Raw genomic sequence first — 56,675 nt, 5'->3', positions numbered from 1 at the left:
GTGAGTTATTCAGGGTCGTGAGAAATTCATGCCGGGCACGGGTGTAATTCACTACAGGCGCGGCGGAACGTGCGGCAGAATCCCGGCTTCGAGCGAGAGGGCAGGATGGGAAGAGCCGCCGATGAACTCACTGTGGTCTTTGCGCGAAGACGTCCGGCTGTACGCATGTGAGGAGGGTGACCTGGACGTGGTCAGCAGCTCGGGCACGGTGCGCCTGAGGCGTCCGCCTCCGCTGGTGTTCCGGGCGCTGGACCGGATGACGCTGGGACCGTCGCTGCTGGAGAACGTCACCGACGACCTCAGCGGTCCCGAACACCCCTTGTTGCGGCCCGCGTTGGAGAAACTGAGCCATTTGGTGGTGCGTTCGCTCGGTGTGGAGGACCTGGGTGGACCGCTGCTGTCCGTGGTGCCGATCACCGTCGGCGCGCCGTTCCGGCCGCGTTCGACCGGGCCCGATCAACGGGTGCGGCTGGCGGACGGCGTGGCCTTCGGCATGGGGTCGAAGGGCTTGACGATGGTGGACGCGGGGGCGCGTTTCCGCGTCGAGGTGCACCGTTCCGAGGTCCGTGAAATCGTCCGGGTCATCGGACGCCGAGGACGGCTGGGCCGGGTGGTGCGGGCGCTGCCCGCTCCTGTTCCTGTCTCATGTCACATTCTCGGGTACTTTGCGGGAACGGGAATGGTCAAGATCTGCTGACCCCGTAGGATCCCTTTCACGTTCCAGGCGCTCGCGTCTGCTGAAGGGGGGAACGCAGATGACGGAACTCGACATGAATGATGACCGGGATGACTATGCCGATGCTTTCGCGGAATTGACCGCGTCGCGTCCCACGGGCGGCTCGGAAGTGGCCATGGCGGCCGGGATCCAGGCTCTCACCGGCGCGTCGGGCGTGCTGCATCTGACGGCCGTCGGCTCCTCGGTGCGGGTCGTCGGCGGTTTCGTCCTGGCGTTCCTGCTGGTCTCGTCCGTCCCGCTGGTGTACGGGCTGCTCCGTGACCGGCCCGTGCGGGCGCGGCGCGGTCTGCTGGTGTGGGCCGGCTGGACGGTGCTGTCGGTGGTGTCGGCGGCGGCGGTGACGCGGTCGGCGGGGCTGCCCGTGTGGGCGGACGCCCAGCTGGCGCTCTCGTGCGCGGTGGCCTGGCTGGTGTGCCGGGGGCTGCTGGGCGGGCGGCCGAACCGGGTCGAAGTCGCCCGGGAGCGGCAGGAGTTGCTACGCCTGGCCAGTGCCAGAGAGCGGCGGCGGTTCGGCCGGGACCTGCACGATCTGCTCGGTTACAGCCTGTCCGCGCTGACGCTGAAGGTGGAGGTGACGGACCGGCTGCTGGGCCGGGACGAGGAGCGGGCGCGGCGCGAGCTGCGCGAGGTGCTGGGCATGTCGCGGCAGGCGCTGGCGGAGACACGTGCACTTGCGGAGCGGTACCGCGATCTGTCGCTGCCGGAGGAACTCGCCTCCGTTCGCGACGTGTTGGCCTCAACGGGGATGCGCGTGACCGTGACCGGGGAGACCGGGCCGCTGGACCGGACCGCGGGCACGGTGCTGGCGACCGTGCTGCGGGAGGGCGTGGCCAATCTGCTGCGGCACAGCCGGGCGACCACGTGTCGTATACGGCTGTGTGAGCGTAAGGGCAGGGTGCGGCTGGCGCTGTCCAACGACGGTGCCGCGAACGCCTCCGCGCTGCCCCGTGAGAGGGGCAGCGGGCTCGACAGTCTGGCCCAGCGGCTGGCGGAGGCGGGCGGCGATCTCACGGCGTCGGTGGACGGTGCCGGCTGGTTCCATCTGGTTGCGGAGTGCCCCGTGCGCAACGCGGTCAGTGCAGCCAGCCGGCGTCCTGGGCGATCAGGATCGCGTCCAGTCGATTGCGCGCATTGAGTTTGATGACGGCGGAGGTCAGATAGTTGCGTATGGTGCCGACGGCCAGGTGCAGCCGTGCGGCGATCTCCGTGGATCCGGCCCCCTCGGCCGCCAGGCGCAGGGTGTCGATCTCCCGCTGGGTGAGCGGGTTCTCGGCGCTGGACCAGGCGGCCAGGGCCAGGGACGGGTCGATGGCCTGTTCTCCGTCGGCCACCTTCCTTATGGCGACGGCCAGTTGAGCCGGCGGGGCGTCCTTGAGCAGATAGCCGCCAACCTGGGCGTCGAGTGCCCGGCGCAGGGTTCCGGGCCGTCCCAGGCTGGTGAGGATGAGGCTGCGACAGTCGGGTACCTCCTCACGCAGCAGGGAGGCCGCGGTCAGCCCGTCGAGTCCGGGCAGATCGATGTCGATGACGGCGACATCGGGCCGGTGCCTGCGCGCCTCGGCGACGATGGCGTCGCCTCGTTCCAGCTCGGACACGACTTCCAGATCCGATTCGAGCTCGAGCAGGGCGACCAGCGCCCCGCGGACCATGTGCATGTCTTCGGCCAGTAGGAGCCGTATCATCGTCAGCACCCTTCGGGTTCACTGTGGGCTCAGCCTTGGTGCAGCAGTCCGGGTCGAAAGCTAGGCGGATCGGGTTTCGGAACCATTAACTGCCTGATTACGACGGGGAGTTGAGGCAACTCCGGAGGTTTTCCGGCCGGGCCTGCCGGGCCTCAGCAGGGCCACCAGCACCACCACGGAGAGCAGGGCCGCCACGAGGAAGCCGGTGGTGATCGAGGTCGCACCGATCACCGGCCCCAGCAGCAGCGGCGAGACGAATTGCCCGGCGAAGTTCGCTGTCCCGGACAACGAGGTGGCCTGCCCGCGCAGCTCGGCCGGGGCTGCCTCACCGACGAGTACCGTCAGTGCCGGGAAGGCGATGCCCTGGCCGAGGCCGAACAGCACAGGCGCGACCAGCAGCAGCCACGGCTGGTCCACCGTGCCGAGCAGGACGAAGGACAGGGCCCAGGTCAGCGCAGCCGTCCGCAGCAGGGCCGGATAGCCCGCGGCACGGCGCAGCTTCGCGTATCCGAGCCCCACCGCACTCATGGCCCCCATCATCACCACGGTGTAGAGGGAGACCAGGAAGGGCTCCTTGACACCGATCTGCGCGAGCCGCTGCGGCAGGAAGACCGCCACGCCGTACAGCAGGATCGCGGCCACGGCCTGCAGGAGGTAGTGGCCGAGCAGTGCGGGACTGTCGCGCAGCAGCGGCAGGACTCCTGCCCCACCGCCCTTGGGGCCCATGGATCCGGCGGGGAAAGTGATCAGAGCGGCCAGGCCGATGGGGATGGCGCCGAGGTAGACGGCGAACGGCGCGTGCCAGGACAGTCCGCCGAGGGCGCCGCCGACCAGCGGCCAGACGACGCCGCCCAGGCTGGTCGCGGTCGAGCGCCAGCCCATCACCCGGTCCCGTTCGGGCCCCTGGTAGAGCGCGAGCAGCGCCACCGTCGTACCGCTGAACACAGCGGCGGCGCCGACGCCGAACACGAACCGGCTGACGATGAGACCCGGATAGCCGTCGGTGAACATACCGGCCGCGCCGGCGAACCCGTACAGCAGAAGCCCGCCGGCGAGCGGCCCGCGCACGCCGTAGTGGTCGATCAGCCGGCCGACCACCGGGCTGGTGACCGCGATGGCCAGCCCGTGCGCGGTGATGATGAGGCCGGCGGCGGTGCCACTGACGTCCAGGTCGCCACGGATCACTTCGAGTACGGGGGTGATCATGGCCCCGGCCATCACGGCGAGGGTCGAGGCGAGCAGCAGCACGGGGAGCGCGGCGGCGGACGGCCTGACGGCCGGTTCTGCCTCATCGGATGAGGGCATGACAACCACTTCCTGGAGGCGGGGTCACGGACGTACCGGCCCGGCCTCCGGCGCGTGGGCGCGGATGCCGTCGGCGATCTCGTCCAGGTCGGCGGGGGTGAGCCGCACACGCGCGGCAGCCGACCAGCCGGCTGTCTGGCCGGGACGCCGGGCGCCGACGATCGCACCGGTGACCCCGGGCCAGGCGAGCGCCCAGGCGACGGCCACGGCCGATGTGGTCACCCCGTGGCGGCCGGCGACGTGGCCGAGGACCTCGGCCACCGCGAGGTTGCCGGCCAGGCCCGTGGTGAAGTCCGGGGCGCCGCGCCGCCAGTCGGTCCCGGGGAGAGCGGCGACCCGTTCGGCGGAGAAGGTGCCGGAGAGCAGCCCGGACTTGAGGGACTGGTAGACGATCGAGCCGACGCCGTTCGCCGCGCACCAGGCAAGGACGTCGGCCGCGCCGCGGTCCAGTGCGGAGAACGGCGGCTGGACGGCGTCCACCGGCGCGACGGCGGCGGCACGCTTCAGCTCGTCGACCCCGTGGTTGGACAGGCCGATGGCCCTGACCTTGCCCTCCCGCCTGAGGTCGGCCATGGTCTGCCAGTACTCCTCCAGCGGGGTGCTCACATCCGGCTCCGCCGGGTCGTCGGTGGCGGGACCCCAGGCCAGCAGCTTCCCGTCGCCGGGCCAGTGCACCTGGTACAGGTCGAGGTGGTCGACGCGCAGCCGGCGCAGCGAGTCCTCCAGCTCGCGCCTGACGCTGCCTGCGGTCATCACCTTGCGCAGACCGCGCGCGTCGGGGACGACGCCGCACTTGGTGAAGAGGTACGGGCGGTCCGCCGCGGGAAGACCGGACAGCGCCTCGCCGATGATCTCCTCCGAGTGGCCCTGCCCGTAGGCGGCCGCCGTGTCGATCCAGTTGACGCCGGAGGCGACCGCCTCGCGGACGGTGGCGATCGAGTCCGCGTCGTCCTGTGGGCCCCAGTCGGAGCCGCCCAGCGACCAGGCGCCGAGCCCGGTGCGGGAGATGTTCATGCCGGTGAGACCCAGCGGCCGCGCGGGCAGGGACGTGGTGGTCATGCAGCACCTCGGATCCGGTGAGTGGGTGAAGGCGCGCCGGCGGTCGGGCCGGCCACGAGCAGGCCGCGGTTGTCCAGCCGCAGCGCCCGCTGGTTGAGGACCATGAAGGGCTGGATGAGCCCGTCGACGAAGACCAGGAAGCAGATGGTGCCGATGCCGGCCGGTCCACCGAGGAGCAGGCCGACGAGGAGCAGAACGGCCTCGACGGAGGCCTTGGCGACCCAGAACGGCCAGCTCCAGCGCTGCGTCATGGTGATCACGACGAGGTCCATGGCGCGGATGCCGATGCCGCTCATGATGATGAGGGCGGAGCCGTAGGCGCAGAGCACCACGCCCATGGCGAGCGAGCCCGGCCGGGGCAGCGCGGAGGTGTCGGCGAGGCGCATCAGGTCGATCAGGCTTCCGCAGAGGAAGAAGGTGACGAAGGGGGAGATCACGGGGCGGCGCCGGTTCCACGCTGACCAGATGGCGATGCAGACGATCGCGACGAGGGCCTGGGCGATGCCGATGGTCAGCGGCAGGTGCTCCAGTAACCCCAGGGCGAAGGTGTCGAGGGGGTCGACGCCGTACTCGGAGTGGATGAAGAGCGTTGCGCCCGCGGCAAAGGCCACGCATCCGGCGAGGTAGACACTCAGGCGCTGAACCTGAGCACGCACGCGGGCATGGGCAGGGGGGACGGCCATGGAGTTCCTTCGGTCCGGTGGGGGGTGGGTCCGGCCGACCGCTGCCGGGACGGGGAGCAGACCCGGCAGCGGAGAGCGGGCGTCAGCCGTCGCTGAACGCGACGGTGTTGCCGTCGGGGTCCGTGAGGTAGAAGTGGTTTCCGCCGGGGTGGCCCTCGATCTCGGTCGGCTTCGCGTCGAGGAGAGCCTCACGCGCCGTTTCCAGGTCGGCCCCCGCGAATCCGGGGACGAAGGGTCCCGCCGCGTCGTCCCAGAGCACGAGTTCACCGCCGGCTCCGGTGTGGAAGGCGGAGAAGGTCTCGCCGGAGGCCTTCGGCTCCAGTCCGAGGACATCGCGGTAGAAGGCCGTCATGGCCGGCAGATCTCGCGTTCTGATGGCGAGAACGGCGAACTTTCCGAATGACGGGTTGATCATTGCGTCAGTGTCCTTTCGCCGGGGAAGCGGGGACGGGACCGGAGACCTTGCCGCTGGCGAACGCGTGGCTCAGTTCGATCAGCCCCCAGACGACGCCGAGTTCCTCGTCGTCGCGCGGGCCGTAGAGCATCACGGCGGTGGGGGGCAGAAAGCCGCGGTGGACCATCGGATGATGCTCGGCCCAGCCCTTTGCGATCGCCTCCGCGGCATCCGCCGGCGGCAGCATCACGTGCAGACTCCCGTCGTCCGCCGCATGCAGATGGGCGAACTCCGTACCCGAGAGATAGGCGGTGTCCGGCCCGGTGGCGCGCGCGGGATCGAGATGCAGCGCGCGGCTCTGCGGCAGCGACACATGACTCCGGCCGACCATGACGCCGTCCAGGGCCTGCATACGCCGCCACAGTTCCCGGTGGAATTCCACAGGGCCGTTCTGGTCGAGCTGACTGTGCACGACCCGGCCGGTCGACGGCCGTTCACCCGGCCGTTCGGGCAGTACCAATTGCGTGGCCACGGGGCGCTCCTTTCTGAGACCGCACCTGCGCGCCTCGGTCCTGTCCGGCCTTGTCGACCGGACAGGATCCGGCGGCTCGGAAAAGACGCTACTACCCCTGGTATAGTGATTACCTAATGGATAGTGACTGGCCCGGGAGGAATCTTGAGCGGAAATCGGCCACGCGCGACACGCACTCCCGAGGGCGGCCCGTGCCCGATCACCCCGGTCATCGACCTGGTCTTCGGCCGCTGGACGACACCCGTCCTGTGGGTGCTCAACCACCACGGAAAGCTGCGCTTCACCGAGCTCCAGAAACTGCTGCCCGACTGCACGCCCAAGGTGCTGACCCAGCGGCTGCGACAGCTGGAGGCGGACGGGCTGGTCACACGGACGTACTACGCCGAAATGCCGCCGCGCGTGGAGTACGAGTCGACGCCGCTCGCCCACACGCTCATTCCGGTCTTCAATGCCCTCGCGGAGTGGTCCGAGGAGCACCTGGACGAGGTGCTCGCCGCCCGACGGGCCTACCAGGAGTCCTGACACACGCGTGTGCCCGCCCCGCAGGTCACTCCTGCCGGGCGGGCACACGCACGCGGTGGTCACGGAACCGGGTGCCGGTCAGTCCTCCCCGGCCAGGCCCCTCTTGACCGCGGTGGCGATACGCACGACGCGCTCGGCCTGTATGCGGGCCGCACCGCGGGCGACGTCGTCGACCCCGATCTTCCCGTTGCCGTCCACGTGCGAGGTGCCGTACGGGTTCCCGTCCGCCCACTTGCCGTGGTCGACGAAGCCGGGGGCCACGACGATGCCGCCGAAGTGGTGGAACGAGTTGTACAGCGCGAGCAGTGTCGACTCCTGGCCGCCGTGGAGCGTGGCCGACGAGGTGAAGCCGCTGTAGACCTTGTCCGACAGCTTCCCCTCGGCCCACAGCGGTCCGAGCGTGTCGATGAACTGCTTGAGCTGCGACGAGACGTTCCCGAACCGGGTCGGGCTGCCGAATATCACGGCGTCGGCCCAGGCCACGTCTTCGCCCACCGCCTCCGGAATGTCCGCGGTGGCACGCTGGTTGGCGGCCCAGGCCGGGTTGGAGTCGATGACGGCCTGCGGGGCGAGCTCGGTGACCCGGCGCAGCCGCACCTCGGCGCCGGCCTTCTCCGCGGTGTCGCCGAGCTCCCTCGCGATGTCGGCACCGACGCCGGTCGACGAGTAGTAGATGACGGCCAGCTTGGTGGCATTGCTCAAGGTGATCTCTCCGATCGGTCGTGTCGCGCCCGACGCCTCCTCCTGACGTCCGGCAGCCGGCGGCCGGCAGGGCGAAGTTACTATGCAGGAGATAGCAATTACCTACAGGAAAGTGGCTTCCCGGTAGGACCCGGTACACCTCTTCGGCTCCCCGGCTCGACCCGTACTCGAGGACGGCCGGGCACGCTGACCGCCCCACCACGGACGGCCGAGAAGAGGAGCGTGCGGTGAGGACCGAAGAAGTCGAGGCCTGCGTCGTCGGCGGCGGACCGGGCGGCCTGATGGCCGGCCTGCTGCTGGCCAGGCAGGGCGTCCGCGTCACCGTGCTGGAGAAGCACCCCGACTTCCTGAGGGACTTCCGCGGGGACACCGTCCACCCGTCGACGCTGCGGGTCATCGCGGAACTCGGCCTGCTCGACGACTTCTTGAAGATTCCGCACGCCGAGGCGCCCGCCATGACCATGGAGACCGCGATGGGCCCGGCCGTCTTCGCCGACTTCCGCAGGCTCCCCGGCAGATTCCGGTTCATGGCCTTCATGCCCCAGTGGGACGTACTCGACTTTCTCGCCGGGGCCGCTCGCACGTACCCGGGCTTCCGGCTGGAGCAACAGGCCGAGGTCACCGAGGTGACCGAGGACGCCGGCGGCCGGGTAACCGGCGTCGTCGCGAAGACCCCGGACGGCCCGCTGGAGGTGCGGGCGAAACTGGTGATCGGTGCCGACGGGCGTCGCTCCGCAGTGCGCGCCTGTGCCGGGCTGCGCGTCAAAGGCGACACCGCCCCGATGGACGCGCTGTGGTTCCGGCTCAGCCGCACCGAGGGCGAGACCGTCCCCACCATCAAGGCCGGCGCCGGCTATCTGGTCGTATGCATCAACCGCGGCACGTACTGGCAGTCCGTCCAGATGATCCCCAAGGGCGGGTACGAGGCCGCCCGCGCGGCGGGGATCGACCGGTTCCGCGCCGAAGTCGCCCGCGCCCACCCTGTCTTCGCCGGCCGGCTCGCCGACGAGATCGGTGACTGGGACGACATCAAGCTGCTCGACGTGCGGGTCGACCGGCTCCGCCGCTGGTACCGGGCCGGGCTGCTCTGCATCGGCGACGCCGCCCACGCCATGTCCCCCGCGGGCGGCGTCGGCATCAACCTCGCCGTCCAGGACGCCGTCGCCGCGGCCCGGGTCCTGGGCCCGGTGCTGCGGTCCGGGCGCACGCCGACCGTCGCCGAACTGCGTTCCGTACAGCGGCGGCGGGAACTTCCCATGCGCGTCGTCCAGTTGATGCAGCTCCATCTGCTCGGCGACCTCTATCCGAGCGCCTCGCGAAGGGGCACGGACCGTCCGCTCGTGGTCCGGCTGTGCCGCCGGTTCCCGTTCGTGCCGCGTCTTCTCGCCCGGCTGATCGCTCTCGGCGTACGTCCCGAGCCCATCGGAGGAACCACGCATGTCCGACCCTGAACTCCTCGGCCGGTGGCGGCTCGTCTCGTACTACGACGAGGACGGGCACGGCGGCATCGGCGAAGGGCCTCTCGGGCCCGCCCCGTACGGGCTGCTGTACTACGCCGACGACTACGTGTCCGTGAACATGGGCCGTGCCACTCCTGAGCCCGGCGGCGTCAACTACCTCGGATACGCTGGCAGTTGGCGCCGCTCGGCGCCCGACACGGTCATCCATGCCATCGACGTGTGCTCCAACCCCGACTGGGCGGGCACCGAACAAACCCGGACCCTCGTCCTGGACGGCGATCTGCTCACCCTGCGCGGCTCCGCCGTCGTCGGCGGCCGCATCCGGCTGCGCGTACTGACCTGGAAGCGAGCATGACGACCACAACCGGCACCGGCACAGGCAGCGACCGCGGCACCCCGCGGCTCGAAGAAGTCGCCGAGCACGTCCATGCGTACATCCAGCCCGACGGCGGCTGGTGCCTGAACAACGCGGGTCTCATCGCCGCCGGCGGCGACAGCGCTCTGATCGACACCGCCGCCACCGAACGCCGTGCCCGCGCCCTGCGCGAGGCTGCGCTCACCGTCGGCCCCGCCCCGCGCGTCGTCGTCAACACCCACTCCCACGGCGATCACACCTTCGGCAACTTCGTCTTCCCCGAGGCGGTCGTCGTCGGCCATGCAGGCACCCGCGCCGAGATCGAGGAGGTGGGGCTGCACCTCACCGGGCTATGGCCCGAGGTGTGCTGGGGAAATATCTCCCTGGCCCCACCCACCCTTACGTATAGGGACCAGCTCACTCTTCATGTCGGCCCGGTCCGCGCAGAACTGATCAACATGGGCACTGCCCACACCATCAACGACACGGTGGTGTGGCTGCCCGAGGAGGGTGTGCTGTTCACCGGCGACCTCGTCATGTCCGGCGTCACGCCGTTCTTTCCCATGGGCTCACTGTCCGGCTCCCTCGCGGCGATCCGCGTGCTCAAGGCGCTCGACCCGGTGACCGTGATCACCGGCCACGGCCCGGTCGCCGGACCCGAGGTCCTGGACGAGGCCGAGCGCTACCTGCTGTGGATACGGGAGCTGGCGCTGCTCGGCGATGGTGCAGGCCTCACCCCGCTGGAGATCGCCGTGCAGACGGACCTCGCGCCCTGGCGGCACCTTCTGGATCCCGAGAGGCTGGTGCCCAATCTGCACCGCGCGTACGCGGAGCTGCGCGGCGCGGTGCCGGGGGCACCCCTCGACATGGGCGCGCTGTTCCAGGAGATGATCGAGTACCGGGGCAGCGCGCCCGTCTGCCGGGCATGACGGCTCACGCGTGGCCAGCTCACCGTGCTGCCGTTCGGCACTGCTGCCGGAACCGGGGTGCGGGGGTCGGCGCCGACCTGAGCACGCTGCAGTCGTTCCGCTGCTGATCGGCAGCATCGACCACGACAAGGAACTCATCGCGCAGGGCGCGGGCAACACCGTCTGCGGCCTGCTCGGGCCACTTTCGATGATGGCGGTCATCGTCCGGATTCCGGTCGCCGCGTTGCCGGTGGGTCAGCCAACTCCCTGCCACGTCGCGAGGCGGTGGTATGCGACGACCGAACCCGCTCCCGAGGGCTCCCCGAGGGCCACATGTCCGTGCCAGACTCTGCGGCGCTCGTTCGAGTCGATCAGTGTCCGAAAACGGAACAACACGAACCCTTTCGAAGGGACCGCCAGTGAAGAGACTCGCCGTGAGCATGGCCCTCGGGTCGGCGCTCACAGCCCTTTTGGCCGTCGGGCTGCAGCCCGCCGTGGCCGCGCCTGAGACCCAGGACGCGCCACGGGCCACGACGCCGCGAGCGGACAACCGCCCGGGGCCGTTGACGAAGCAGCGCACCGACATGCGCCGACAGGCGATCGACAAGGTCGCCAGGGGCAAAGCGAATGCCGACGCGCGGGGTGTCGTCGAGCTCGCGCCCGGAAAGTTCGTGGAGACGAAGACGGTCCGCCAGGACAAGATCTTCACCATCCTCTCGGAATTCGGCGACAAGAGCGCAGGCCGCTACGGCACGGTGCCCGGCCCGCTGCACAACCGGATACCCCAGCCGGACCGGACCGTGGACAACTCCAACGCGTGGGTGCTGGACTTCAGCAAGGCGTACTACGAGAACTTCTTCAACAACGCCGGCGAGTCGATGCGCACCTACTACGAGGGGCTCTCCAACGGCCGGTATTCGGTGACCAACACGGTCTCCGACTGGGTCAAGGTGCCCTACAACGCCTCTTGGTACGGTGACAACGCCCGCGAGGACACCGGCGGTTCGTGGGACTTCGTCCAGGACACCGGCGACGCGTGGTGGAACACCCAGATCGCGGCCGGAAAGACCCCCGCGGAGATCGACACCTATCTGGCCCAGTTCGACGTGTGGGACCGCAACGACTGGGACCACGACGGCGACTTCGACGAGCCGGACGGCTACATCGACCACTTCCAGGCGGTGCACGCCGGCATGGGTGAGGACGCCGGCGGCGGTGCGCAGGGCGAGGACGCCATCTGGTCGCACCGCTGGTACGTCAACGGTGACGACTTCGGGCTCACCGGCCCCGTCCTGGGCAGCGCCCAGAACAAGGCGGGCGGCGCCCGGATCGGCCAGTCGAAGTACTGGTTCGGCGACTACACGACCGAGGGCGAGAACGGCGGACTCGGCGTCTTCTGCCATGAGTTCGGCCATGACCTGGGTCTGCCGGACTACTACGACACCGCCGGCGGCGAGAATTCCACCGCGTTCTGGACCCTGATGAGCAGCGGTTCCTGGCTCGGGCACGGCGCCGCCGCGAACGAGGGCATCGGCACCAGGCCGGGTCTGATGGGCGCCGAGGAGAAGCTGTTCCTGGGCTGGCTGGACCACAGCACCGCCGCCACCGGCACTTCGGGGACCTACACCCTCAACCCCGCGCAGCTGCAGGTCGACGGCAAGGACCAGGCGGTCCGGATCAATCTGCCGGACAAGGCGTCCAGCACGGTGTACGCGACGCCCACGTCCGGGACGCACGCATGGTGGACCGGTTCGGCCGACGGGCTGAACGAGTCCGTCACCCGATCGCTCCCGGCGGCCTCGCGTATCACCGTGACGGCGAACGCCTGGTACGACATCGAGAAGAACTTCGACTACCTCTTCGCCGAGTACTCCCTCGACGGTGGTACGAGCTGGGTGCGCGCGGGCTCCGCCGTCGACGGCGACTCCGCCGGCAAGTGGACGACGCTGCGGTTCTCGTACGACGCCTCCGGCAAGCCGTCCCTCTTCCGCTTCCGCTACCAGACCGACGGCGGGGTTCACTTCGCCGGCGCCTTCCTGGACGACATCGCGTTCGTGGCCGGCGGAACGTCGCTGGTCGCCGACGACGTCGAGCAGGGGCTCAACGGGTGGACCGCGGACGGACGCTGGAAGATCTCGACGGGTACGGAGTCCGCCACCTACCCGCGCTACTACCTGGTGGAGAACCGCGAGTACGTCGGCAGCGACAAGCTCCTCGCCGAAGGGCCGTACCAGTTCAGCAAGGGCGTTACGGCACCGGACTGGGTGGAGTTCTTCCGCTTCCAGAACGGCATGCTGGTCTGGTACGTCGACCGGTCGTTCGACGACAACAACGTCAGCGCCCACCCCGGCGGCGGCCAGGCCATGGTGGTGGACGCCCGCCCGCATCCGTTCACCTACGACGACGGCACCTACCCGAGCAACCGGCGGCAGCCGTTCGACGCGACGTTCGGTCTGGAAGCCACCGACGCCACCTGCTTGCACAAGGAGGTGCTGTCCGGGAAGGGCGCCCAGCAGACGGTGGTGACGAAGGAGGCGTGCGCGCCTTCGAACCCCGGTATCGCGGTGTTCGACGACAGCAACCCCGACGCGTACTACAGCACCGCCGACCCCCAGGCCAGCGTCAAGGTCGCGGGGCACGGCGCGAAGGTGACCGTGACCGGCGACGCCGGCGACGACCTGACCATCAACGTGGTCAACCCGCCCGCGCACTGACGGCTCGGCACCACCCCAACGGCGGCCGGGACATCTCGCGTGTCCCGGCCGTCGTCGCGTCACGCGGGTGGGCCCACCCACAGCGCGGCCTCCGGCGCGCGGCAGGACGACAGGTCGCACCACCGGACTCCCGGAAACAACAGGTGGCAAGGTGGCGACACATCAGGTCGGCCCGCCGCTAGGGCTTTGTCGAGCCGGGCTGGGCCGTCGGGATCCGGTGGGTGAAGAACATCGCGAGAAGCGCGGTGAGCGCGAGGATCGCGAGTGCGGCCCGTAGGCCGTCGAGCCTCGCTGCGGCGTTCGCTTCGAGCGCGGCCTGCGTCACCTCGGTGCTCGTGCCCGCTTTGTCGAGCGCGGCCTTGAGCTGTGCGTCCGACAGGAAGGGAACACCGCTTTGGAGCTCGACGGTCGCCTGGCTCTTGACGGCGGCCGGGATCGCCGGATTCTGTTCGACGCTGGTCAGGAACGAAGACGTGAGCGCGGCGATCAGGATCGACCCGGCCAGTGCCGTACCGATCGAGGCGCCGAGGTTGGTGACGGCGTTCTGGACGCCGCCGACTTCTGCGCTCTGCTCTTCCGGTACTGCCGACACGGTGACCGACCCGAGCTGGGACGCCAGCGCGCCCATACCGAGCCCGATCAGCAGGAGGGGGACAGTGACGATCTCCGCGCCCGCACCTGCGTCGAGCGCGGCCATCAGGGCCACCGCGCCCGCGAGCAACGCGAGGACCCCCAGCCGCACCACGCGCCGCGGTGAGACGTCCCGGAAGAGACGCGGGATCAGGATCGCGGCCGCCAGCAGCGTCAGCGAAAGCGGCAGGAGGCGGGCACCGGTCGAGAGCGCCGACAGGCCGAGGGCAACCGACAGGTACAGCGGTACGACGAAGAACACGCCCATCTGTACGAGGTACTGGAAGAAGAACATCGTCAAGCCGCCGGTGAGCTGTTTGTTCTGCAGCATGGCCGGGTCCACGAGTGGTTCCCTGTGCTGCTCCACGAGGCGGTGCTCCCAGCGGAGGAAGAGCCAGATCAGGAGCAGTCCCGCCAGCATCAGCCAGACGACCAGGGAGATCCCGAGCCAGGAGGGTGCGTCGGGCTTCGGCTGGAACCAGCCCCACTCGTCCGAGCGCAGGACGCCGTAGACGAAGATCCCGAGTCCGAGGGCGGAGAGCACGGCGCCGAGGAGGTCGATGCGCGGGCGTTCGTGGCTCGGCGCCCCGGCGGCGTGCCGGGCGAGTACCAGGATGCCGAGCACGATCACGACCTCACCGGCGAACACCCAGCGCCAGGAGAAGTACGTTGTCGCGATGCCTCCGACGAGGGGTCCGACCGCGATCGCCACGGCCCCTGCGGCCGCGACGAGTCCGTAGGCGGCGGGACGGCGTTCCGTTGCGAAGTTGCCGGCGACGAGCGACACGATCGCGGGCAGGATGAGCGCCGCCCCGATGCCCTCGAGGAACGACCAGCCGAGCAGGAGCACAGGCAGGTTCGGGGCGAGCGCCGTCGTCAGGGACCCGCAGCCGTAGATGCCGCAGCCGATCATGAATGCGCGCTTGCGTCCGATCAGCGCGCCGATCTTGCCGCCAGGGATCATGAACATCGCCATCACGAGGGTGTATGCCGTGATCGCTCCCTGAATCCCCGTCACCGATGTGCCCACGTCGTCGGCCACCGTTGCGATCGAGACGTTCATGACAGAGCTGTCGAGCGCCATCAGGAACTGCCCGGCTGCGAGTGTCAGCAGGATGAGTCGGGCCGGTGCCGAACCCTCGGGAGAGCCTGACCTGGATGTCATGGATGCATCGTCCCAGCGACCTGGAGGGCTGCTCCTCGACCCGCTGCGAAGATCAGCCGGTTGGCGGGGGGCGACCGCGCCGACTTCACACGGTGGCGGGCCGGGAAACGTCATCGACTTGACCGGATGCGACCAAACGCCGGTACATCGAGCCGTGCGCAGGCATGAAAGAGGGGCGGCCGTAGCCGGCCGCCCCTCACTCAGCCCTGTGTGCCTTACGGCTTGGGCGTGGCGTGCGGGGTGCACGTCACATCGCGGCTGTCCAGGTTGCCGCTGAGCAGGTAGGAATCCACCCGCTCGTTGATGCACGGGTTGACCAGTCCGGTCACACCGTGCGAGCCGGCGTCCTTCTCGATGATCAGACGCGAGCCCTTGAGCCGCTGGTGCAGCTCGACGGCGCCCTCGAAGGGAGTGGCGGCGTCACGGGTGGACTGCACGATGAGCACAGGCGGCAGGCCCTTGCCGGTCCGCACCTCCACCGGGGTGTGCTGCTTCGAGGACCAGGTGGCACACGGCAGGTTCATCCAGGCGTTGGCCCAGGTCATGAACGGGTGGTCCGTGTGCAGCCGGGTGTTGTCCCGGTCCCACTTCTTCCAGCTGGTGGGCCACTTGGCATCTGCGCACTCGACGGCCGTGTAGACGGCGTTGCCGTTCTCCGCGGAGATGTTGCCCGCGGTGTCGGACAGGTCGGGCGCCGCGGCGTCGACGAGTGCCTGCGTGTCACCGGCGAGGTACTTGCTCCAGGTCCGGGCGACGGGCACCCAGGCGGAGTCGTAGTACGGGGCGCTCTGGAAGAAACCGATGAGCTCGGCCGGGCCGACGACCCCACCGAGCGGGTTCTTCTTCGCGGTGGCCCGCAGTTTGACCCACTGCTGCTCGACCTTCTCCGGGGTGTCGCCGATGTGGAAGGTGGCGTCGTTCTTGGCGACCCACGCCTTCCAGTCGTCCCAGCGCATCTGGAACGCGACGTCCTGGTCCAGGTTCGCCTCGTACCAGATCTTCTCGCGCGACGGGTTGACCACGCTGTCGACGATCATGCGCCGGACATGGCCGGGGAAGAGGGTCGCATAGACCGCACCGAGGTAGGTGCCGTAGGAGACGCCCAGGAAGTTGAGCTTCTTCTCACCGAGGGCGGCCCGGATGACGTCCAGATCACGCGCGCTGTTCGGCGTGGTCATGTGCGGCAGCAGCCAACCGCTGCGCTCGGCGCACCCGTCCGCGTACTCGGCGGCGAGCTTGCGCTGCGCGAGCTTGTCGGCCTCACTGTCGGGCACCGGGTCGAGCTTCGGCGCCTTGACGAACTCCTGAGGATCCACACAGGAGATGGGTGCCGAGTGGCCGACGCCGCGGGGGTCGAAGCCCACGAAGTCGTACGCCTTCGAGGTCTTGACCCACAGTGGGTTCTTGTTGGTGACCCGAACCGGGAAGCGCATCCCGGAAGCGCCGGGGCCGCCCGGGTTGTAGATCAGGGAGCCCTGACGCTCCTCCTTGGTCCCGGTGTTGCCGATACGGTCCACAGCGAGCTTGATCTGCTTGCCGTTCGGCCGCGCGTAGTCCACCGGAACGCTCACGAAACCGCACTGGATGGGCTTGGCGAACCCCCAGTCCTCCGGGCAGTCCGCCCAGTCGATGCCCTTCTTGGCCGCCCGCTCCGCCGCGACCTGGACGCCGCGTGCTTCGGACCATCCGTGGCTGCGGCTTTCGGCATTCGCCGTCGGAGCCGCTATCGCACCCGCTATAAGGGTGCCCGCGACCAGAGTGCCGGCCGAGCCGAGCACTGCTGTGCGTCTCACGTAGAACCTCCCCCTGATGTTGTGGAGTTGTACCGGGGGATCCTTTCGTGGGCAGGGCAGTGCGGAACAGGCCGTACTGGTGTTCTTTACCGAACCAATAACCGGTGCGGCAAGTACCGCTCAGCGGTGCAACTCGCCAGTGTCCGCATCGAGCTGATTGCCCCCCAGACAAGCGCGTGCGGGTATCGAGCAACTGCGCTTCGAGGACCACGTCCGCCACTGGACAGGTCTCACCGGCTCCACGATGGGCCACCGGCGCGGCGGAGGCCGGGTCGTCAGCTGATGTGTCGTGCGCAGAGCAGTTGGCGCGGATCGGAGCGGCGGTAAGGGGGTGTTGCCGCGTCCCTGGGCAGGGTGGGCGGGGGACGGCTCGGCCCGCCACTGCCCAACTGGGCGAGTGTCAGAGGAAGTCCGCACAGGACGACGCCCGCGGCCACCGCCGCGGGCGCATCGATCATCGGCTTGGGACGATCAGCTACACGTCAATTCGTTCGCTGCTTGTTGAAGTCACCTTTCGTGAACAGACCGAGGGTCACGCCCTGGCCGTCGTGGCATGGACGGACTTGTCCTCCATGGACAGCTCCATGGACAGCCCTGGATGGAAGCGCGGAGCAGCGGTTACCAGTAGTGCCGTCGTCCGCCGACCGCGTGCCCTATCGCTCCCAGAATCCACAGCAGAACGCCGATCACGACCAGGATGATCCCGATGGTCCAGAGAATACCGATGCCGGCCAAGAAGCCGATGATGAGCAGAATGACTCCGAGGATGATCATGACGTCCTCCGGTGACGGGGCGGCCCCCTCTTCTCGCGGCTCCCCGCGCTTTTGCGGGGCAAACCTTGTCCCGCCCTGAAGATGGGCGGATGACCGACCAGGCCGAGGGGTCGGCCGATTGCTTGGCCGTGATGCCGCCGACCAGCACCTCCGGTCGGCGGCATCACGGCTGCGAGTCAGCGCGCCAGGGACACTGACCAGTGGCCCGCCACGGATACGACGAGTGACGCCCGCCCGCGCGCCTACTTCTCCGCGTTCGTTCCCAGGGCGGTGCTGAGCACCGCGATGGCCTGGGCGACGGCCGCACGGGTGGCGTGTGTGTCGCTGAGCGGGTTGAGCATCATGAAGTCGTGCGTGATCCCGTCGTAGCGGACCGTGGTCACGTCGACGCCCGCGGCGCGGAGCTTGGCCGCGTACGCCTCGCCCTCGTCGCGCAGGACGTCGGCCTCGTCGACGATGACGAACGCCGGCGGCAGGCCGGAGAGCTGGTTGAGTTCGGCCTTCAGGGGAGAGGCGGTGATCTCGACGCGGCGCGAACGGTCCGGCAGGTAGGCGTCCCAGAACCACTCCATGGCCTTGGCGGTGAGGAAGTAGCCGGTCGCGAAGTCGGAATAGGACTTGGTGTCCATGCCGGCGTCGGTGACCGGGTAGTACATGGACTGCTGGACGAAGCGGACGTCGCCGCGCTCCTTGGCCATCAGGGCCAGAGCGGCCGCCATGTTCCCGCCGACCGAGTCGCCGGCCACCGCCATGCGGTCCGGGTCGAGGCCGTGAGCGGCCCCTTCGCGGACGATCCACCGGGCAGTGGCGTAGCCCTGCTCGATCGCCACCGGGTAGTGCGCCTCGGGCGAGCGGGCGTACTCGACGAAGACCACAGCGGCCCGCGCCCCGTCCGCCAGTTCACGCACCAGCCGGTCGTGGGTGTCGGCGTTGCCGAGAACCCAGCCCCCACCGTGCATGTAGAGCACGACCGGGAGGGGTGATGCTGCGCCCTCCGGCCGGACGATGCGGACACGGACGTCACCGACCTCTGCGGGAACCGTGATCCACTCCGTGTCGACCGACAGCTTCTCGATCGGGTCCGCCTGGATGTCGTCGAGCACCTTACGGGCCTTCTCCGGACCCAGTTCGTACAGGAAGGGCGGCTTCGAGGTGGCCTCGGCGAGCTGCTGGGAGGCGGGTTCCAGAACGAGACTGCCGGCGGACTGGACGGTCATGACGATCTCCTTGGGATTCCGGGATGGCTGCTGACCGAGAGCTGCGCAGGATGCGTGCCGGACTGTCCCGTAGCGCGCGACTCGTGCGCGCGGATCCGCATGGGCAGGGACGGGCAGCGGTACGCGCGATCTGACACCAGCGTCTCCCGCCCCAGTGGTGATCGCATCCGTCATGCCCTGGGACTTACGGATCTGCCGCGAGAGGCCTTGCCCAGGCCCTGCCCAGGCCCTGGGGACTCCCGCTGCACACCGCCGCGGGGAGGCCGAATCGGGCGGGATTCAGGACGATGGCGTGGTGAGTGAAGGCTCGACGCCCCAGTGCTTCGCCGACCGGACCACGAGCAGCAGCGACTCACGGTCACCGCTGCGGGACTTCCTGCGTACGGAGACCGCCGGCGCCGCTGTGCTCATCGCTGCGGCGCTCGCCGCACTCGCCTGGGCGAACCTGGCACCCGCGGCGTACGAAGCGCTGTGGCGGACGGAGCTGTCCGTGCGGGTCGGGCGGTACAGCGTCGGCCTCGGGCTGCGGGAGTGGGTCAACAGCGGCCTCATGGCGTTGTTCTTCTTCGTCGTCGGACTTGAGGCGCGCCGTGAGTTCGACATGGGTGAACTTCGTGAGCGCAAGCGTGTGGCCCTGCCACTGCTGGCGGGGTTCAGCGGCATGCTCGTACCCGTCGGCCTCTACCTCGCCGTCAACGCGGGAGAGCCGTCGGCGTACGGCTGGGGCGCCGCCATGTCCACGGACACCGCCTTCGCGCTCGGCATGCTCGCCCTGATCGGCAAGGGCATGCCCCCGGGCCTGCGTGTATTCATTCTGACCCTGTCCGTCGTCGACGACTTCGTGGCCCTGGCCGTCGTCGCCGTCGCGTACAGCAGTCGCCTCTCGGTGCCGGCCCTGCTCGGCGCGGGCGCGGTGTTCGTCGTGGTCCTGTCGGTACGCGCGGCCGGCGTACGGCGGGGGGCGGTGTACGCGGTGCTCGCGGCGGCGCTCTGGTTCGCGTTGCTGGAATCGGGAATCGACCCGGTGGTCACCGGGCTCGCGATGGGGCTGATCACCAGTGCGTATCCGGCGCCACGCAGAGAACTCGAGCGGGCGAGTGACCTGTTCCGGTCCTTCCGCGAGCAGCCCACCCCGGATCTCGAACGGTCCGTGCAGCGCGGACTGGCCTCGGCGATTTCCGCCAACGAACGTCTGCAGCGGCTGTTTCACCCCTGGACCAGTTTTGTCGTCGCGCCGCTGTTCGCCTTCGCCAACGCCGGCATCGAGTTCAGCGGTGATCAGCTCTCACGCGCGTTCACCTCTCCCATCACGCTGGGAGTCCTGCTCGGCTTCGTGCTCGGCAAGCCGATCGGCATCCTGGGCGCTTCGTCGCTGGCGACGCTGCTGACCGGAGGACGGCTGCGGCCCCCTGCGGGCTGGGGTGCCGTCGCGGTCGGAGGCACTCTCGGAGGTGCGGCCTTCACGGTGTCCCTGCTGATCGCGGCACTCGCCTTCGACGGTCCCCAGCTGGCCGAGGCGAAGATAGGGGTGCTCAGTGCGGTTCTCTGCTCGTTCGTCCTCAGCTGGCTGCTGACCCGGATCATTGCGCTCCTTCCGCCGCAGCTGCGTCTGAGAATGCTGCTCGGCCGTGCCGAGACCATCGTCGACCTTGCAGTGCCCGTCGATCCGGAGCGCGACCATGTGCGCGGACCCCGGGACGCCCCGGTCACCCTCGTCGAGTACGGCGACTTCGAGTGCCCGTATTGCGGGCAGGCCGAGCCGGTGGTCCGGGAGCTGCTCGCCGGCGACGGGGGCGTGCGCTACGTGTGGCGTCATCTGCCGCTTGCCGACGTCCATCTCCAGGCTCAGTTCGCGGCGGAGGCGGCTGAGGCGGCCGCCGAGCAGAACCGTTTCTGGGAGATGCACGACCTCCTGCTCGACCACCAGGGTGACCTGCGAACCTCCGACCTCCTCCGGTACGCGGCGGCCCTGGGGCTGGAAACCGAGCGGTTCCAGCGAGACTTGCGGGAGCACAGGGGCGCCGTGCGTGTCGCCGAGGACGTCGAGTCGGCCGACCTCAGCGGGGTGTCCGGCACGCCGACGTTCTTCGTCAACGGTCGCCGGCACCACGGCGCCTATGACATCGCCGGGCTCAAGACCGCCGTGCGGGGCGCTCGGGCACGGGCAGCCGTGATGGACCGATGAGTCCCCGCGCGCAGCCGGCCCCCAGGGCCTCACCGCCGGGCACGCGCTGCACCGTCAGCTCGGCACGCTCGCCGTCCGGAGCCGTCGCGAGTGCGTAGCTGCGATGTGCGCTGGGGCAGGACAGCCCTCAGGGTCCTGCCGGCTTGCCCTCGCCGTGGAGCCAGACGTCCCACAGCCGGGTGAGGTCCTTGCCCGACTTCTGCTCCACGTACGTGGTGAAGTCGCGCGTGGAGGCGTTGCCGTGACGGTGGGTCTGCGCCCAGCCCTGCAGGATCGAGAAGAACATGTCGTCGCCGACGGTCTCGCGGACCTTGTGCAGGACCATCGCGCCGCGCTCGTAGACCGGCTCGCCGAGGAGGTGCTCGGCGTCGGGCTGGTCGGCGGGCGGGAAGGCCCAGTTGTCCTCGGAGTCGAAGGCGTCCTCGAAGCTCTCCTGGGCGGGGGTGTCCTCGAACTCCTCGAGGTACAGCCACTCCGCGTAGGTCGCGAAGCCTTCGCTCAGCCACACGTCCCGCCAGGTCTTGGGCGTGACGGAGTTGCCGTACCACTGGTGGGCGAGCTCGTGGACGAGGGTTACGGGGTCGAAGGCGTCCTCCGTGAAGAAGGCCCGGCTCTGCGTCTCCAGCGCGTAGTCCGCATCGCCCTCGCGCTCGACGATCGCGCCGGTGGAGGAGAAGGGGTACGGACCGAATCTCTTCACGGCCCAGTCCGTGAGCTCGGGGACGCGGTCCAGCAGCTCTCCGTAGCGCGCGGCGACGGTCTTGTCCGCGGCGGTGTAGACGGGCACGCCCTTCGCCCCGGGGCGGGACCTCGTGACGTCGTACGCGCCGATGCCGACGGTGACCACGTAACTCGCCATGGGCTGTGTGGAGCGCCAGGCGAACGTGGTGCGTCTGCGGTCGGCGGTGGGGCGTTCGGAACGCAGCTCTCCGTTGGAGACGGCGGTCAGGCCCTTCGGGACGGTGACGGTGATGTCGTACGTCGCCTTGTCGCTGGGATGGTGGTTGCCCGGGAACCACGCCGTCGAGCCCTTGGGCTGACCGACCGCGACCGCCCCGTCCGCGGTCCTCAGCCAGCCCTCCCGGGTGCCTTCGGTGTTGGTGATGGTGCGCGGTGAACCGTCGTAGCGGACGACGGCGCGGAAGGTGTCGCCCTTGCGGAGGTCGTCCGGCGGCCGGAGCGTCAGCTCGTCGCCTGCTCGGGTGACGGCGGCGGGTACTCCGTCGATGGTCGCGCCGCGGACGGTCAGCCCGTGGAGGTCGAGGTTGAAGGAGCTGAGGTCCTGGACGGCGCGGGCGGTGATCTCCGCGGTGCCGGTGAGCCGGTGTGACTTCGGGTCGTAGCCGAGTGTGAGCGTGTAGTGCTGGACGTCGTAGCCGCCGTTGCCGAGCTCGGGGAAGTACGGGTCGTGCGCGCCGAGGGCACCCGGGGTGCCGTGGTCTCCGGTGACGGGTGCATCCGCACCGGTCACGGGCGCGCCGCCGAGGACGATCAGGGCGGCGGCCGGTGCCAGGACGCGGAGAGCGGGCCGCTGATACACAAATGCGATGGTATGCACGGAAAGTTCAATTTTCCACCTCGGCCGTGACCACGGCGGAAGGGCCTGCCCGACAGCCGTGGCAACCGGAGCCGCGCTCGTGCACTGGCCGGCGGGTGGGCGTGAGCACCGCCACGGGCGCATGATGAGGGTGATGTCGAAGCCGACGATCCTGACTGTCGACGATGATCCCGGTGTCTCCCGGGCCATCGCCCGCGACCTGCGACGCCGGTACGGCGAGCGGTTCCGCGTGCTGCGCGCGGTCTCGGGTGACGAGGCCCTCGAAGCTCTGCGCGAGGTCAAACTCCGTGGCGAACCGCTGGCCGTGATGATCGCCGACTACCGCATGCCCACGATGAACGGCGTGCAGTTCCTCGAAGCGGCGATGGACCTGTTCCCCCTGGCGCGCCGGGTGCTGCTGACCGCCTATGCCGACACCGGAGCGGCCATCGACGCGATCAACGTCGTGGATCTCGACCACTACCTGCTCAAACCCTGGACTCCTCCGGAGGAGAACCTCTACCCCGTCCTGGACACCTTGCTGGAGCTCTGGGATGCGGCACCCGACCCCGGCACCGCCGAGACGCGTGTCGTCGGCCATCGCTGGTCCGCGCCCTCGTTCGTCGTGCGGGAATTCCTCGCGCGCAACCTTGTCCCGTATCGGTGGATCGCCGCCGACGAGCCCGAGGGTGCGCAGCTGTTGGAGGCGGCAGGCCTCACAGCGGCGGATGTCCCGCTGGTGGTCACGGCCGACGGAAAGGCGCTGCACGCCCCCACTGAAGCGGAACTCGCCGAGCGGGTCGGACTGCGCACCACCCCCGCTGCCGACTTCTACGACGTCGTCGTCATCGGTGCGGGGCCGGCCGGACTGGGCGCCGCCGTCTATGGCGCATCCGAGGGCCTGCGCACCGTCCTTGTCGAACGCACCGCGACCGGGGGACAGGCGGGACAGAGCAGCCGCATCGAGAACTATCTGGGGTTCCCCGACGGAGTGTCCGGAGCGCAGCTGACCGACCGTGCCCGGCGGCAGGCGGCCCGATTCGGTGCCGAGATCCTCAGCGCGACCGAAGTGGTGGCTCTGGAAGCGGCGGGATCGGGACGCGTGCTCCGGTTCGCCGACGGCACCTCCATCGGTGCGCACACCGTCGTCCTCGCCACCGGGGTCTCCTACCGGCGGCTCACGGGAGCGAACCTGGATTCCTTCACCGGTGCCGGGGTCTTCTACGGCGCGGCGTCCTTCGAAGCGGCCGGCTGCCGGGGTGACGACGTGTACATCGTCGGCGGGGCCAACTCCGCGGGACAGGCCGCCGTCTACTTCTCCCGTTACGCAGGGCGCGTCCACCTGCTCGTGCGTGCTCCCGACCTCACCCGGTCGATGTCCCACTATCTGATCCAGCAGATCGAAGCTCTCCCCAACATCGAGATCCACCCCTGCACCGAAGTGGCCGCCGGCGACGGCGAAGGCCACCTGGAGCGGCTCACGCTGCGCGACAGCCGCTCCGGGAGTGACACCACCGTCGACGCCGCCTGGCTGTTCGTGTTCATCGGCGCCGAACCGCAGACGCAGTGGCTGGAAGGCGTGGTGGCGCGCGACGGACGCGGGTTCGTCCTGACCGGGCCGGACCTGCCCGCGGCGGGAAGCCGCTCGCCCCGGTGGCCACTGGCGCGTGCCCCCTACCACCTCGAAACCAGCGTTCCCGGGGTGTTCGCCGCCGGGGACGTCCGCGCCGAGTCGGTCAAGAGGGTCGCCTCGGCGGTGGGCGAGGGAGCCATGGCCGTCACGCTGGTGCACCGGTACCTGGAGACGCAATGACAGCCCAGGCCCGCCGCAGCGCGCTGACCCCGGACGAGCTGCGCACGCTCTTCCTCTTCGAGTCGCTCGACGCCGAGCAGCTGTCCTGGCTGGCCGAGCGCGGGCGCGTCGAAGTGCGCGAGGCGTCAACGGCCGTATACGCACAGGGAGAGAGTGCGACCTGTTTCTTCGTGCTGCTCAGCGGTACCGTCGCGCTCAGCCGGCATCTCCACGGCGATGACATCGAAGTCAGCCGTACGGATCAAAGGGGCGTCTACGGGGGCGCCACCCAGGCCTACCTCGGCGACCGTGTGGACCAGGTGTACTCCCACACGATGCAGGCGGTCACCGATGCGGAGCTCTTCGTTCTGCCCGCTGCCGAGTTCGCCACGGCCGTGCGGACCTGGTTCCCCATGGCACTGCACCTGCTCGAGGGACTGTTCCTGGGGACACGCGCCATGAATATCATCGTCGGTGAGCGCGAGCGGCTCGTCGCCCTGGGCTCACTGACGGCCGGCCTGACCCACGAACTCAACAATCCCGCAGCCGCAGCCGTCCGCGCCACCGACACTCTCCGTGACCGCGTCACGGGAATGCGGCACAAACTGGCGCTCGTCGCGGACGGCCGCGTGGACGGCACACGTCTGCACGAGCTGGTCGAGATGCAGGACGCCGCGGTGCGGCTGGCCAGGGAGGCGCATCCGTTGTCGGCGATCGAGGCGGCGGACGCCGAGGACGAACTCGGTGACTGGCTCGAGAGCGCGGGGGTCGAAAGAGCCTGGGACATCGCTCCCGTCCTCGTCTCCGGTGGCATCGATGCCGGGTGGCTCGCCGCGGCCACGGAGGGACTGTCGGCCGACAACTGCCGGGCCGCCGTCGGCTGGCTGACCTACACCGTGGACACCGAGCTGCTGATGGGGGAGATCGAGGACGCGGTCCGGCGCATCTCCGGGCTGGTCGACGCGGCCCGGCAGTACTCCCAGCTCGACCGGGCCGCCCAACAGCCCGTCGACATCCACGAACTCCTCGACGCCACCCTCGTGATGCTCCAGGCGAAGATTCCCGAGGGTGTGCGCGTCGTGAAGGAGTACGACAGCGGCCTGCCGGCCGTCCCCGCCTACGGCGCGGAACTCAATCAGGTGTGGACCAACCTCATCGACAACGCGCTCGCCGCGATGGACGGCAGAGGCACCCTGACGCTCGCCACCCGGCATGACGATACTCACGCGTTCGTGGAGATCAAGGACACCGGCACCGGCATCGACCCCGAGATCCGTCCGCGCATCTTCGAGCCCTTCTTCACCACCAAACCGGTGGGCGAGGGGACCGGCCTGGGCCTGGACATCTCGTATCGGATCGTGGTGAACAAACACGGTGGCGACATCCGCGTCGCATCCCGCCCCGGCGAGACACGGTTCCGGGTCTCGCTCCCGATCACGTCCCCAGCGGCGCAGGAGCCCGGCTGACCGTGCCGGGATCGCACCGGGCGGCGACTGGCGATCAGAAGCACCCTGGGGTGAGCCTGGGGAGAACGGGCAGCTCCGTGCCCGGAACGCGAACGAGGAGCAGAGCCATGGCTGAGGAGCGGATCCCCGGGATCAACCCGACTGCGCGGCCCAGCGGCGACGGCTGCAGCGAATGCCTGGAGGGTGACGGATCGGGCTGGTGGTTTCATCTGAGGCGATGTGCCGAGTGCGGACACATCGGCTGCTGCGACTCGTCACCGTCGCAGCACGCCACCCGCCACGCAAAGGAATCCGGACACCCGTTCCTCACCAGTTTCGAACCGGGCGAGAGCTGGTTCTGGAACGCGGAGACGGAGGAGTACTACGAGGACGGTCCCGAACTCCCCGCACCCCACGCCCATCCGCTCTCACAGCCCACGCCGGGTCCGGCGGGCGCCGTTCCTGCCGACTGGCAACGACAGCTGCACTGACACACGTGCCCCGCGGCCCGGCGGCGGGCAGGGGAACGAAAGAACGGCACAGCCGTACGACACTCCGAAGCCGAGGGCCCCGGCCCAGGGCACTGCGACGACCACGACGGCCCCAAGAGCGCGCGTCGCACACATGAGGAGGCAGAACATGGCAGTGTCACGTGTCGGACTCGTCGTCCACGAAGGACGCCCTGAAGCTGTCGAAGCGGCCCGGGCGGTTCGCGCCTGGTGCGGCAGCCACGGCGTCCGCTGCACGGACATCGACGTGTGGCACGAAGGCGAACAGCGGCACAGCGGCCAAGAGGAACTCGATGCCGCGGGCGACCCCGACCTCATCGTCACCCTGGGAGGAGACGGCACATTCCTGCGCGGCGCCCGCCTGGCCGCCGAGAACGATGCCCTGGTGCTCGGTGTCGATCTCGGACGCCTGGGCTTCCTGACCGAGGTACCCGTCCAGGACGTACGACTGGCATTGGACGCGGTCCACGAGGAACGTGTCAGCACGGAGAACCGCATGATGCTCACCATGCGTGCCTCGTGCCCCCTGGAAGTGCCCGAAGGCATGGAAGCCCTGATGCACTACGGCCGCGGGCCGGTGCTGCCGCCACCCCGTGTACGCGCGGAATGTGAAACGGGGGGCGGCTGGGGTATCGCCTTGAATGCGACGGCGCTCAACGACGTCGTCCTGGAGAAGCTGGTGCGAGATCATCAGGTGTCGGTGAGCGTCTACCTTGCGGGCAGGCTGCTGGCCTCGTACTCCGCCGACGCGCTCATGGTCGCCACACCGACCGGCTCGACCGCCTACAGCTTCGCCGCAGGCGGACCGGTCATCTCCCCGCGCGCCGAGGCACTGGTCTTCACCCCCGTCGCGCCCCACATGGCCTTCAACCGCTCCGTCATCGCCGCCCCGGACGAACCCATCGCACTACGCCTCCTCGAACGCTCAGGACACGCAGCGATCAGCATCGACGGCCAACTGTGCGGCGTACTCCGGCCCGGAGAGTGGATCGGCGTCTACGCCGCACCGCGTCCCCTGCGCGTAGTGAGGCTCGGGCCCACCGACTTCTACGGACGGCTGCGCGAGCGAATGAGGCTGACCGACGCCCCGGCAGCGGCCGCCGACGGGGAAGCCGCACCGCTGTGGCCGCTGACGACTCCAGCACCACTCGACCTGGCGCACTTGAGCCTGCCGCCCGTCCGAACCGATGTCTACCCACTCAAGTGACCGACGCGGCAGTGCTCCCGGCGAAAGACCGACGAGCGGCGAGACACGGCTCGCGCATCTACCTGCGTTCCGCGGTCACCCTGCTGCAGTCAACTTGAGACCCGGCCCTGAAGGGCCGGGCTCGGAGGTAGAGCCCAACTGGCTGTTGGGTGGTCTCCTCTGTCCGGACACCCTAATGGGGTGGCAGCGACGCGTGACTCACGCCCCGCAGTCCACGCAGCCTCGCCCTTGCGGGCGATGTCGTGGGAAGCGTTCCGGTCGGCGTGGGCAACGCCCCAGTGCGCGACCGGCTCGGCAACGACACCTTCGCGTGGCACGGGTGCGTCCCCGTACGTCGTAGCGCTCCCACAGCCGCGCGAACTCCGCGCTCTTGAGCAGGAGTTCACCGGCGAGCTGGGTCAGGTCGGGGCGTCGGGGTCGGTGCCGGCCAGGGCGCGCAGACGGGCGACGCAGCCGCGGAGCTGGTTGTCCCAGTCGTCGAACAGTTCTCGGGCCGCGGGGTGGAGGAAGAGGTAGCGCGCGATGTTGCGCTGCCTGGCCGGCCAGCTCTCGATCCCGGCGAACAGCCGCAGGCCGCCCGGATTGTGGGCCAGCAGGTCGTTGGTGCGGCTGACCACGTGCGCGGGGTTGGGCCGCAGGCTCTCCAGCAGCAGTGTGATCCCGGGCCGTACGGACCGGCTGGGTGCTGCCGGCGGTTCGGGCGCGGTGCGGGGCGGCGAGCTGTCACACCCCGGAACGCGGCTCCCCGGCACCGTGCGGTCTGCCTCGTGGTGAGCGGTGCGGGAAGGGTGGACGGTGCTCATGACCCACCTCGCCATGCGGGAGGCCTCGGCCCGGACGAGGGACCCGAGATCACGTGGGGTGATCATGTCACCGACGATGAGTACAACACCCGGCCCGCTTCGGGCCGACTCCGACGAAAGGACGTACGACATGCGCAGCACGACCCTGGGCAGCAAGGGACCCGAGGTCGGCGTGATCGGCCTGGGGTGCATGGGCATGACCTTCGCCTACGACATGAAGGCCCCGCGGGACGACGACACGTCGGTCTCGGTGATCCGCCAGGCGCTCGACCTGGGCGCGACGCTGATCGACACCGCGGATGTGTACGGGCCCTACACCAACGAGGCGTTGGTCGGCCGGGCGCTGGCGGGCGGATACCGCGAGCGCGCGGTGCTGGCCACCAAGGTCGGCCTGGTCCACACCGACCCCGGCCCGGCCGACGGCCACGGCTCCACCCCCGTCCGAGGCATCGAGATGAACGGCCGTCCCGAGCACGTACGGAAGTCGATCGACGAGAGCCTGCGCCGCCTCGGCACCGACCACGTGGACCTCTACCAGCTGCACCGGGTGGACCCGCAGGTGCCGATCGAGGAGACCTGGGGAGCGCTGGCCGAGACCGTGGCGGCGGGCAAGGCGCGGTACATCGGCCTGTCCGAGGCGACGGTGGACCACATCAAGCGGGCGCAGTCGGTGCATCCGGTGACGTCGGTGCAGTCCGAGCTGTCGCTGTGGACCCGTGATGTGCTGGACGAGGTGCTTCCGTACTGCGAGGACCAGGGCATCGCCTTCCTGCCGTTCTCGCCGCTGGGGCGGGGCTTCCTCGCCGGACGGTTCGCGTCCTTCGACGATCTGCCCGAGGACGATTTCCGGCGTCAGCTGCCGCGCTTCCAGCAGGACGCGCTGCGCGCCAACCTGGCCATCGTCGGCCGGGTGCGGGAGATCGCCGAGCGAGTGGGAGTCACCGCGGCGCAGGTGGCGCTGGCGTGGGTGCTGGCCCAGGGGCAGTACGTGGTGCCCATCCCCGGGACCAAGACCCCGAAGTACCTGGCGGACAACGCCGGCGCCGGGGATGTGGAGCTGAGCGCGGCGGACCTGGCCGAGCTCGACGCCCTGCCCGCGCCGGAAGGAGGCCGCTACTGACCGGCTGACGCAGCGTGCACCATCCGACCTCGTCATAGCGTCGTACGCGTCGGTCGCTCCCGCATCCGCGGGAGCGACCGGTGGCCCTTCGCGCAGATGCTGCCCACAGCGCGGGCGATGTGAAGCCGTGCAGCCCTCCTGCTGGGTAGGGGAGGCCAACGTCGAGGCCTCCACCTGCGCTGTCATGTCGAGGAGGACCATCGCGTCACGCCTCCTCGTGGAAACCACCGCTGCCCAGGCGGCGCTCGCCCCGCTGCCGGAGGCGGCCGCCGGCCTTGGCACCGACCCCGAGGTCGTCGACCGGCTGCGCCACGAGTACGAGAAGCGCCTGCTGGTCCTGCGCGCGGGCGCCGCCGGCACCGACGACGACCCGGCGCTGCGCCACGACGCGCACTGCACCGCGCTGCGTCTCGCCCTGCTCGCCTGCAAACGCGCCACCGTCGTCGGACTCCGCGACGAACGCCGCATCGACGACACCGTGCTGCGCCAGGTACAGGCCCAACTCGACATCGAGGAGGTGCGCCTGTCCCGGCGCGAGGCGGTCGACTGACCTGGCAGGCCCCGGTACGCCCTGGCACGCGACCCTGGTTCAGGGGCTCGGGATGCACCCGACCGGGCGGCGCCGTCGCGGTCACCCGAGCGCGAGTGTCCTGATCACCTAGACTCGGCGGATGGCGAAGTATTTCGACGTGCACCCCGAGAATCCTCAGCGGCGCATCATCACCGGCGTGGCCGACAGCATCCGATCCGGCGCGCTCGTCGTGTACCCGACGGACTCCTGTTTCGCACTGGGATGCCAGCTGGGCAGCCGTGACGGCATCGACCGGATCCGGTCGATCCGGAACCTCGACGATCGTCACCACTTCACCCTTGTGTGCCAGAACTTCGCGCAACTGGGACAGTTCGTGTACGTCGACAACGACGTGTTCCGCGCGATCAAGGCAGCGACGCCGGGCAGTTACACCTTCATCCTTCCCGCGACGAAGGAAGTGCCCCGCCAGCTGCTGCACCCGAAGAAGAAGACGGTCGGCGTCAGGATTCCCGACCATGTCGTCGCCCAGGCCCTGGTCGCCGAGCTCGGTGAGCCGCTGCTCTCCAGCACCCTCCTCCTGCCCGGCGACGACGAGCCGATGACCCAGGGCTGGGAGATCAAGGATCGGCTGGAACACACGGTGGACGTCGTGGTCGACTCGGGCGACTGCGGCACCGAGCCGACCACGGTCATCGACTTCTCCGGCCCGGAACCGGAGATCGTACGTCGCGGGGCAGGCGACACCGCGCGGTTCGAGTAGGCGCATCCTCGCCGTCGCCGTCGCCGTCGCCGTCGCCGTCGCCGTCGCCGTCGCCGTCGCCGTCGCCGTCGCTGTCGCCGTCGCCGCCGTCGCGCTTTGCACGGTGTGACTGTGGCGGGTTGTTCCGGATTCAAAGGTGTCCGGATGAACCCGTGTCTCCTGTGGCCGCGACAGTTCGACGGAGGGAGGCTGGGTTCACGAAGCTGTTCAGGAAGCTGTTCAAGCCGTCCACGAAGGCGTTGACGGACTACGACGGCGTTTACGACAGCGTTGTGCGGGCACGCGGAACACTCGTCCCGTTTCTTCGCATGCCCTGCCCACACGGGAGGCGATTCGTCGTGCAGGCCGAAGACATGGCAGGAGAGCCGCGCCCGGACCCCATGCCCCGGGTCGTCATCGTAGGAGCCGGTTTCGCCGGCCACCGGACCGCGCGGACCCTCTCCCGGATCCTTGCCCGGGAACGGGTGGAGATCGTTCTGCTCAACCCCACCGACTACTTTCTGTATCTGCCCCTGCTGCCTCAGGTGTCCGCCGGGCTCCTGGAGCCACGGAGGGTGACCGTGTCGTTGGTGCACACTCTCCCTCGGGTGCGGCTCGTCCTCGGCGAGGCGACGCATGTCGATCTGCCGGGACGCCGTGTGCATTACACGGACGTGGACGGCGGCCGCGGGGAGTTGACGTACGACCGGCTCGTGCTCGCGGTCGGAAGCGTGAACAAGCTCCTGCCCGTGCCCGGAGTGAGCGAGTACGCGCACGGCTTCCGCGGGCTGCCCGAAGCGCTGTACCTGCGCGATCACATCACCCGGCAGACCGAACTGGCGGCGTTCTCGGACGACGCCGGAGAGTGCGCGGCCAGGTGCACGTTCGTGGTGGTGGGCGCGGGATACACGGGGACGGAGGTCGCCGCCCAGGGCAAGCTGTTCACGGACGCGCTCCACGCCCAGATGGCCCGGCCGGGAACGCCTCACGGCACGGCCTGGCGCTCACCGGGCACGCGCCCGCGCTGGCTCCTTCTCGACATCGCCCCTCGCGTGCTGCCCGAACTCGACCGGCGGCTGTCCCGGACGGCGGACCGGGTACTGCGCAGCCGGGGCGTGGAGATACGCACGGGCACGTCCGTCAAGGAAGCCACTCCGGCCGGTGTGCGGCTGGACGACGGCGAGTTCGTCGCGACCAGGACGCTGGTCTGGTGCGTCGGCGTACGGCCCGATCCGCTCGTCGCCGAGATCGGCCTGCCCGTCGAACGCGGCAGGCTGCGTGTCACGCCACAGCTCAACGTGCCGGGCCACCCCGAGGTGTTCGCCTGCGGCGACGCCGCCGCCGTGCCCGACCTGACCCGGCCGCGCTCCGGGAACGGAGACGGCGGCTTCGAACTGACCCCCATGACCGCGCAGCACGCCACCCGGCAGGGCGATGTCGCCGCCCGCAACGTCGCCGCGTCCCTCGGACACGGCGACGCCCGGCCCTACCGGCACCACGATCTCGGCTTCGCCGTCGACCTCGGCGGCGTGCAGGCGGCGGCGAACCCGATGGGCGTCCCGCTGTCCGGGCCGCTCGCCGGCGCGGTCACCCGCGGCTACCACCTCGCGGCGATGCCGGGCAACCGCGTGCGGGTGGCGGCCGACTGGCTGCTCGACGCGGCGCTGCCGCGCCAGGCCGTGCAGCTCGGTCTGGTCCGCTCCTGGTCCGTGCCGCTGGACACGGCCTCGCCCGAACTCGCCCGGATCCCGGGCCCGGCGCCCAAGGAGTGACATGCGATACGAAGAACTGGCCGAACTGGGACAGCAGTTGCGGGTCGACTCGGTCCGTGCCGCCGACGCGGCGGGCTCGGGGCACCCGACGTCGTCGATGTCGGCCGCCGACCTCGCGGCCGTGCTGCTCGCCCACCACCTGCACTACGACTTCGACGATCCCGACAATCCCGCGAACGACCACCTGATCTTCTCCAAGGGACACGCCTCGCCGCTGCTGTACGCGCTGTACAAGGCGGCGGGCGCCATCGACGACGAGGAGCTGCTGACGTTCCGGCGGCTCGGCAGCCGTCTCGAAGGGCATCCCACGCCCACGCTGCCCTGGGTGGACGTCGCCACCGGCTCGCTCGGTCAGGGACTGCCGATCGGCGTCGGCATGGCGCTCGCCGGCAAGCGCCTCGATCGCCTCCCGTACCGGGTGTGGGTGCTGTCCGGCGACAGCGAGATGGCCGAGGGATCGGTCTGGGAGGCCGTCGAGCACGCCGCGTTCGAGCAACTCGACCATCTGACGCTGGTCATCGACGTCAACAGGCTCGGGCAGCGCGGACCCACCCGGCACGGCCACGATCTCGACGCGTACGCACGGCGTCTGCGCGCCTTCGGCTGGCACACGCTCGAGGTCGACGGCCACGACGTCGAGGCCGTGGACAAGGCCTTCACCGAGGCGGGCCAGGTACAGGACCGGCCGACCGCGGTCATCGCGGCCACCTTCAAGGGCCGGGGAGTGGCCGCCGTGGAGGACCAGGAGGGCAAGCACGGCAAGCCGCTGCCGGACGCGGACGCCGCGATCGAGGAGCTCGGCGGCCCCCGGTTCGTCCGGACCGAGGTGCAGTCACCGCCGACCGTGCGGGCACAGCGTGCCGAGGGCACGGGCCGGCTCGAGCTGCCGCGTTACGACACCGGCACGGAGGAGGCCACCCGCAACGCCTACGGGCACGCCCTCGCGGCGCTCGGCTCGGCACGCGGGGATGTGGTCGCACTCGACGGCGAGGTCAGCGACTCCACCCGGACGGAGTACTTCAAGAAGGAGCATCCGGACAGGTTCTTCGAGTGCTACATCGCCGAGCAGCAGCTCGTCGCGGCGGCGGTCGGCCTGCAGGCGCGCGGCTGGGTGCCGTTCGCGTCGAGCTTCGCCGCGTTCCTCACCCGGGCCCACGACTTCATCCGCATGGCGTCGGTGAGCCGGGCCGGGATCAATCTCGTGGGCTCGCACGCGGGTGTGGCGATCGGCCAGGACGGCCCCTCCCAGATGGGCCTGGAGGATCTGGCCATGTTCCGAGCCGTCCACGGGTCGACGGTCCTGTATCCGTGTGACGCCAACCAGACGGCACGGCTGGTCGCGGCCATGGCGGATCTGGACGGTGTCCGGTATCTGCGGACCACCCGCGGCGAGACGCCCGTCATCTACGGTCCCGACGAGGAGTTCCCGGTCGGTGGCAGCAAGGTGCTCCTCCGCAGCGACCACGACCGGGCGACGGTCGTCGCCGCCGGCGCCACGGTCCACGAGGCGCTGCGCGCCGCGGACGCGCTCGCCACGGACGGGATCCCGGTGCGGGTCATCGACCTCTACTCGGTGAAGCCGGTGGACGTGGACACCCTCAATGACGCGGCCGGGGCGACGGGATGCGTCCTCACGGTGGAGGACCACCATCCGGAGGGCGGCATCGGCGACGCCGTGGCGGACGCGTTCTCGGACGGCCGCCCGGTGCCGCGGCTCGCCCGGCTGGCCGTGCGCAACATGCCGGCGTCGGCGGGGCCGGAGGAGCAGTTGCATGCCTCCGGCATCGACGCGGAGGCGATCGCGGCGGCGGTGAAACTGCTCGTGGAACGGATCGTTGTGCACTGATGCACCCGCCCGGTGGTGTCTGGCGGCCGCCGGTGCGGGTAGTCGCGAGCCATGAGCACCACAAGCGTGCGGGCCGGTCGCCGCACGGTGGAGGTCCACCGGCCAGAGAAGGTCCTGTTCCCCGCCGACGGCGTCACCAAAGCCGACCTCGTCGACTACTACCGTGCGATCGCACCGCACATGCTGCCCCATCTACGCGGCCGGCCGCTGATGCTGGAGCGGCTCCCCGACGGCCTCGACGGGCCCCGGTTCATGCAGAAGGACACGCCGGACAGCTACCCCGACTGGGTGCACCGCGCCGAAGTGGCGAAGGAGGGCGGCACGGTCACGCACACGGTGTGCGACGACACGGCGACTCTGGTCCACCTCGCCGACCAGGCGTGCATCACCCTGCACCGGTGGCTGTCGAAGGCCGACCGGCCGGACCGGCCGGACCGGATGGTCTTCGACCTGGATCCTTCCGAGGACGACTTCGAGCGGGTACGGGAGGCCGCCCGGCACCTCGGTGAACTGCTCGGCGAACTCGAGCTGCCGTCCGTGCTGCTGACGACCGGCTCCAGGGGCCTGCACGTCATCGTGCCGCTCAGCGGACGCAGTTCGTACGACGAGGTCCGGGACTTCGCGAAGGACACGGCCGAAGTGCTGGCCGCCGAGCATCCCGACCGGCTCACCACGGAGGTACGGAAGGCGGCGCGCGGCGACCGCCTCTACCTGGACGTGCAGCGCAACGCGTACGCGCAGACGGCGGTGGCGCCGTACTCCGTGCGGGCGCGCGACGGCGCGCCGGTCGCCACGCCGATGGCCTGGGAGCAGCTGGACGATCCGAAGGTCACGGCACGCCGGTGGAGCATCGCCGACGCGGCCGAACAGGCCGAGGCGGATCCATGGCAGGGCGTGCTGCGGAGGGGCAGGGCGCTGGGACCTGCCAGGCGACGGCTCGAGGCGGTGCGGCGAGGCCGCCGCGACCGATGAGCCCCGAGCACCCGCATACGAGCGGACGCGCGTGGGAACCACCGGCGGTGCGGGCGTGACCTCGCATCCTTGGCCCTGTCGTGCGCATACGGTGATTCGTCGTGAATCATGACGCGAGCGAGCACCGGGCGCGGGCCGACAGGAAGACCCGGCTGACCGTTCTCGTCGCGCTGGCCGCGAATCTCGTCATCGCCGTCGCCAAGACCGTGGGCGGCCTCCTGGCGGCGTCCCCCGCGCTGCTGTCGGAGGCGGCGCACTCCGTCGCCGACAGCCTCAACGAGATCTTCCTGCTCGCCGCTCTGCGCCGCAGCCGCCGCCCAGCCGACCGCCGCCATCCCTTCGGCTACGGCAAGGAGCGGTGGTTCTGGTCGCTCCTGGCCGCCGTAGGCATCTTCGTCATGGGCGGCTGTTTCTCGTTCTTCCAGGCGATCGAGGCATTGCGCGAGGGCGACCGGCCCGTTTCCCGGGAGCACTACGCCGCCGGGCTCGCGGTGCTGGGGGTCGCGCTGCTCGCCGAGGGATCGTCCCTGGTGCGCGCGCTCCACCAGTACCGCAAGCAGGGCGGCACGGCAGGCGACCCCGCGCATCGCACGGTGATCGCCGAGAACGGCACGGCCGTGGTCGGGGTGCTGCTCGCGATGGCGGGCATGGGGCTGCATCTGGCCACGGGGAGGGCCGTGTGGGAGGCCGCCGCCTCGCTGGCGATCGGTCTGCTCCTGGTGTACATCGCCTACCGGCTGGGCCGCGAGTCACGCGATCTGCTCGTCGGCGTCGCCGTGGACCCCGGGATGCACGAGGCCATCCGCGCGATGCTGGAGGACCAGGAGGAGATCGACAACGTGGCGTCCCTGCTGACGATGCGTCTGGGGCTCGACTCGGCGCTCGTCGCGGCCAGGATCGATCTGGTGCCGGGGCTGGACAGCGAGGAGATCGAAGAGGTCTCCGAGCGGATCAAACAGGCCGTCGAGGACCGCTGGCCCGAGGCCGACCAGGTCTTCCTCGACATCACGGAGGCGCCGCCGCGCCCCGGGCGCTAGGTTCTGTCCGGTCGATCAGGCCGGATCAGTGAGCGGGGTCCGGTGCCGTACATCGCAAGGCGGAGGTGGGGGTCCCCCGCCGAAGGCAGGGGGAGAAATCGACGCGGTGGGGGCACCTCCCGTGCCCGAAGGGCTACGGGGGAGTCGGTGACCGACGACAACGCAAGCGAGGTGCGGTGCCAGGGCACGCGAGCCCGGCAAGATCGGCCGGAGAGGACCTAGGTGTGGCCCCCCGGGATTGCCGTCACACACGCGCCGCGACCAGAATCATGAGCAGCGCGACGCCGGCCGCGAGCCAGCTCGTGTAGTCGCCGATGTGCCCCGAGTGCTGCCTGCGCAACGGCACGATCACCGTACGGGCGGTGCGGTCGAGCACGGCCCGTGCGCGCAGGGCCGCACTCCACTGCAGCGCCGGGCCCCACAGCGCGGCGGCCGCGGCCGCGACCGCCAGTGCCGTGGAGAAGAGCCCCAGGGCGACGCCTTCCACGGTCCAGGCCACATGGGGCGCCAACGCGGCCGGCGGTGGAGGCAGTACGGCGACGGCGGCTGCGTAGTCCGCGCGACCCGTGAAGTCCGCCGCCGCCCGCGCGAGCGCCTCACCCAGTGCCGGAACCAGGCCCACGGCGAGGCAGCCGGCCAGCAGCAGCGCCGGAACCAGCACCATCGCGGCCGGGATCCGCCGCTTCGGGTCCCGTACCTCAGGTTCCTCGCCGCTGCCCGTGGTCTCGGGGCCGTGGTGCTGCTCGGGCCGGGTCCCCGCGCCGAGGAAGACCCGGGCCGCCGCCCGCAGCACCGCGCCCCCGGTGACGGCCGACACGAGCACGAACAGCGCGGGCAGCCATCCTGCCCACTCGGCCGCCGCGTGTTCCTCGACGGCCTTGCCGAGCCCCGTACCGAACGGCGGCAGCCCGGCCAGGGCGAGACCGCCCACCGCGAACAGCGCCCCGCACAGCGGCAGATCACGGGCGCGCCCCCGCAACCCGTGCTCGTCCACCGAGCCGTGCCGGTCGAGCAGCAGCCCGGTCAGCCCGAAGAGCGCCGCTTTCGCGCCCGCGTGCCCGGCGACGTACACAGCCGTTCCCGCGGCCGCCTCGGGCGTCAGCAGGGCGACACCGATCAGGAACAGTCCGACATGCCCCACCGTCGAGAAGGCGAGCATCCGCTTGAGATGGCGCTGCTGCCAGCACATCAGCGACCCGACGAGCGCGGTGGCGACGCCGAACGCGACGAACGTGTCGCGGAAGACGTGGTGCGGGACGCCGCCCGGGCCGGAGAAGACCGTCCAGTAGAGGCGGCCCACACCGTACACACCGAGCTCGACCATGACGCCGGACAGCAGCATGCACACGGGGGTCGGCGCCACGGCATGGGCGTCCGGCAGCCAGAAGTGGAACGGAGCCACCGCGGCCTTGACCAGCGGTCCGGTCAGCACGAGGACGAACGCGACGACGAGGAGCGGATCGCCGCGGTGCCCGGCGAGTTCGCGTCCCATGAAGAGGAAGCCGAGCTCTCCGGTGCGTGCGTAGAGCAGCCCGATGCCGAGCAGCGTGGCGTACGCGGCGGCGGAGTTGACGATGGCGAAGGTGAGGGCGCCCTGCAGCGGCCGGGGGTCCTCGATGCGGTAGCCGGTGAGCGCGTACGCGACGACGCCCATCAGTTCGAAGAAGACGAAGGCGTTGAAGAGGTCCCCGGTGAGCGCGAATCCGCACATGCCCGCTTCGAAGAGGAGGATCAGCGCAGGGAACGTCCCCGCGTGTCCGGCGGTCGGCTCGTCGAAGTACCGCCAGGAATACGCGACGGCGGCGAGGACGAGCACGGAGGCGAGGAGGGCCAGGCCTGTGCCGGTCCGGTCGGCGACGAGCACGATGCCGACGCTCTCACCGCCTTCGGGGGTCCAGCCGCCGACCCACGAGGCCACCGTCGTGTCGCTCGTGCGCTGCCACAGCCCGGCGAGGCAGGCGACCACAGCGGCGGCGGACGCGGCGGCCAGCGCGTCCGTGGCGACGCGCGGCAGCCACCGGCCGGCCACGACCAGCAAGACGGCGCCCAGCAGCGGGATCGCGACGGCGAGCGGCAGCAGATTCTCGGTACGCACGGGACGGCTCCCGATCAGCCCTTGAGACCGGTGAGCGCGTCCGGATCGACCGTGCCGTGCCGTTTGCGGATCTGGATGGCGAGGGCGAGGAGCAGCGCGGTGACGGTCGCGCCGACGACGACATCGGTGAGCGCCAGGGCCTGGGCGACCGGATCGACGACAGGGGTGCGGGTACTCGTGTCGGAGAAGTACGGGGCGGTGGCCCCCTTCCGGTAGCCGACCGCGAGCAGCAGTACGTAGGTCGAGGACTGGGCGACCGCGAGGCAGCCGATGGCATGGACCGCGTCCCGACTGGTGACAAGGCCGTACAGCCCGACGAGGAAGATCCATCCGGCGGCCGCGTACGGCAGCACCTCGAGCACACTCATCCGCCGTCTCCCGGTGTCTCGATCTCCACGGCCTGGTCGATGAAACCGGCCAGCAGCACGACGAGCCCCGAGCCCACCTCGACGCCGACAGCCGCGTTCACGAGCGGCACCAGACCGCCGGAGGCGAGCGATCCGAAGGCGCCGTGCGGAAGGACGTTCTCGAGGTACGCGGCCGCGGCGAACAGTCCGGCGAGGCCGAGCGCGGCGAAGGCGCCCGCGGCGATCGCGTCGGCGACGTCGAGGACGGCCAGCGGCCGTACCCGCTTGAGCACGCGGTAGTCGGCGGCCACGTAGGCGACATGAAGCCCCGTCGCGAGGACGACACCGCCCTGGAAGCCACCGCCGGGCGACAACTGGCCGTGGGCCACGATGTAGCCGCCGGTCAGCAGAGCGACCGGCAGCATGACCGTGCCCACCAGCCGGACCGACGGCTGCACATCGGCAGGCCGCGGCCGCGCGGACCGCTCGTCACGGGCGGGGCGCAGCAGGACGGTCGCGCCGACCACGGCGGCGAAGAGGATGAACTCCTCGCCAAGGGTGTCGAAGGCCCGCTGGTCGAAGACGAGGGAGGCCACGGCATTGGCCGTCTGCTGCCGGAGGGAAGCGGCCACCGCGCGCTCGCCGTAGGGGTGTTCGGCGCCCCCGAAATCCGGAAGGTCCAGGCAGGCGAGCGCCCAGGCGGCCGCGAAGAGCGCGGCCGCGGCGCAGAACAGCCGGATGCGCAGAGTGCGGCTCACCTCCTACGGACCTCGCCTCTCCTACCGTCCTCGCCACTCTTGCTGTCCTTTCCTGGACCGCCGCCGGGTGATCGCCGGATCGTGCGCACCGTCAGCAGGAAGAGCAGCGGAGTGACCACGGTGCCCACGGCGAGCTGCGACAGGGCCACGTCCGGCGCCTGCAACAGTGCGAACAGCAGTGCCAGATGAAGGCCCAGCACCCCCAGCATGACGGCCTGCCGTGCCGGGTCCCGGGTCAGAACGGTGACTGTGGCGGTCAGCGCGACGAGGACCACGGCGAAGGCGATCAGCCAGTCGGCCAGGACCTGTTCCGTTCCGCTCACCGGCATGCCGGTCACCGCCGTTCCGCTCACCGGGGGGTGCCCTCGCGTGCGCGCCCCTCCTGAGCGGCGGTGGCCCGGCCGATCGCCATCGTCGTCATCGTGCCGCCCACGGCGATCAGCGCGCCGATGAGGAGCGCCTTCACCGCGCCGCGCCCCGGACCCAGATCCACCGCCGCGGCGAGTGCGATCAGCGGACCGCCGAGCACGGATGCGGGTGCGAGCGCGTGCAACCGGGCGTACGGGCCCGGCAGGACGACCAGAGACACGGCCGACAGCAGCAGCATCGCGACGCCGACGGCCAGCAGCACGAGTACGGCGATGTCTGCACCCTCCATGTCAGCTCTTCCCGGCCGCGCCGAGAAAGCGGGCGAAGACCAAAGTGCCGACAGGACCGAGCACCGCGAGGACGAGAGCCATGTCCGTGTATCCGGTGCGCCCGAACCCCTGCGCGATCAGCACCAGCAGGACGATGACGGTGGTGGTGGCCAGGGACAGCCCTGCGAGCCGCTCGTGCGGGGCGCCCCGGCCACTCACCCACAGACAGGGCGCGAGGCCCAGCGGCAGCAGCACGACAGCGGCGGCCAGCCACGCGGTGGTCATGCGCGCCCGCCGGTGGTCAGGGCACGTTCCAGGGCGGACGGCGGCCCCGGCAGCGTGTGGACGAGGAGGGCGGGGCCCGCTTCTCCATCGGCGGCGGTGACGTCGACGACGTAACCACCGGGCGTCGCGGAGAGCAATGCGGCTCCCCATGCGGGACCTGTGCCCGGAGCGAGCCGGACGGTGTGGAACCTGCCGTGCACGCGGCGCGTGCCGCTCAGGCCGTGCACGGTGGCGAGGACGAGCCGTCCGGTGTCGGCCAGCACCGATCCCGGCCACTTCAGCAGGGCGCCCAGGGCGTGGGCGCGGCCGCCGAGCCGGGATCCGGAGGCCGTCCGGACACTCCGGGCACCCACGGCGGCGAGCGCGGCGACGCCCGCCCCGACGGCGAGCTCCAGTGACGACACCGCGCTGATGAAGATCACGTACAGCAGCAGGCACAACGCCCACCAGATCAGGAACTCCCCGGCAGCCACCGTCCACGAGCGCCGCATCGCACCTCCCCGGAACGCATCAGCAACGTCTACCGCGACGGACGCCCGGGCACGGCGAGCTCGCCTCGTGGCACGCCCGCGGACGCGGGACCATCACCGGTCTGGCCCAGTCGGGGCGGGAACGGACCGGCAGCCGCGCTGACGGTCCCGGCCCGCCCGAGAAGACCGGTGGCGGTCAGGTCTCCTCCTCCATCCGGATCGCGGCCTTCAGATCCTCATGCGCCTTTCCGGGCTCGCCCTCCTGCACTTCGAGCATCGCGGCGGCGATGGCGTCCAGCTTGCGCTGGACCGCGCGCTCGGCCCGCAGCTCCGAGTTCTTCAGAAGGGCGAGGAGCAGCAGCGTCACCGCGGTCATGCAGTCCCCGGCGAACAGCTGCCACTTCAGTTCGAGCCCGGTGAAGTGTGTCGCGACCACCACGGTGACCAGCGCCAGACAGAACACGAAGAACGCGGGTGAGCTGGTGAGATGCGAAGCGAACTCGGCCAGCCGCTCGAACTTCCCGCGTTTGTCGCCGCCGCGGTCGGCGGGATGCTGAATCGTCATGAGACCTGGGTACCTCCCCGACCGTCCGGAACCGCCATGACAAGCCGCGTATCCGGGACGAGGCCCCGATACGCCGACTCGTCGTCGACTCCGTGGAGCACGGCGGACGGGCGGATGCCCACCGTCAGAGGCAGAGGCTTGAATGAGGCACGACCGACTCATGAGGCACGACCGACTCATGAGGCACGACCGACTCGGCCACGAGACGCCAGGCAGTTCCTGGCGGTCTGATCCGGGCGCCGTCGGGCGTTCCCGGCACGGCGTCTGCACCGCTGCGAACGGTGTGGAGCGACACGGCGAAGGGCCTCCTCCACGGAGGGGGCCCGACCGGGTCGCTCACCGCGACAGACGTCACGAACCGACCTTGCGCTTGTTCCAGACGTCGAACCCGACCGCAGCAAGCAGCACAAGCCCCTTGATCACCTGCTGGTAGTCGGTGCCGATACCCACCAGCGACATGCCGTTGTTGAGCACGCCCAGCACCAGCCCGCCGATGATCGCGCCCAGTACGGTGCCGACCCCGCCGCTCATCGAGGCGCCGCCGATGAACGCCGCGGCGATGGCCTCGAGTTCGAAGTTCACGCCCGCCTGCGGGACGCCGGCGTTGAGCCGGGCCGCGTACACGACCCCGGCCAGGGCGGCGAGCATGCCCATGTTCGTGAAGACCAGGAAGGTGACCCGCTTGTCCTTGACGCCGGAGAGCTTGGCCGCGGCCTGGTTGCCGCCGAGTGCGTACACATGGCGGCCCACGACCGCGTTGCGCATCACGAAACCGAAGCCGATGAGGAGCGCGGCGAGCAGCAGCAGGACGACCGGCACACCCCGGTAGCTGGCCAGGGTGAGCGTGAAGGCGAGGACTGCGGCGGCCATCGCCACACACTTGGTGAGGAACATCGAGCGCGGCAGGACGTCGAGTTCGTAGCTCTGCTGCCGGCGCCGGTCGCGCACCTCCTGCGTCAGCGCGAAGGCGATCAGCACCAGGCCGAGCAACAGTGTCAGATTGTGGTAGTTGGTCGCCGGGCCGAGCTCAGGAAGATAGCCCGTCGAGATCTTCTGGAAGCCCTCGGGGAACGGGCCGAGGGAACGCGACCCGAGCAGGATCTGCGTACCGCCCCTGAAGAGCAGCATTCCCGCCAGCGTCACGATGAACGACGGGATGCCGACGTACGCGATCCAGAAGCCCTGCCAGGCCCCGGCTGCCGCCCCGATCACGAGCGCGATCACCAGGGCGAGCACCCAGGGGACGTCGTGCTCGACCATCATCACCGCACACGCGGCGGAGACGAACGCGGCCAGCGAGCCGACCGACAGATCGATGTGGCCCGAGATGATGACGATCATCATGCCGATGGCGAGGACCAGGATGTAGCTGTTCTGGAGAACCAGATTGGTGACGTTGTTCGGCTGGAGGAGCACCCCGTCGGTCCAGATCGCGAAGAGCGCGACGATCAGCGCGAGCGCGATGAGCATCCCGTACTGGCGCATGTTGCGGCGCATCGCGTCCAGCAGCAGGGTGGCGACGGCGGTCCTCGCCGGCGCATCGGCGGGGGGCGCGCTGCGCGGGGTCTCGGTTGTGGCCGGGTTCATGTGACTAACCTCGTTGCCTTGCGTGGGTCGGTATGTTGGTGCCCTGCTCTCGGGCAGCGGTCAGGGCTTGGCCGTCATGAGGTCGCGGATCGGCCGAGTGAGAAGCCCCCCTCGTTCACGTAGGGGGAGGAGTCACGGTCATATGGCGCATCAGGATTTCCTGGGTTGCCTCATGACGCGGGATCTCGCCGGTCAGCCGGCCGGCCGACATCGTGTAGATGCGGTCGCACATCCCGAGGAGTTCGGGCAGCTCGGAGGAGATGAAGATGATTGCTCTCCCCTGAGCTGCCAACTCGTCGATGACCGTGTAGATCTCGTACTTCGCCCCGACGTCGATGCCGCGCGTCGGCTCGTCGAGGATCAGCACATCCGGCCCCGCGAAGATCCACTTGCTGAGGACGACCTTCTGCTGGTTGCCGCCGGAGAGCCGGCCGGCCTGCTCGAAGACGGTCGGGGCCTTGATGTTCATGGTGCGGCGGTACGACTCGGCGACCCGGGTCTCCTCGTGCTCGTCGACGACACCGCGCCGGGACACCTTGGGCAGGGCGCTCAGAGTGATGTTCCGGCCGATGGTGTCGATGAGGTTGAGGCCGTAGTGCTTGCGGTCCTCGGTGACGTACGCGATGCCGTGTCCGACCGCCTCGGGGACGGTGCGGGTGCGGATCTCCCTGCCGTCCTTGAGGACCGTGCCGCTGACGCCCCGGCCGTAGGAGCGCCCGAAGACGCTCATCGCGAGCTCGGTGCGGCCGGCGCCCATCAGCCCCGCGATACCGACGATCTCGCCGCGCCGCACGTGCAGCGAGACGCCGTCGACGACCTTGCGCTGCTGGTCGATGGGGTGGTGCACGGTCCAGTCGCGTACCTCGAGGGCCGGATGCGCCCCCGCGTCACCCTCGTACGGTGTCCGGTCCGGGAAGCGGTGGTCGAGGTCGCGGCCGACCATGCCCCGGATGATCCGGTCCTCGGTCGTCGAATCCGCGCGGACGTCCAGGGTTTCGATGGTGCGGCCGTCCCGGAGGATCGTGACGGAGTCGGCGACCCGGGCGATCTCGTTGAGCTTGTGCGAGATGATGATCGAGGTGATGCCCATCTGCTTCAGTTCCACGATGAGATCGAGGAGCTTCGCCGAATCCTCGTCGTTGAGCGCGGCGGTCGGCTCGTCGAGGATCAGCAGCTTCACCTCTTTCGACAGCGCCTTCGCGATCTCCACGAGCTGCTGTTTGCCGACGCCGATGTCGGCGACCCGCGTCTGCGGATGCTCGTTCAGGCCGACCCGCTTGAGCAGTGCCGCCGCGTGCCTCAGCGTCTCGTTCCAGCTGATCACTCCGTGCCGGGCGTGCTCGTTGCCGAGGAAGATGTTCTCGGCGATCGAGAGGTAGGGGACCAGGGCGAGTTCCTGGTGGATGATGACGATGCCGCGCCGTTCGCTCGCCCTGATGTCCCTGAACGCGCACGTCTCGCCCCGGAAGCGGATCTCGCCCTCGTAACTCCCGTGCGGATGAACCCCGCTGAGGACCTTCATCAGGGTCGACTTGCCGGCGCCGTTCTCCCCGCAGACGGCATGGACCTCGCCTTCGGCGACGGTGAGGGTGACATCGGAGAGCGCCCGGACCCCGGGGAAGGTCTTGACGATCGAGCGCATCTCCAGGACGGGTGCGCTCACGTCAGGTCACTCGCCTTGATGTAGCCCGAGTCGACCAGGACGGATCGGTAGTTGGACTTGTCGACGCTGACCGGGTCGAGGAGGAAGGACGGCACGGCCTTGATCTCGTTGTTGTAGGTCGTGGTGTCGTTGACCTCGGGCTTCTTGTCGTTCAGTACGGCGTCGGCCATCTGCACGGCCTGCTTGGCCAGGGCCCGGGTGTCCTTGTAGACGGTCTGCGTCTGCTGCCCGGCGATGATCGACTTCACGGACGCCACCTCGGCGTCCTGGCCCGTGACCACGGGGTAGGGCTTGGCGGCCGTCCCGTACCCGTCCGACTTCAGCGCGGACAGGACGCCGATCGAGATCCCGTCGTACGGGGAGAGGACCGCGTCCACGCTGTCGGAGCCGTACGCCTTCGTCAGCAGGTCGTCCATGCGCTTCTGCGCGGTGCCGCCGTCCCAGCGAAGGGTGGTGATCTGCTCCAGCTTCGTCTGCCCGCTCTTGACGACGAGCTGCTTGCTGTCGATGTACGGCTTCAGGGTCTTCCATGCGCCCTGGAAGAAGTAGCGGGTGTTGTTGTCGTCCGGCGAGCCCGCGAAGAGCTCGATGGTGAACGGCCCCTTCTTCGCCCCGTCCTTCAGACCGAGCTTGTCGATGATGTACGTGGCCTGGAGGACGCCGACCTTCTCGTTGTCGAACGAGGCGTAGTAGTCGACGTTCGGGGAGCCGAGGATGAGCCGGTCGTACGAGATCACCTTCACGCCCTGGTCGGCGGCCTGGCGCAGGACGTCGGAGAGCGCCCGGCCGTCGATCGCCGCGACCACGAGGACGTCCACACCCTTGGTGATCATGTTCTCGATCTGCGAGACCTGCTGGTCGACGTCGTCCTCGCCGTACTGCAGATCCGTCTTGTAGCCGAGCTTCTCGAACTGCTCGACCATGTTCTTGCCGTCGGCTATCCAGCGCTCGGAGGACTTGGTCGGCATGGCGATGCCGATCGTGGAGGCCTTGGCGGACTTCTCCTCCTTGCTGCCGCCCGTGCCGCTCTGGCCGCAGGCGGCGAGGGCGAGGGCGAGTGCGGTGGCGGTGAGGGCGGTGGTCGCGGCTCGGTGGATACGCATGGCTCTCAGTCCTTCTCGGGGAGGGTGACGGGGAATCGGTGGAGCTCGCCGGGCAGGCGTGAGCCGAGCGGGGACATCCCGCCGTCCGCGCCGTGCCGGGCCAGCAGATCGAGGACGAGCCGGCCGCGCCGTACCCGCTCCCGGGCGGTGGCCAGCGCGGTGTCGCGCAGCTGGGCTCCGTACGGGTAGATGCCGGGGGAGCGGGACAGCCCGAACTTGAGGTAGAGCGGCGCGCCGCGCCGGATCAGCTCGGCCGCCTCGTACATCCGGACGTATCCGCCGAGGTCGTCGGGCGCCTCGACGTACAGGTCCATGGGGGCGCGGCTGACCCGGCGGATCTCGGTGAGATGGGCGAGGGCGAGGTCGGAGGGAATGTTGAGGGAGTCGGCGCCGAGCCCTTCATGGACGGCGTACGAGGCCGGATTGACGGGGCCGATCAGTGCGGACACCTTGAAGGTGGTGTCGGCCGGCAGGACGCCCGCGACCCGCAGCCGGTGCAGTGTCCACAGCACGCCCTCGTCGGCCACGAGCAGGCAGCGCACCCCCAGCTCCGCGGCGCGCAAGGCGTCCTCGACACATCCGGCGAGCGCGTCGTGGCCGCGGGCGCGCAGCCCTGCGCCGCCGGATTCGGTACGGGTCGCGGCGCCGGTGTCCCAGGTGCCGCGCGGACCGGTGAACAGGCAGAGTTCGATGCCGCGTTCGGCGCAGGACTCCACCATCTCGATGATCTCGGCGTCGGTGAGCATCCAGACGCCGCTGCCCTGGCTGACGCGGTGCACGGGCACGTCCAGGCGGGCGCTCTCCTTGAGGACGACGGCGAGCGCCTCCGGTCCCTCGACGGAGGGGATCTCGGTGCGCCATGTGCCGCCGTCGGGGAAGGTGTGCGGTGATGCGTCGGTGGGGTCGGTGTCCGGCACGGGGTGGCCGATGCGGGCGAGGGCGGCGACGCCGGGGCGGCGCGGGGGTGAGGGGGCTGTCACGGAACTCCCTGCGTTCGATATCTCGGACATGGTTCGGGTCTTTGGGTGTACGGCGGTACGGAGTCGTCAGGTCCCCCGTACCGCCGTACGGTCTCTGAGGTCCCTCAGGTGGCTACGGGCGCAGGAGGACCTTCCCGGCCTTCGGGTCGCCGCTGCCGACGAGGGCGATCGCCTCGCCGAACCGCTCCAGCGGGTACTCGTGCGTGATCAGCGGCGCGGGGGTCAGCAGACCGACGCCGAAGGCGCGCACGGCGTCTGCCCAGGCGGACGACGACGCACCGAAGACGCTCCGTACCGTGAGCTGGCTCAACGAGAGACGGACAGGATCGATGCCGGTCGCCCCCTGCGCGAACATTCCGGTGAGCACGACCCTCCCGCCCCTGCGGGCGAGCAGGCACGCGTCCTGTGCGGTGGTCGGCGCGCCCGCTGTCTCCACGACCAGGTCGTAGCGCCCGGCGTGTCCGGAGGCCTCCGCGGGAGTGCACGCCTCGCCCGCCCCGAAGCGCAGTGCCTGCTGGGCGCGGGCCTCCCTCGGGTCGATCGCGGTCAGTACGGCGGGGGAGTGTGCGGCCAGCAGCTGCACGGCGAGCAGGCCGAGCGTCCCGGCGCCGACGACCGCGATCCGCTCCCCGGGGCGCGGCGCCCCTGCCCGTACCGCCGCGGCGATCACCGCCGCCGGCTCCAGCAGGGCGGCGGCCCGCAGGTCCGCGTCGTCGGGGAGGGGGTGCAACAGCCGGGCGGGGACGGTGAGGTGGTCGGCGAAAGCACCGGGCAGGGTGAAGCCCGTCTCGTCGTAACCACCCGTGCAGAGATTGGTGTCGCCCTCGCGGCACCGCTCGCACACGCCGCACGCACGGAAACCCTCGGCGACCGTCTTCCGTCCGACCAGCGCCGGATCCACGCCCGCACCGACCGCTTCGACCGTGCCGGACCACTCATGGCCGGGCACGACCGGGTAGCGGACGAAGTCGGCGTCGCGATGGCCGTCGTACACCTCGCGGTCGCTCATGCAGATCCCTGCGGCGGCGACCCGGACCCGTACCTCGCCCGGCGCCGGGTCCTGTGTCTCGCGCCGTACGAGCCGGTACACGCCCGGCTCGTCGACGACAAGCGCGCGGCTCATTCGGCTCACTTGGGCGCCCTCTTCTCCCAGCCGTCGGCCCACAGGTCGAACCGCGCTGTCTGCTGGGGGAATTCGGCCGCCGCCGCCTCGTCGAACTCGACGCCGAGACCGGGCGCGTGCGAGACCTCGAAGTAGCCGTCGACGACCTGGGGTGCTCCGCGCACCACCTTCTTGATCTCCGCGTCCGCGAAGTCGTTGAAGTGCTCCAGGATCTTGAAGTTGGGGGTGCAGGCGGCGAGTTGGAGGGAGGCGGCCGTCAGGACCGAGCCGCCGACGTTGTGCGGGGCGACGAGCATGTAGTGGGTCTCGGCGGTCGCGGCGAGTTTGCGCGTCTCGAGGATGCCGCCGATGTGACCGACATCCGGCTGGATGATGTCCGCGGCCTGCGACTCGAAGAGCTCACGGAACTCGATCCGGTCGTGGATGCGCTCCCCGGTCGCGATCGGCATGTCCACCTTGGCGGCGACCTTCTCCAGTGCCTTGAGGTTCTCCGGCGGGACCGGCTCCTCCAGCCAGGCGGGCCGGAAGGGGGCCAGCTCGCGAGCCAGCCGTACGGCCGTCGCGGGGGAGAAGCGGCCGTGCATCTCCAGCATCAGCTCGGTCTCCGGGCCGATCGCGTCCCGCACCGCCTCGATCAACGACACGGCGTACGCGGTCCGTTCGTGGTCGAGCTCGAAATGACCGGTGCCAAAAGGGTCGATCTTCAGGGCCCGGTAGCCGCGTGCCACGACCTCCTGGGCGGCCTTGTGGTAAGCCTCCGGGGTCCGCTCGGTGGTGTACCAGCCGTTCGCGTACGCCTTCACCCGGTCCGTGACCTTGCCGCCGAGCAGCTGCCAGACCGGCACGCCCAGCGCCTTGCCCTTGATGTCCCAGCAGGCCATCTCCACCACCGCGATGCCGGACATCACGATCTCGCCGGCGCGACCGTAGTCGCCGTACTTCATGCGGCGCACCAGATCCTCGACCGCGAAAGGGTCTGAGCCGGCGATGTGGTTGGCCTCCGCCTCACGGAGATAGCCGACGAGTGCATCGGTGTGGCCGAGCATCCGGGTCTCGCCGACCCCCGTGAGTCCCTCGTCGGTGTGGACCAGGACGTAGGTGAGATTGCGCCAGGGCGTCCCGACGACGTGCGTGCTGATTCCCGTAATGCGCAAGGCGGTTGCCCCTTGGGTTGTTCGGTATTTCGTCACACGTTCGAAATGGTGGCGTGACCGTAATCAGGCAGGCCGAGGAGTGTCAATGGGTCGTGCACAACGGTGTTCGAGCCAGCTCTGTCCGAGTCATTGCCCGTCGAACGAAGCTGTGCTTAACCTGTGTTCGCGATACCGATCAATGACCGAAGTTTCGAACATGTGGGGTGGGTGGCCGACGATGGGACGACTGGTGCCGGCGGTGACCAGGGCGCTGGACATACTCGAGCTCTTCCTCGAAGGCGACGGCACGCTCTCCGCGCCCGACGTCATCCGCAGGCTCCAGCTGCCGCGCACCACCGTGCACGAGCTGCTCACCACCCTCGCCGCCCGCTCCTATGTGGTGCCCGTCCCCGAACAGCCCGGCCGCTACCGTCTCGGCGTGCGCACCTACCAGCTCGGCAGCCGGTACGCGGAACAGCTCGACCTCGCCGCCGAGGGACAGCAGGTCGCCCGGGAGATCGCCGACACCTGCGACGAGACGGTCCATGTCGCCGTGCTCGAGGACACCGACGTGATCTACATTGCCAAGGTGGACTCCACGCACGCCGTCCGCATGGTCTCGGCGGCGGGGCGCAGACTGCCCGCGCACTGCACTTCGGTCGGCAAGATGCTGCTTGCGAGCCTGCCGGAGCCCGAGCTCGAAAGCCGCATCGCGGGAAGGGAGTTCACCGCGATGACCCCCAACAGCATTACCGATCCGGACGTGCTGCGCGAAGCACTCGCCGGCATCCGGGCGCGCGGCATCGCCGTCGAGCACCAGGAGTCCAACCCTGACGTCAGCTGCGTGGCCGCCCCGGTACGCGACAGAGCGGGCCGTGTCGTCGCCGCGCTCTCCATCTCCGTACCGATGATCCGATGGAGCGACGAGCGCGAGGGCGAGCTCGCGGAGCTGGCCGCCAAGGGCGCCGCCGACCTGTCGGTGCGCCTCGGCCACCGGAGCGTCCGGTGAGCCGCCTGGTCCGGTACCCGGTGAGGTACGAGGTCGCGGTCCACGAGCAGGCGACACTCGGCGAGGGCCCCACCTGGGACCCGACGACGGCCCGGCTCGTCTGGGTCGACATCCTCTCCTCCCGCATCCATACGTACGACCCCGGAAGCGGCCGCCGCACGGTCATGGCCACCGAGCAGCACGTCGGCGCCGCGAAGCCACGCGCGGGCGGCGGACTCGTGGTGAACCTCAGGGACGGCATCGGCGTGTACGGCCCCCGCGGCGCCCCCTTCCGCTGGCTGCTCCACGAGCCGGTGCCCGGCCGCCGCGGCAACGACGCCGCCGTCGCCCCGGACGGCTCGCTCTGGGCGGGCACCATGCGCTACGACGAAAGCCCGGGCGGCGGAAACCTCATCCGTGTCGCCCCGGACGGCTCGGTCACCGAGCAGATCGCGGACGTCGCCGTCAGCAACGGCACGGGCTGGAGTCCGGACGGCCGGCTCATGTACTACATCGACAGCCCCACCCGCCGGATCGACGTCCTGGACCACGAGGACGGACGCGCCCTGAACCGACGGGAGTTCGCCCGCATCGAGACCGGCGCCGGGTTCCCCGACGGGCTGACCGTCGACGCCGACGGCTGCGTATGGGTCGCCCTGTGGGACGGCGCGGCGATCCGCCGCTACACACCGGACGGCACGCTCGACCGCGTCGTCGAACTGCCCGTACGCCGCCCGACCGCCTGCGCCTTCGGCGGCCCGGGACTGCGCCACCTCTACATCACCACGGCCCGCACCGGCCTGACCCGACCGCATCCGCTCTCCGGTTCGCTCCTCGTTCTGCCGGGCGCGGGCCAGGGGCTGCCCGCTCTGCCCTTCGCCGGCTGAGCCGGCCTCGGCGGCTGCGGCGGTCCGCCGGCCGGAGGCCCCGACGCACCCGCCTTCGCGCCGATCGACCAGGCGGCCGGCCGCCTCTACTTCGCCGGCGACCACCTCAGCCACACCGACGCCTGGCGGCACGGCGCCTTCACGTCCGCACGGAGGCGGTCACCGCACTGCACAGCCGCGTACTCGCCTGACCGCGCCCGGCTCGCCCGAACGCTCCCCCGGGCACTGAGTATCCGTACTCATGCACTCCCTCCGGCCGCAGCGGGACCATGGGACGCGGCGCGGCAGCGGCCGCGCCGCGCCTTGCGTGCTCATGTGGGGGACGGCATGGGGAAGTTCTTCGGTGCGGGACTGGCAGCCGTGGTCGTGACCACCGCGGCGGTGATCCTCGCCCATGCGGCGGGGGCGCCGCCGGCGGTGGTGCTGGGGGCCGGGGCCGGGGTGCTCGGCCTGCTGTGGCTCCTGGTGCTCCTGACCGTGCCGTGGAACCTGTACTTCCGGGCACATGCGGTGCTCGCCGAGATCGCGGTGAGCCGCGAGAAGGGCCTGGAGGTCTCCACGGCGCGGGACGCCGAGGCGGCGCGCATCGCGCGGATGATGCTGCGGGCGGCCGTGGCGGGGCACGTCGTGACAGCGGGTGCCGTGGTGGTGGTCACAATGGCGACAGGGCGGGTGACGGGGTACTGGTTCGCCGGGTTCTTCCTGCTGAGCACCCTCTTCCGGCCGGCGGGCGCCTACTTCGCGCAGCTGCGGCGGCGCCTGGGCACGCTGCTCAAGGACGTGACGTATCCGCGCGACGACGTGGTGGAGCTGCGCGCGCGGGTGGACCGCGTGGAGGCCGGGACGAAGGTCCTGGAGGACAAGGCCGAGGAGCACTACCGCGCGTTCGCCGAGCTGCGGCGCACCGTGGACGCGCTGGGCATGGCGTCGTACGAGCGGGCCGACGAGGCCGACCGGAAGATCGCCGCGCTGGGCAGGGAGTTCGAGTCGACGGTGAACCGGCTCACCGACAACCAGGAGATCATCGCGGGCGTGAAGGCCTTCCTGCGCCTGCTGCGGGCGACCGGCGACGGCATCGAGCCGTCGAGGGGCCCGCGGCCGATCTGAACCGGACACCCGTCGGGCCGGTACCGGCTCCCCCGCCCGTAGCCCGGCACGCCGGTCTGCGTACCTCGAAAGCGCCCCCGCACCTGCGCTCGACCAGGCGTGTGCGGTGGCCGTGGGCCCCGTACGCCAGGAGCCGGAGGGCTGAGACGCCGCGGCATCGGACGGGAGCCCACCCGCGCGGACGGCGTGCACGGGTGCGCGAACGGTGTCCACGGGTACGCTGATGGATCAGTCCCCTGGATCTGCTGCACACCACAGTGACGACGACGGGACGGGAGCCACACCATGGGCGAGCCGGCACCATCGAACACTTCCCGGCGGAGCATGAATCCGCAGTCGGTCGCCGTCTGGGTGCTCGTCGCCCTGGTCGGCGCGGTCGGCTGGAGCGTGCTGGCCCTGTCCCGCGGCGAGGAGATCTCCGCAGTCTGGATGCTCGCGGCCGCTCTCGGCTCGTACGCCATCGCCTACCGCTTCTACGCGCGCTTCATCCAGTACCGGGTGCTCAGGGCGGACAAGACCCGTGCCACCCCCGCCGAGCGGCTCGACAACGGCGTCGACTTCTACCCGACCGACCGCCGGGTGCTCTTCGGCCACCACTTCGCGGCCATCGCCGGGGCCGGTCCGCTCGTCGGCCCGATCCTCGCCGCGCAGATGGGATATCTGCCGGGCACCATCTGGATCATCGTCGGTGTGATCTTCGCCGGTGCCGTCCAGGACATGGTCACGCTGTTCTTCTCCACGCGCCGCGACGGCCGCTCGCTCGGCCAGATGGCGCGGGACGAGATCGGCCCGTTCGGTGGAGTCGCGGCCCTGATCGCGGTCTTCGCCATCATGATCATCCTGCTGGCCGTACTGGCGCTGGTGATCGTCAACGCGCTGGCGCACTCGCCGTGGGGTGTCTTCTCCATCGGCATGACGATCCCGATCGCGCTCTTCATGGGCGTCTACCTGCGGGTACTGCGGCCGGGCAAGGTCGCCGAGGTCTCGCTCATCGGCGTCGCGCTGCTGCTGCTCGCCATCGTCGCGGGCGGCTGGGTCGCCGAGTCGTCGCTCGCCGGCTTCTTCACCCTGGAGCCGAGCGCCCTGGTCATCTGGATGGTGGTGTACGGCTTCTTCGCCTCCGTGCTCCCGGTCTGGCTGCTGCTCGCGCCGCGCGACTACCTCTCCACCTTCATGAAGGTCGGCACGATCGTGCTGCTCGCGGTGGGCGTGCTGATCGCGAGGCCGACGCTGAAAATGCCGGCGGTCACCGAGTTCGCGGGCAACGGCCAGGGGCCCGTCTTCGCGGGGTCGCTGTTCCCGTTCGTCTTCATCACCATCGCCTGCGGTGCGCTCTCCGGCTTCCACTCCCTGATCGCCTCGGGCACCACGCCGAAGATGATCCAGAAGGAGTCCCAGATCCGGATGATCGGCTACGGCGCGATGCTGACCGAGTCCTTCGTCGCGGTCATGGCGATGATCTGCGCCTGCATCCTCGACCCCGGTCTGTACTTCGCGGTCAACGCCCCGGCCGGTGTCCTCGGCACCACGGTGGAATCCGCCTCGCAGGCGGTCGCCAACCTCGGCTTCACCGTCACCCCGGAACAGCTGACCCAGGCCGCCAGGGACGTCGAGGAGGCGAGCCTCCTCTCCCGCACCGGCGGTGCGCCGACCTTCGCCCTGGGCATGTCGGACATCTTCTCCGCGGTGGTGGGCGGCGCCGGCATGAAGGCGTTCTGGTACCACTTCGCCATCATGTTCGAGGCGCTCTTCATCCTCACCACGGTCGACGCGGGCACCCGGGTGGGACGCTTCATGCTCCAGGACACGCTGGGCAACATCTACAAGCCGATGAAGCAGGTCAGCTGGAAGCCGGGCGTCTGGTTCGCGAGCGCTGTCGTCGTCGGCTGCTGGGGCTACTTCCTGTGGGCCGGGGTGCACGACCCGCTCGGCGGCATCAACCAGCTCTTCCCGCTCTTCGGTATCGCCAACCAGCTACTGGCCGCCGTCGCGCTCGCCGTCTGCACCACGCTGCTGATCAAGTCCGGGCGCCTCAAGTGGGCCTGGGTGACAGCCGTTCCCCTCGCGTGGGACGCCGCGGTCACCCTCACCGCGAGCTGGCAGAAGATCTTCTCGAGCGACCCCAGGGTGGGCTTCTTCACCCAGCGCGACAAGTACCAGGCGGGCATCGACGCCGGCCAGGTGCTGCCGCCGGCGAAGACCATGGACGAGATGCAGACCATCGTGACCAACTCGACGGTCGACGGCATTCTCGCGGCCTTCTTCGCCATCCTCATCGTGGTGGTCCTCGCGGACGCGGCCAGGGTCAGCACGAAGGCGATCCGCTCCCCGGAGGCCATCCGTCTCGTCGAGGTCCCGTACGTCGAGTCCAAGCTGGTCGCGCCCGCCGGGCTGATCCCCACCAAGGAGGAGAGGGCGGAGCTGGCCGCGGCCGGAACCGGTGGCGCGGACCGCGAGGCTGCGGGAAGCGGCAGGGCGTGAGTACCGTGATGCATATGAAAGCGCTGAGCGGCGTGCGACGCGCGGTGGACTGGGTCCGCTGGTACGTGCGCGAGGTGTCGGGCGAATCCGTGTACGACCGCTACGTCGCCCATGCCAGATCCCACGACCCGGGCGCGAAGGTCATGTCGCGCCGCGCGTTCGAGCGCAGCCGGATGGACGCCAGGGAGGCCGATCCCCGCGAGGGCTTCCGCTGCTGCTGAGCGACACGGCGACAGGCAGGGCGCCGGACCGGCGTCCCCCCTGCGGTCGTCATTCGCCTCGCCAAACGTTGTCGAAGGCCGCCTCTTCGATGTCTCGCCGTTGCCGTTCGGCCGCAAGTTCGTTCGATGCGTCATGGACGGCGGCGAGCACTGTCGCCGTCGCGTCGTCGGGCACGCTCGGGGAGTCTCCGGTCCGCTTGTCGCCGATCCCTGCGGCCGCCGCAAGGGCGGCGAGCACGGGTTCATCCGCTGTCCAGCGGTCCGCCGCCTGGCGGTGAGCGGGCGAGTCGGCCGACACCAGCCGACTCGTGCGGAGGACCATCCAGCGGCGGCCTTGCTCCCGAACGAGGTGCCCTTCCGCTTCAAGGGCGGCCAGATATGCCGCGGACAGGCCGCGCCCTCTGCGCCAGAGCCAGTCGCCGACCGACTCGTACGGCGGCTGCCGGACGAGCGACGACGCGGCCTCGTCCAACAGGTGATCAGTGATCGCTTGCTGCAGGCTCGGCACGATGTGATCGCCGTCCAGCCCGATGGCCTGGGCGTCCAGGAGATCGATCAGCTCGGCTCCCGCGAGCGCCAGCGACAGATCGCCCCGCTCCACGGGGTGAGCGGAACGTACATCCAAGGCAACGATCATCAGGTCCCGTGCGATGGTCATGACTGGCTCCACGTCAGGGGCATCAACAACGGCTGCATCGCGCGAATCGGTCCCTAGGAATTCATTTCCTCACTCAAAAGTGTGACATAGGTCATCCGGTCCTGCGGGGGTTCGGGTGGCGAGGCTGCCTCACCACCGCGCGGGCGGAAACCACCAGGCCACCGAGGAACATCCGTCTCCGGCGGTGCGTTACAGGGCCCAGGAGGCTACAAAATGACGCACACGCAGAAGGTTCAGGACACCGCCGAGATGGCGCGTCGCGTGCGGTTCGGCAGGCTGCCGGAGCGGATTCGGCTGGAGGACACGGTCGAAGAGGTCCCGGCGACAGCCCCCGACCCGGCGAAAGATGCCTACAACTCCGATGAGTGGCTTGTTCGATACGCTCTGTAATTACACATGTCCGGCGCCGCAGACGTGGCGGCGGATCGCGGTTCGGCGAGAAGCTCGCCGACGAGAGCATTCCTGACAGTTCGTCATGAGACGGGCCTCCCGGGGGGAATCCATCGCCTGACGGCGACTCGGACCGGAAACCCTGACCACGCATGAGGGAGACCGACGTGACCGACCGACTGTACGAAGCCCATCGCACCGGACTCCTCCTGGTGGACCCGTACAACGACTTCCTGTCACAGGGCGGGCAGATCTGGCCGCAGTTGGAGCCGGTGGCCACGGAGGTGGGCCTGCTCGACAACCTGCGGGCGGTCACCGAAGCCGCGCGGGGAGCCGGGATTCGCGTCTTCATCGTGCCGCACCGCCGCTGGCAGCCCGGTGACTACGACGACTGGGCCCATCCCAATCCCACCCAGGTCCGCATCCATGACCGGCACACCTTCGCCAAAGGCACCTGGGGCGGTGAGTTCCACCCCGACCTCACCCCGGGCGACGGCGACGTCGTGATCAAAGAGCACTGGGCCCAGAGCGGATTCGCCAACACCGACCTGGACTTCCAGCTCAAGCAGCACGGCATCACCCACGTCATCGCCACCGGAGTCCTGGCCAACACGTGCGTCGAATCCACCGGCCGCTACGCGATGGAACTGGGCTACCACGTCACCCTCGTACGGGATGCGACCGCGGCCTTCACCAAGGAAATGCTCCACGCCGCACACGACCTCAACGGCCCCACCTACGCCCACGCCATCACGACCACGGCCGACGTCATCACCGCCCTCACCACCTGAACCAACTCCTGAACGCGGCTCGGGGCTCGGACGGGAGGATCCGCACGTGGGGCCGTTGAGGTCGTGTGCGGCGCTGCGACCCGTCCGCCGCTACTGCGGTCGGCCGCCCGGGGACCGGGTCGGTGACGCGGGGTCGGGTGCCGGGGAATCGGCGGCCGGCTCCTCGTAGTCGTAGTCGTAGTCGAGCACGTCTTCGCCGTAGAGAGCGTGCAGCCAGTTGGTGTGGTAGACGGTGTCGAGGTAGCGCTCGCCGAGGTCGGGGGCGATGGCCACCGCGG

Annotated in this window: 53 protein-coding genes and 3 pseudogenes; 27 read left to right on the top strand and 29 right to left on the bottom strand. The window is 70.0% G+C overall.

Annotated elements, in window-relative coordinates; all coding sequences use genetic code 11:
- Positions 1–139 precede the first annotated feature (139 nt).
- Complete coding sequence (locus ACWCXB_RS16915; RefSeq protein WP_450723507.1) at positions 140–697, top strand: hypothetical protein; 558 nt, start codon at positions 140–142, stop codon at positions 695–697.
- Between the two features lie 73 nt (positions 698–770).
- Positions 771–1,871: a sensor histidine kinase gene (locus ACWCXB_RS16910; protein WP_450723505.1), complete on the top strand. Its 1,101-nt coding sequence runs from the start codon at positions 771–773 to the stop codon at positions 1,869–1,871.
- Here ACWCXB_RS16910 and ACWCXB_RS16905 read toward each other — a convergent pair.
- The 6 genes from ACWCXB_RS16905 to ACWCXB_RS16880 all read right to left on the bottom strand — a co-directional run bounded on the left by ACWCXB_RS16905 (position 1,810) and on the right by ACWCXB_RS16880 (position 6,391).
- The gene (locus ACWCXB_RS16905) at positions 1,810–2,418 is read right to left on the bottom strand and encodes a response regulator transcription factor (protein WP_450723503.1); all 609 of its coding nucleotides are present in this window, start codon (positions 2,416–2,418) and stop codon (positions 1,810–1,812) included. The genes ACWCXB_RS16910 and ACWCXB_RS16905 overlap by 62 nt on opposite strands.
- A gap of 60 nt (positions 2,419–2,478) precedes the next feature.
- Complete coding sequence (locus ACWCXB_RS16900; protein ID WP_450723501.1) at positions 2,479–3,723, bottom strand: MFS transporter; 1,245 nt, start codon at positions 3,721–3,723, stop codon at positions 2,479–2,481.
- 24 nt (positions 3,724–3,747) lie between these two features.
- On the bottom strand, positions 3,748–4,782 hold the full coding sequence (locus ACWCXB_RS16895) for an aldo/keto reductase (RefSeq protein ID WP_450723499.1): 1,035 nt from the start codon (positions 4,780–4,782) through the stop codon (positions 3,748–3,750).
- Positions 4,779–5,465 (bottom strand): YczE/YyaS/YitT family protein, encoded by a 687-nt coding sequence (locus ACWCXB_RS16890; protein WP_450723497.1) that lies wholly within the window; start codon positions 5,463–5,465, stop codon positions 4,779–4,781. The genes ACWCXB_RS16895 and ACWCXB_RS16890 overlap by 4 nt, the downstream gene beginning before the upstream one ends.
- Positions 5,466–5,547: 82 nt before the next feature.
- A complete protein-coding gene (locus ACWCXB_RS16885) occupies positions 5,548–5,880 on the bottom strand; it encodes a VOC family protein (protein WP_450723495.1) in 333 nt (110 codons plus the stop codon).
- Between the two features lie 4 nt (positions 5,881–5,884).
- A complete protein-coding gene (locus tag ACWCXB_RS16880; protein WP_450723493.1) occupies positions 5,885–6,391 on the bottom strand; it encodes a luciferase domain-containing protein in 507 nt (168 codons plus the stop codon).
- A 144-nt stretch (positions 6,392–6,535) separates the two neighbouring features.
- Between ACWCXB_RS16880 and ACWCXB_RS16875 the strand changes: the two genes are divergently transcribed.
- Positions 6,536–6,913 carry a winged helix-turn-helix transcriptional regulator gene (locus tag ACWCXB_RS16875; RefSeq protein ID WP_450723491.1) on the top strand — a complete coding sequence of 126 codons (378 nt, stop codon included), beginning with the start codon at positions 6,536–6,538 and terminating at the stop codon, positions 6,911–6,913.
- Between the two features lie 78 nt (positions 6,914–6,991).
- On the opposite strand, the gene wrbA is transcribed toward ACWCXB_RS16875, so the two are convergent.
- Positions 6,992–7,615 (bottom strand): NAD(P)H:quinone oxidoreductase, encoded by a 624-nt coding sequence (gene wrbA, locus ACWCXB_RS16870; protein ID WP_450723489.1) that lies wholly within the window; start codon positions 7,613–7,615, stop codon positions 6,992–6,994.
- A gap of 227 nt (positions 7,616–7,842) precedes the next feature.
- Between wrbA and ACWCXB_RS16865 the strand changes: the two genes are divergently transcribed.
- From ACWCXB_RS16865 to ACWCXB_RS16850, 4 genes are all read left to right on the top strand, one after another.
- Positions 7,843–9,066, top strand: coding sequence for an FAD-dependent oxidoreductase (locus tag ACWCXB_RS16865; RefSeq protein ID WP_450723487.1), 1,224 nt, complete (start codon positions 7,843–7,845; stop codon positions 9,064–9,066).
- Complete coding sequence (locus ACWCXB_RS16860; protein WP_450723485.1) at positions 9,053–9,430, top strand: lipocalin-like domain-containing protein; 378 nt, start codon at positions 9,053–9,055, stop codon at positions 9,428–9,430. Before ACWCXB_RS16865 ends, ACWCXB_RS16860 begins: the two co-directional genes overlap by 14 nt.
- Positions 9,427–10,359, top strand: coding sequence for an MBL fold metallo-hydrolase (locus ACWCXB_RS16855; protein WP_450723483.1), 933 nt, complete (start codon positions 9,427–9,429; stop codon positions 10,357–10,359). The genes ACWCXB_RS16860 and ACWCXB_RS16855 overlap by 4 nt, the downstream gene beginning before the upstream one ends.
- 398 nt (positions 10,360–10,757) lie before the next feature.
- Positions 10,758–13,052 (top strand): immune inhibitor A domain-containing protein, encoded by a 2,295-nt coding sequence (locus ACWCXB_RS16850; protein ID WP_450723481.1) that lies wholly within the window; start codon positions 10,758–10,760, stop codon positions 13,050–13,052.
- A gap of 178 nt (positions 13,053–13,230) precedes the next feature.
- On the opposite strand, the gene ACWCXB_RS16845 is transcribed toward ACWCXB_RS16850, so the two are convergent.
- The 4 genes from ACWCXB_RS16845 to ACWCXB_RS16830 form a co-directional block, all read right to left on the bottom strand.
- Entirely contained in the window at positions 13,231–14,847 is a 1,617-nt protein-coding gene (locus ACWCXB_RS16845; protein ID WP_450723479.1) for an MFS transporter, read from the bottom strand.
- Positions 14,848–15,062: 215 nt separating this feature from the next.
- Complete coding sequence (locus ACWCXB_RS16840; RefSeq protein ID WP_450723477.1) at positions 15,063–16,640, bottom strand: alpha/beta hydrolase; 1,578 nt, start codon at positions 16,638–16,640, stop codon at positions 15,063–15,065.
- Between the two features lie 618 nt (positions 16,641–17,258).
- Positions 17,259–17,414 carry a DUF6131 family protein gene (locus ACWCXB_RS16835; protein ID WP_450723475.1) on the bottom strand — a complete coding sequence of 52 codons (156 nt, stop codon included), beginning with the start codon at positions 17,412–17,414 and terminating at the stop codon, positions 17,259–17,261.
- Between the two features lie 242 nt (positions 17,415–17,656).
- Entirely contained in the window at positions 17,657–18,631 is a 975-nt protein-coding gene (locus ACWCXB_RS16830) for an alpha/beta hydrolase (protein WP_450723473.1), read from the bottom strand.
- A gap of 295 nt (positions 18,632–18,926) precedes the next feature.
- On the opposite strand from ACWCXB_RS16830, the gene nhaA reads away from it, so the two are divergent.
- Complete coding sequence (gene nhaA, locus ACWCXB_RS16825) at positions 18,927–20,816, top strand: Na+/H+ antiporter NhaA (RefSeq protein WP_450723472.1); 1,890 nt, start codon at positions 18,927–18,929, stop codon at positions 20,814–20,816.
- Positions 20,817–20,943: 127 nt separating this feature from the next.
- Here the strand turns inward: nhaA and ACWCXB_RS16820 are convergent, their stop codons facing one another.
- Positions 20,944–22,356: a M1 family metallopeptidase gene (locus ACWCXB_RS16820; protein ID WP_450723470.1), complete on the bottom strand. Its 1,413-nt coding sequence runs from the start codon at positions 22,354–22,356 to the stop codon at positions 20,944–20,946.
- Between the two features lie 151 nt (positions 22,357–22,507).
- Here ACWCXB_RS16820 and ACWCXB_RS16815 point away from each other — a divergent pair, with 151 nt between their 5' ends.
- The 4 genes from ACWCXB_RS16815 to ACWCXB_RS16800 all read left to right on the top strand — a co-directional run bounded on the left by ACWCXB_RS16815 (position 22,508) and on the right by ACWCXB_RS16800 (position 27,306).
- A complete protein-coding gene (locus ACWCXB_RS16815; RefSeq protein WP_450723468.1) occupies positions 22,508–24,166 on the top strand; it encodes an FAD-dependent oxidoreductase in 1,659 nt (552 codons plus the stop codon).
- Positions 24,163–25,611 (top strand): ATP-binding protein, encoded by a 1,449-nt coding sequence (locus tag ACWCXB_RS16810; protein ID WP_450723466.1) that lies wholly within the window; start codon positions 24,163–24,165, stop codon positions 25,609–25,611. Before ACWCXB_RS16815 ends, ACWCXB_RS16810 begins: the two co-directional genes overlap by 4 nt.
- 107 nt (positions 25,612–25,718) lie before the next feature.
- The gene (locus ACWCXB_RS16805) at positions 25,719–26,081 is read left to right on the top strand and encodes a UBP-type zinc finger domain-containing protein (RefSeq protein WP_450723464.1); all 363 of its coding nucleotides are present in this window, start codon (positions 25,719–25,721) and stop codon (positions 26,079–26,081) included.
- Positions 26,082–26,229: 148 nt separating this feature from the next.
- Positions 26,230–27,306, top strand: coding sequence for an NAD(+)/NADH kinase (locus ACWCXB_RS16800; protein ID WP_450723462.1), 1,077 nt, complete (start codon positions 26,230–26,232; stop codon positions 27,304–27,306).
- 306 nt (positions 27,307–27,612) lie between these two features.
- Here ACWCXB_RS16800 and ACWCXB_RS16795 read toward each other — a convergent pair.
- Positions 27,613–28,016, bottom strand: a pseudogene (locus ACWCXB_RS16795) (MmyB family transcriptional regulator); the annotation flags it as partial.
- Positions 28,017–28,239: 223 nt separating this feature from the next.
- Between ACWCXB_RS16795 and ACWCXB_RS16790 the strand changes: the two are divergent.
- From ACWCXB_RS16790 to ACWCXB_RS16760, 7 genes are all read left to right on the top strand, one after another.
- Positions 28,240–29,229 carry an aldo/keto reductase gene (locus ACWCXB_RS16790; RefSeq protein ID WP_450723460.1) on the top strand — a complete coding sequence of 330 codons (990 nt, stop codon included), beginning with the start codon at positions 28,240–28,242 and terminating at the stop codon, positions 29,227–29,229.
- A gap of 184 nt (positions 29,230–29,413) precedes the next feature.
- Positions 29,414–29,779: a hypothetical protein gene (locus ACWCXB_RS16785; protein WP_450723458.1), complete on the top strand. Its 366-nt coding sequence runs from the start codon at positions 29,414–29,416 to the stop codon at positions 29,777–29,779.
- A 121-nt stretch (positions 29,780–29,900) separates the two neighbouring features.
- Positions 29,901–30,521 carry an L-threonylcarbamoyladenylate synthase gene (locus tag ACWCXB_RS16780; RefSeq protein ID WP_450723456.1) on the top strand — a complete coding sequence of 207 codons (621 nt, stop codon included), beginning with the start codon at positions 29,901–29,903 and terminating at the stop codon, positions 30,519–30,521.
- A gap of 380 nt (positions 30,522–30,901) precedes the next feature.
- The gene (locus ACWCXB_RS16775) at positions 30,902–32,272 is read left to right on the top strand and encodes an NAD(P)/FAD-dependent oxidoreductase (protein WP_450723719.1); all 1,371 of its coding nucleotides are present in this window, start codon (positions 30,902–30,904) and stop codon (positions 32,270–32,272) included.
- Between the two features lies 1 nt (position 32,273).
- On the top strand, positions 32,274–34,118 hold the full coding sequence (locus ACWCXB_RS16770) for a transketolase (protein ID WP_450723454.1): 1,845 nt from the start codon (positions 32,274–32,276) through the stop codon (positions 34,116–34,118).
- Positions 34,119–34,169: 51 nt separating this feature from the next.
- Positions 34,170–35,090, top strand: coding sequence for a non-homologous end-joining DNA ligase (gene ligD, locus ACWCXB_RS16765; RefSeq protein ID WP_450723452.1), 921 nt, complete (start codon positions 34,170–34,172; stop codon positions 35,088–35,090).
- Between the two features lie 101 nt (positions 35,091–35,191).
- Positions 35,192–36,127: a cation diffusion facilitator family transporter gene (locus tag ACWCXB_RS16760; RefSeq protein WP_450723450.1), complete on the top strand. Its 936-nt coding sequence runs from the start codon at positions 35,192–35,194 to the stop codon at positions 36,125–36,127.
- A gap of 244 nt (positions 36,128–36,371) precedes the next feature.
- Here ACWCXB_RS16760 and ACWCXB_RS16755 read toward each other — a convergent pair whose 3' ends face one another.
- From ACWCXB_RS16755 to ACWCXB_RS16690, 14 genes are all read right to left on the bottom strand, one after another.
- Complete coding sequence (locus tag ACWCXB_RS16755) at positions 36,372–38,222, bottom strand: complex I subunit 5 family protein (RefSeq protein ID WP_450723448.1); 1,851 nt, start codon at positions 38,220–38,222, stop codon at positions 36,372–36,374.
- Between the two features lie 14 nt (positions 38,223–38,236).
- A complete protein-coding gene (locus ACWCXB_RS16750; RefSeq protein WP_450723446.1) occupies positions 38,237–38,590 on the bottom strand; it encodes a sodium:proton antiporter in 354 nt (117 codons plus the stop codon).
- Entirely contained in the window at positions 38,587–39,327 is a 741-nt protein-coding gene (locus ACWCXB_RS16745) for an MnhB domain-containing protein (protein ID WP_450723444.1), read from the bottom strand. The genes ACWCXB_RS16750 and ACWCXB_RS16745 overlap by 4 nt, the downstream gene beginning before the upstream one ends.
- Positions 39,324–39,680: a Na(+)/H(+) antiporter subunit B gene (locus ACWCXB_RS16740; RefSeq protein ID WP_450723442.1), complete on the bottom strand. Its 357-nt coding sequence runs from the start codon at positions 39,678–39,680 to the stop codon at positions 39,324–39,326. The genes ACWCXB_RS16745 and ACWCXB_RS16740 overlap by 4 nt, the downstream gene beginning before the upstream one ends.
- Complete coding sequence (locus ACWCXB_RS16735; protein ID WP_450723440.1) at positions 39,677–39,985, bottom strand: cation:proton antiporter; 309 nt, start codon at positions 39,983–39,985, stop codon at positions 39,677–39,679. The genes ACWCXB_RS16740 and ACWCXB_RS16735 overlap by 4 nt, the downstream gene beginning before the upstream one ends.
- Before the next feature lies 1 nt (position 39,986).
- Positions 39,987–40,250 carry a monovalent cation/H+ antiporter complex subunit F gene (locus tag ACWCXB_RS16730; RefSeq protein ID WP_450723438.1) on the bottom strand — a complete coding sequence of 88 codons (264 nt, stop codon included), beginning with the start codon at positions 40,248–40,250 and terminating at the stop codon, positions 39,987–39,989.
- Positions 40,247–40,741, bottom strand: coding sequence for a hypothetical protein (locus ACWCXB_RS16725; protein ID WP_450723436.1), 495 nt, complete (start codon positions 40,739–40,741; stop codon positions 40,247–40,249). Before ACWCXB_RS16725 ends, ACWCXB_RS16730 begins: the two co-directional genes overlap by 4 nt.
- 175 nt (positions 40,742–40,916) lie before the next feature.
- Complete coding sequence (locus ACWCXB_RS16720) at positions 40,917–41,285, bottom strand: low affinity iron permease family protein (protein WP_450723434.1); 369 nt, start codon at positions 41,283–41,285, stop codon at positions 40,917–40,919.
- A gap of 351 nt (positions 41,286–41,636) precedes the next feature.
- Complete coding sequence (gene mmsB / locus ACWCXB_RS16715; protein ID WP_450723432.1) at positions 41,637–42,872, bottom strand: multiple monosaccharide ABC transporter permease; 1,236 nt, start codon at positions 42,870–42,872, stop codon at positions 41,637–41,639.
- Between the two features lie 115 nt (positions 42,873–42,987).
- Positions 42,988–44,535, bottom strand: coding sequence for a multiple monosaccharide ABC transporter ATP-binding protein (mmsA, locus tag ACWCXB_RS16710; protein ID WP_450723430.1), 1,548 nt, complete (start codon positions 44,533–44,535; stop codon positions 42,988–42,990).
- On the bottom strand, positions 44,532–45,638 hold the full coding sequence (chvE, locus tag ACWCXB_RS16705; protein WP_450723428.1) for a multiple monosaccharide ABC transporter substrate-binding protein: 1,107 nt from the start codon (positions 45,636–45,638) through the stop codon (positions 44,532–44,534). The genes mmsA and chvE overlap by 4 nt, the downstream gene beginning before the upstream one ends.
- Positions 45,639–45,643: 5 nt before the next feature.
- On the bottom strand, positions 45,644–46,618 hold the full coding sequence (locus tag ACWCXB_RS16700; RefSeq protein WP_450723426.1) for a hypothetical protein: 975 nt from the start codon (positions 46,616–46,618) through the stop codon (positions 45,644–45,646).
- Positions 46,619–46,730: 112 nt separating this feature from the next.
- Positions 46,731–47,741 carry a zinc-dependent alcohol dehydrogenase gene (locus tag ACWCXB_RS16695; protein WP_450723424.1) on the bottom strand — a complete coding sequence of 337 codons (1,011 nt, stop codon included), beginning with the start codon at positions 47,739–47,741 and terminating at the stop codon, positions 46,731–46,733.
- Between the two features lie 5 nt (positions 47,742–47,746).
- Positions 47,747–48,895 (bottom strand): mandelate racemase/muconate lactonizing enzyme family protein, encoded by a 1,149-nt coding sequence (locus ACWCXB_RS16690; RefSeq protein ID WP_450723422.1) that lies wholly within the window; start codon positions 48,893–48,895, stop codon positions 47,747–47,749.
- 217 nt (positions 48,896–49,112) lie between these two features.
- Between ACWCXB_RS16690 and ACWCXB_RS16685 the strand changes: the two genes are divergently transcribed.
- The 6 genes and pseudogenes from ACWCXB_RS16685 to ACWCXB_RS16660 all read left to right on the top strand — a co-directional run bounded on the left by ACWCXB_RS16685 (position 49,113) and on the right by ACWCXB_RS16660 (position 54,558).
- The gene (locus tag ACWCXB_RS16685) at positions 49,113–49,883 is read left to right on the top strand and encodes an IclR family transcriptional regulator (RefSeq protein WP_450723420.1); all 771 of its coding nucleotides are present in this window, start codon (positions 49,113–49,115) and stop codon (positions 49,881–49,883) included.
- Positions 49,880–50,749 (top strand): SMP-30/gluconolactonase/LRE family protein, encoded by an 870-nt coding sequence (locus ACWCXB_RS16680; RefSeq protein ID WP_450723418.1) that lies wholly within the window; start codon positions 49,880–49,882, stop codon positions 50,747–50,749. The genes ACWCXB_RS16685 and ACWCXB_RS16680 overlap by 4 nt, the downstream gene beginning before the upstream one ends.
- Before the next feature lie 33 nt (positions 50,750–50,782).
- Positions 50,783–50,940: pseudogene (locus ACWCXB_RS16675) on the top strand (amino acid oxidase); the annotation flags it as partial.
- A 136-nt stretch (positions 50,941–51,076) separates the two neighbouring features.
- Positions 51,077–51,856, top strand: coding sequence for a hypothetical protein (locus tag ACWCXB_RS16670; RefSeq protein WP_450723416.1), 780 nt, complete (start codon positions 51,077–51,079; stop codon positions 51,854–51,856).
- Positions 51,857–52,141: 285 nt separating this feature from the next.
- Positions 52,142–54,337, top strand: a complete 2,196-nt coding sequence (locus ACWCXB_RS16665) for a carbon starvation CstA family protein (RefSeq protein ID WP_450723414.1) — start codon at positions 52,142–52,144, stop codon at positions 54,335–54,337.
- A 14-nt stretch (positions 54,338–54,351) separates the two neighbouring features.
- Complete coding sequence (locus tag ACWCXB_RS16660; protein WP_450723412.1) at positions 54,352–54,558, top strand: YbdD/YjiX family protein; 207 nt, start codon at positions 54,352–54,354, stop codon at positions 54,556–54,558.
- 49 nt (positions 54,559–54,607) lie between these two features.
- Here the strand turns inward: ACWCXB_RS16660 and ACWCXB_RS16655 are convergent, their stop codons facing one another.
- A complete protein-coding gene (locus ACWCXB_RS16655) occupies positions 54,608–55,216 on the bottom strand; it encodes a GOLPH3/VPS74 family protein (RefSeq protein WP_450723410.1) in 609 nt (202 codons plus the stop codon).
- A gap of 213 nt (positions 55,217–55,429) precedes the next feature.
- Between ACWCXB_RS16655 and ACWCXB_RS16650 the strand changes: the two genes are divergently transcribed.
- Both ACWCXB_RS16650 and ACWCXB_RS16645 read left to right on the top strand, forming a co-directional pair.
- Positions 55,430–55,606: a hypothetical protein gene (locus ACWCXB_RS16650; protein WP_450723408.1), complete on the top strand. Its 177-nt coding sequence runs from the start codon at positions 55,430–55,432 to the stop codon at positions 55,604–55,606.
- A 167-nt stretch (positions 55,607–55,773) separates the two neighbouring features.
- Entirely contained in the window at positions 55,774–56,397 is a 624-nt protein-coding gene (locus ACWCXB_RS16645; RefSeq protein ID WP_450723406.1) for an isochorismatase family cysteine hydrolase, read from the top strand.
- A 90-nt stretch (positions 56,398–56,487) separates the two neighbouring features.
- Here the strand turns inward: ACWCXB_RS16645 and ACWCXB_RS16640 are convergent.
- A pseudogene (locus tag ACWCXB_RS16640) lies at positions 56,488–56,675 on the bottom strand (2,3-diaminopropionate biosynthesis protein SbnA); the annotation flags it as partial.

The sequence above is a fragment of the Streptomyces sp. NPDC001514 genome, from assembly GCF_053597075.1.
This window is presented reverse-complemented; position numbering and strand designations above follow the sequence as displayed.

Coding starts and splice junctions, on each gene's coding strand:
- ACWCXB_RS16895 (WP_450723499.1), bottom strand. CDS start 4,782: ATGACCACCACGTCCCTGCCCGCGCGGCCGCTGGGTCTCACCGGCATG.
- ACWCXB_RS16805 (WP_450723464.1), top strand. CDS start 25,719: ATGGCTGAGGAGCGGATCCCCGGGATCAACCCGACTGCGCGGCCCAGC.
- ACWCXB_RS16695 (WP_450723424.1), bottom strand. CDS start 47,741: ATGAGCCGCGCGCTTGTCGTCGACGAGCCGGGCGTGTACCGGCTCGTA.
- ACWCXB_RS16750 (WP_450723446.1), bottom strand. CDS start 38,590: ATGAGTGTGCTCGAGGTGCTGCCGTACGCGGCCGCCGGATGGATCTTC.
- ACWCXB_RS16730 (WP_450723438.1), bottom strand. CDS start 40,250: ATGACCACCGCGTGGCTGGCCGCCGCTGTCGTGCTGCTGCCGCTGGGC.
- ACWCXB_RS16720 (WP_450723434.1), bottom strand. CDS start 41,285: ATGACGATTCAGCATCCCGCCGACCGCGGCGGCGACAAACGCGGGAAG.
- ACWCXB_RS16830 (WP_450723473.1), bottom strand. CDS start 18,631: ATGACCGTCCAGTCCGCCGGCAGTCTCGTTCTGGAACCCGCCTCCCAG.
- ACWCXB_RS16685 (WP_450723420.1), top strand. CDS start 49,113: ATGGGACGACTGGTGCCGGCGGTGACCAGGGCGCTGGACATACTCGAG.
- ACWCXB_RS16885 (WP_450723495.1), bottom strand. CDS start 5,880: ATGATCAACCCGTCATTCGGAAAGTTCGCCGTTCTCGCCATCAGAACG.
- ACWCXB_RS16815 (WP_450723468.1), top strand. CDS start 22,508: ATGTCGAAGCCGACGATCCTGACTGTCGACGATGATCCCGGTGTCTCC.
- ACWCXB_RS16780 (WP_450723456.1), top strand. CDS start 29,901: ATGGCGAAGTATTTCGACGTGCACCCCGAGAATCCTCAGCGGCGCATC.
- ACWCXB_RS16775 (WP_450723719.1), top strand. CDS start 30,902: ATGCCCCGGGTCGTCATCGTAGGAGCCGGTTTCGCCGGCCACCGGACC.
- ACWCXB_RS16725 (WP_450723436.1), bottom strand. CDS start 40,741: ATGCGGCGCTCGTGGACGGTGGCTGCCGGGGAGTTCCTGATCTGGTGG.
- ACWCXB_RS16900 (WP_450723501.1), bottom strand. CDS start 3,723: ATGCCCTCATCCGATGAGGCAGAACCGGCCGTCAGGCCGTCCGCCGCC.
- ACWCXB_RS16845 (WP_450723479.1), bottom strand. CDS start 14,847: ATGACATCCAGGTCAGGCTCTCCCGAGGGTTCGGCACCGGCCCGACTC.
- ACWCXB_RS16860 (WP_450723485.1), top strand. CDS start 9,053: ATGTCCGACCCTGAACTCCTCGGCCGGTGGCGGCTCGTCTCGTACTAC.
- ACWCXB_RS16810 (WP_450723466.1), top strand. CDS start 24,163: ATGACAGCCCAGGCCCGCCGCAGCGCGCTGACCCCGGACGAGCTGCGC.
- ACWCXB_RS16855 (WP_450723483.1), top strand. CDS start 9,427: ATGACGACCACAACCGGCACCGGCACAGGCAGCGACCGCGGCACCCCG.
- ACWCXB_RS16770 (WP_450723454.1), top strand. CDS start 32,274: ATGCGATACGAAGAACTGGCCGAACTGGGACAGCAGTTGCGGGTCGAC.
- chvE (WP_450723428.1), bottom strand. CDS start 45,638: ATGCGTATCCACCGAGCCGCGACCACCGCCCTCACCGCCACCGCACTC.
- ACWCXB_RS16670 (WP_450723416.1), top strand. CDS start 51,077: ATGGGGAAGTTCTTCGGTGCGGGACTGGCAGCCGTGGTCGTGACCACC.
- ACWCXB_RS16655 (WP_450723410.1), bottom strand. CDS start 55,216: ATGACCATCGCACGGGACCTGATGATCGTTGCCTTGGATGTACGTTCC.
- ACWCXB_RS16785 (WP_450723458.1), top strand. CDS start 29,414: ATGTCGAGGAGGACCATCGCGTCACGCCTCCTCGTGGAAACCACCGCT.
- ACWCXB_RS16650 (WP_450723408.1), top strand. CDS start 55,430: ATGACGCACACGCAGAAGGTTCAGGACACCGCCGAGATGGCGCGTCGC.
- mmsB (WP_450723432.1), bottom strand. CDS start 42,872: ATGAACCCGGCCACAACCGAGACCCCGCGCAGCGCGCCCCCCGCCGAT.
- ACWCXB_RS16665 (WP_450723414.1), top strand. CDS start 52,142: ATGGGCGAGCCGGCACCATCGAACACTTCCCGGCGGAGCATGAATCCG.
- ACWCXB_RS16905 (WP_450723503.1), bottom strand. CDS start 2,418: ATGATACGGCTCCTACTGGCCGAAGACATGCACATGGTCCGCGGGGCG.
- ACWCXB_RS16790 (WP_450723460.1), top strand. CDS start 28,240: ATGCGCAGCACGACCCTGGGCAGCAAGGGACCCGAGGTCGGCGTGATC.
- ACWCXB_RS16735 (WP_450723440.1), bottom strand. CDS start 39,985: ATGGAGGGTGCAGACATCGCCGTACTCGTGCTGCTGGCCGTCGGCGTC.
- ACWCXB_RS16890 (WP_450723497.1), bottom strand. CDS start 5,465: ATGGCCGTCCCCCCTGCCCATGCCCGCGTGCGTGCTCAGGTTCAGCGC.
- ligD (WP_450723452.1), top strand. CDS start 34,170: ATGAGCACCACAAGCGTGCGGGCCGGTCGCCGCACGGTGGAGGTCCAC.
- ACWCXB_RS16800 (WP_450723462.1), top strand. CDS start 26,230: ATGGCAGTGTCACGTGTCGGACTCGTCGTCCACGAAGGACGCCCTGAA.
- ACWCXB_RS16660 (WP_450723412.1), top strand. CDS start 54,352: ATGAAAGCGCTGAGCGGCGTGCGACGCGCGGTGGACTGGGTCCGCTGG.
- ACWCXB_RS16835 (WP_450723475.1), bottom strand. CDS start 17,414: ATGATCATCCTCGGAGTCATTCTGCTCATCATCGGCTTCTTGGCCGGC.
- ACWCXB_RS16910 (WP_450723505.1), top strand. CDS start 771: ATGAATGATGACCGGGATGACTATGCCGATGCTTTCGCGGAATTGACC.